The organism is Streptococcus parasanguinis (assembly GCF_964238605.1).
Classification (GTDB): domain Bacteria; phylum Bacillota; class Bacilli; order Lactobacillales; family Streptococcaceae; genus Streptococcus; species Streptococcus parasanguinis_AJ.
Window position 1 is genome coordinate 1 of record NZ_CAXSMM010000004.1, and the last position, 57,671, is coordinate 57,671.

Sequence of the window (57,671 nt, forward strand, 5' to 3'; positions counted from 1 at the left end):
ATTGGTGCAAATGTTACTTTTCCGTTTTTGTTTGTAACAGTTTGAAGCTTGTTAGCACCCTCGTACAATTCAAAGCTGAATTCACCGTCTTTTAGATCACGACCTGTCAACTCTTTTGTCAACTCAATTGTTGCAGTTGTTGCGTTTGGTGTGAAGGCATTGGTAAATATTTTGCTTTCTGGATAGACGACTTCTGCCTGCAAGGCATCTCCATCACGAGTGACTTTAACAGTCACTTGTTTTTCAGATGCATCGTAAGCAATCGTAGCATTATCCCCTTTGACCTCTTTCACAGTATAAGTATGTTCACCTTCTGCTGTGTAAGAAATAGCATCAAAGGTTACTTTGCCAGATTTGTTGGTAACAGTTTGAAGTTTGTTTGTACCTTCGTACAATTCAAAACTAAACTCACCGTCTACCAAGTCACGGCCTGTCAACTCTTTTGTCAACTCAATTGTTGCATTTGCCGCCTTTGGTGTGAAGGCATTGGTAAATATTTTGCTTTCTGGATAGACGACTTCTGCCTTCAAAGCTCCTCCATCACGAGTGACTTTAACAGTCACTTGTTTTTCAGAAGCATCGTAAGCAATAGTGGCATTGTCGCCCTTCACTTCCTTCACAGTGTATGTGTGTTCACCTTCTTCAGTGTACTCAATCGGTGCAAATGTAATTTTCCCGTTTTGGTTAGTAGTTGTTTGAAGTTTGTTTGAACCTTCGTACAATTCAAAGCTAAACTCGCCGTCTACCAAGTCACGACCTGTAAGAACTTTATCCAGCTCAATAACAGCTTGGGTTTTGGCCGGCTTCTCTTTCTTGTTTACAATGGTTTTGCTAACAGGTTTCGTTGGTGTCGTAAATTCACTAGCTTCAACAATTGTATCTTCTGCCAAGTCATACCCTTTCGGAGCTTGAATTTCTTTGATGATGTATTTATCTCTCAAGAGTTCTTTAAGGCTAAATTCACCTTTAGCATCTGATTCAAACTCACCTAATACTTGGCCAGTTGCTTGACGGATAACTTGGAATTTCGCACCTTTCAGCGGTTCATTACTTTCGTCAACTTTATGAACTTGAATGCCGAAGGCATAACCAACACCTTCACCACCCGCGATTTGGATATTTACTTTACTATTTGAATCGTATGGTTTTTTATTATCACCTACGATAGTCGCCTTATTTTTGATCACCTCACGGTCAACCGCATCATAGTTAACAACTGCTTCATATTCAACTGCAAAGTGATCGTTAGCAGAAATGTTCCCTAGATTAATCGTAAATGTAGTATCTGTTGCATTTACAGTGTATTGAGAGGTGACATCTGTTTTGTTTTTAAGTTGCCATGTTCCAGTGCTGTAATCCCAAGTACCTTTGTAGATCTTAAAGCTACCAGCCTTGTAGGTTACACCTGGTGATTCCATAGAATCTGAAAGAACTGCATTGCTGATTGCCTCGTTGGTCCTATTTACAGAAATACGAAAACCTAGGCTCTTGTGATCTCCATTATCCCAACCAGATTTGATAATAGTATACCGTTTACCTTCTCCGACAGTCCCACTTTTTACTGTACCATCGAATTTCACTTTGTTATTAACAGAGACCTTAACTGGCGCATTACCATCATTTGGAAACTTATCTTTATTAACACCAGCATAGAAGAAGAACGAACCTGAAATATCATTTTTCTCTTCAACAAACTTTGTGAATGTCAAGACAATTTTACCAGTAGTTGCATCAACCTTTGCGTTAGCGATCAATTTACCAGTAATGGAGTCATTAATTTCAAAATCCTGCGATTTGATGTCAATTGGAGAAGCAATAACTACTTCCGTCGTATCTCCTGCTTTAACGTTTTTTCCTTCCAAAGCAAACTTTGCATTAAGACGGAAAGTATCGTATCTTCCAAGCGGAGCTGTTAAATCCCCGCCATCATTGTTTTGAACTTTTACATTTGTGATGACATCCACTTTTTTTGACGTTTCTGCATTTACAATTTTAGAAAAAAGCGTAAAGCATACCATCAATAATGAAAGCATCATCAATAGATATATTGCCAATTTTTTCATTTTATCTCCCCTTATATTCATAATAATAGGCAAAAAATATTATATCACAAATTAGTAGTAATACAAGTAAAAGGTGGCATTTTTTTATTTAGCATCTTGTCAAAATGAAATGTCCTCACAAAACAATTGATGATCATACAAGTTTTTTTACCTATATTATGTTAAAATAGAGAGGAAAATAGAATCGTCCTTCAAGGCACACATTCGGCCGTTTCGAAGGTGCAAGCGCTAGATTTCCTAGCCTTGTTGAAAAAATAGACATAGAAATGGAAGATACAATGGAAAAACAAACCGTTGCAGTATTGGGTCCTGGTTCATGGGGAACAGCCCTTTCACAAGTCCTCAATGATAACGGCCATGAAGTCCGTCTCTGGGGAAATATCCAAGAACAAATCGATGAAATCAATACCGCTCATACCAATCAACGCTATTTCAAAGACATCGTTATTAGCGAAGAGATTACTGCTACGACCGATCTGAAAGCAGCTTTGGACGGCGTGGATGCTATCCTTTTTGTCGTTCCTACAAAGGTGACCCGCTTGGTCGCTAAACAAGTCGCTGAAACACTGGATCACCCTGTCACAGTCATGCACGCTTCTAAAGGGCTCGAACCTGGTACACACGATCGGATTTCTCAAATCCTTGAAGAAGAAATCCCTGCTTCTCTTCGCAGTGAAGTAGTGGTCGTTTCTGGACCGAGTCATGCAGAGGAGACCATCGTACGGGACATCACCCTCATTACAGCAGCTTCAAAAGATTTAGAAGCTGCACGCTATGTTCAAGAACTCTTTAGCAATCACTACTTCCGTCTCTATACCAATACAGATGTTATCGGAGTGGAAACTGCTGGAGCCTTGAAGAATATCATCGCAGTCGGAGCTGGAGCCCTGCACGGTCTTGGTTATGGGGACAATGCCAAAGCAGCCATCATCACGCGCGGTCTCGCTGAAATCACGCGCCTTGGCGTTAAGCTCGGAGCTAGCCCATTGACCTATAGCGGTTTGTCTGGGGTTGGTGATCTGATCGTTACCGGAACTTCTGTCCATTCCCGCAACTGGCGAGCTGGGGATGCTCTCGGACGTGGCGAAAAATTGGAAGATATCGAAGCCAACATGGGTATGATCATTGAAGGGATCTCTACGACCAAAGTCGCCCACGAGCTGGCCCAAGAATTGGATGTCTACATGCCGATTACACAAGCCATTTACCAAGTCATCTATGAAGGAAAAGATATCCGCGAAGCCATCCACCACATGATGAGCAATGAATTTAAAGAAGAAAATGAGTGGAAATAAGTCAACCACCCTAACATCAATCCTACCTTTTAGAAAGGAAACTATATGACTAAAGTTAGAAAAGCAGTCATTCCTGCGGCTGGTTTGGGGACACGCTTCCTCCCAGCTACCAAAGCTTTGGCAAAGGAAATGTTGCCAATCGTTGACAAACCTACGATCCAATTTATCGTAGAAGAGGCTCTGAAATCTGGGATTGAGGAAATCCTTGTCGTAACAGGGAAGGCCAAACGTTCGATCGAAGACCATTTCGATTCTAACTTCGAATTGGAATACAATCTCGAGCAAAAAGGCAAGACTGACTTACTCAAGTTGGTCAATGATACAACAGCGATCAATCTTCATTTCATCCGCCAAAGTCACCCTCGAGGTTTAGGGGACGCTGTTCTTCAAGCCAAAGCCTTTGTTGGAAACGAGCCTTTTGTCGTTATGTTGGGAGATGATCTCATGGACATCACTAATGATGATGCCTTGCCATTGACCAAACAATTGATGAACGACTACGATGAAACCCATGCGTCAACCATCGCTGTGATGGAAGTCCCTCACGAAGAGGTTTCTTCTTACGGTGTGATCGCACCTCAAGGAGAAGGTATTAACGGTCTTTATAGCGTTGAAACTTTTGTCGAAAAACCAAACCCAGAGGATGCTCCAAGTGATCTCGCCATTATCGGACGCTACCTCTTGACTCCTGAAATCTTTGATATTCTTGCAAATCAAGAACCAGGTGCTGGCAATGAAATTCAATTGACGGATGCGATCGACACCCTCAATAAGACCCAACGAGTCTTTGCCCGTGAATTTAAAGGCCAACGCTACGATGTAGGTGATAAATTCGGCTTCATGAAAACTTCGATCGACTATGCCTTGAAACACCCTCAAGTCAAAGATGATCTTAAACAATATATTATTGACCTTGGAAAAAAATTAGAAGCAACTGAACAAACTGCAGACTAATCATTTTCAAATCTACAGAATACAAAAGAGACTGGCCATATCATGTAAGAGCTTTGCTGCCCTACAATGGTCAGTCTTTTTTTATAAAAAAGAGGCTGGATAAAAATCCGGCCTCTTTCGTTTCATTGGACTTGGTCCAATTTACTTTTTATTCTTATTGTTTAAGGATGAACATTGTAAGAATAATTTGTATTTGGGAAAGTTTCAATTTCGCCTGGATTAAAGTTAGAACCGAAGCGATTATTGTTGTTTACACTGTTTCCTACTACAGGAGCTTCAACCGGAGATTGAACTTTTTCTTCTGGCTTCACAGGCGTTTCTACTTTCGAAGATACAGCAGGTTGTTTATCCTTGTTAGCAGCATAGCCAAAGCGATTATTTGGATTTCCTTCTGCATTTGCTGGAATGTCTTTATTAGAAGGTGTTGCTACATAATCTGGAGCTGGAATTTTAATTTTGTTCACATCTTCATTGATTTGTGGTTTTTCTGGAACTTTTGGTGTATCTGGTTTCTTAGGTTCTTCAGGATCTTTATAATTATCTGGTTGAGAAGCACGATATGGATCAGATTTACGTCCAGCTGCCTCTAATTGTTTTTCCATTAATTTTTCATAATCTTTGAAGTGTTGGAAAAGACGATCAGACAATTCCAGTGCATCTTTTGTCACCTTATCTTCGGCAGCTTTTGCAGCTTCCGGTTGATCTTTCAACGCATAATATTCAATATCTTTCTTTTCTTGATCAACAATAAATTGTTTTTCAAGAGCTTTCCAGTGATCTTGGACTGATTTTCCAAAGACATCTTGGTTATTGATCGCCATATTGTCAATGTGCCATACTGTCCAATACCATGAATTTGGATCATAAGTTGCTGTTTGAGGTTTGAAAGCTTCGTAAGTATCTTTTAGATTACCATAGAATGGAACATAAGGAGTGTTCCGAGATGGTCCCATACCAAGCCATAACGTACCACCAAATGATTTTGGAAGTTTTGGATTGATTTGGTAGACATGGGCATCAATAACGTTTTCGTTTCCTAAAGCATACTTGTATTGGTCTTTACGAACAGCATCATTGCTACCATTATCCCCTTGTTTCTTGACACCAATTTGATCGTCTGGAACAAAACGACCATTCAAATGTTCAAAACGGTTGCGTTGGAGAGCAAAGGCATCTTCCAAAGTAAATTTCTTGTTTGGATCTGTTGGTGAGCGGAAGAGTTCGTATTCATCATCTTCATAAGTCACTTTTGATTTTGGATCCAAAAGAGTGATTCCTGCGTAAGTACGTGAACGGTCTCCTTCAGCATATTTTTCTGGTCCATAAGATTTAGCGATATGGAAGTTACCATCTTTGTCTGTCTTGTAGTTACCAGATTCTTTGGCTACTTTTTCGACATCTTTCGAAGCGATCACATTTTCCTTGTCATTCAAATCCACATGACCAAGGTAGTAGGTATTTGCAAAGACTGCATATTTGTCTTCTGGGACTTTTACTGCTACATATTGGTGACCAGAAAGAATTTCCATGTACCAAGTTTCTTTCTGGTCCGCAATAACAACTGTATTCCCCTCAGCTGAACCTTTTTCTTCAATGACTTTCGCAAGTAATTCGATTCCTTCGCGAGCAGATTTTGCACGAGGTAAAATTACATCAAGCATGGCAGCTTCTGGAATTCCCTTTTCTGTCAATGGGTCAGTCTTCAAGACTTTTTTGTTTGGAATGGCTGTAACAGTTGAGGTCATAGAAACGCCGGCTTCGTTAAATCCATGTTCACCAAAAGCACCGTTACTACCATCTCCACGAGCAGAGTCATAAGTCGCTGTGTATTTCATTTCACTAGCAGCATGTGGATAGGTAAAACCATTAGATTCGTCTTCCAGTTGATCCCCTTCCTTATAGTTCTTCGCATCAACAACTACAAAGTTTTTGTTGTGCTTTCCACCATTTGGATAGTAAGGGTAGTCTTCTGTCCGACCAAAGAGAGTGGTCCCATCCTTGGTCAATTGGCGACCAATGATAAAACCGCAACAGGCTTGAACAGCTTGAATTGGTAGGAGTAAAAGTGTCATCGCTACCAATGAGAGTTTTAACAACCATTTTTTCATGGCAAATCTCCTTTGTTTTTGCACTACTTTTGACAAAATAGCACTATTTTTGGTTTTTATATCTCCAGTTTACACCTTTCTCAACCCTTTTGCAAGCGCTTTCTATTTTGCATTTTTATACTTTTTTACCCATGATTACCTTCTCTATGGACCTAGCAATAGAAGGCTCATTTAGCCTCTACAAATATATTATAATAAATATATACAATCCTTTGCATTTCAAACAATTTTCTGTTAGTTTACGATTTTGCTACATTTTTTAGGAAAAAAAGAGAGTGGGACAGAAATCGGTAATTCGTTAGAATTCGATTTCGTCGTCCCACCTCCGCACAGTTGAGTAGGGCTGTAAAAGCTGATGAAATCAGCGTAGTAGAGCCCACTCAACCACTGCGTCTTGCTCGACAATCCAAAAACAATTAAGAGGCTAGGACTTTTGTCCTAGCCTCTTCTTAAAATAGATTCAAGATTTTACCTAAGAAATAAAGCAAAAGCAAGAGATAAGAGAGGGCTGCACTCATCTGATAGGTTCGGTTCATAAAACGAGCTTCCCCTCTTACTGGAAAGACATAAGCCAACATGACCCCAGCTACTAAGCCACCGATGTGCCCCGCCATACTGATTCCTGGCATGAAGCTAAAGATCAAATTGACCACAATCAAGCTGGTATAGGACTGACTCAAGTGGCGAATATAGGGACTTTGGACAATAAAGCGCAGCGCACCAATGGTCCCAAACAGTCCAAAGAGGGCTGTAGAAGCTCCTGCTGCAATCACATCTGGCGTAAAAATAGCAACAAAGACATTACCCATCATGCCTGATAAGAGATAAAGAGCTAAGAAAGCCTTCGATCCAAAGAGATCTTCTGCCAAACGTCCTAAGTAATAGAGGGTGATCATATTGAGCACAAAATGTTCTAGGCCGATATGAACAAATGTAGCTGTCACTATTCGCCATAACTGGCTAGGATCGACTTTCACAACCTCTCCAATAATACCACCGCTATAGTAAATAGCAGCACCTGTTTGGTAGTCGCCTCCAAATCGGATAAACATGGAAAGAAAGACTGCCGTTGTGACGAGCAACAAGAGGCTGGTCACAGGATAACGACGATCAAAGAGTAACTTCATAGACTAGCACCTCCTGAACTGCCTGATCAAACGTATCTGGCTGGAAATCCTTCTGCTGGATGGAATAAATCGTACTAACCGTTTTTCCAGTAAAATCTGCTAAATAACGATCATAATAGCCACCACCATAGCCAATTCGGTAGCCTTTTGACTGGAAGACCACGCCTGGTACATGGATCAGATCAATCTCTGACTGTTCCACAAGCTTTCCTTTTTCATTGGGCTCCAGCAAACCAAAGCGTGTCTTTTCCAAAATATTAGGATCGTATTCCACAAATTCCATTCGCCCTTGTGGATAGGTACGGGGAACACAGACGCGTTTTCCAAGTTGAAGAGCTGCTTGGATCAAGCTAGCTGTGGAAACTTCATGGTCAAAAGACAGATAGGTCGCAAGGGTCTTTGCCTCCTGAAAAGCTGGCAGCTCCAAGAGGCGCTGAGTCAGCTCTTCATCTGCTTGAGTTTTCACGGATTCTGGCAACTGTTTCATGGCTGCAATGGTTTCTTTTCGTAGTGTTTTCTTCATTCCCTACTCCTTTTGTCTAGCTTTAATTGTATCATTTTTTAGGAAAGATCCGAACAGTTTTTATACAACAAAATAAAAATCCAACTCCAGACGGAGTTGAATCATTCCTTTATTGGTTAGCTTTCATTTTCAAAAATTTACCAATGTCTTCCACAGCAAAGGGAAGGGCTGCTTCATTTGGGCTCATCTTTGGATGGTGCAAGGCATAAGGGGTATCAATTCCCAGCCAGAACATGACACCAGGGACCTTGCTCAAGAGAAAGCCGAAGTCTTCTCCTGTCATCGCAGGCAGAATATCAATCAGGTTCACGTCTTCCTCAGCTGTGAAAAAGTCCATGAGTTCTTTGGCCAATTCTGGTTGGTTTTCCACAGGCAGGTAGCCCCCTTGCTTAAGTTCCAGGTCCAATTTCACATCAAAGGCTGCTGCAACTCCTTCTGCAATGGTTTTGACCCGTTTTTGAGTCAAAAGGTTCATCTCCATGGTCAAGGTCCGAATGGTCCCATGAAGGAAGGCGGTCTCAGCAATCACATTATTGGTGGTTCCTGCATGCATGGAACCAAAGGTCACCACAGCACCTTCAATTGGATCGACATTTCGACTCACGACCGATTGGACTTGGGTAATGAAGTAAGAGGCTGCTACAAGAGCGTCATTGGCCTCATGTGGAAAGGCAGCATGTCCTCCCTTTCCTGTAAAGGTGATCTTGACTTCACAGGTCCCTGCAAAAAGGGTACCCGTATTGGTCGCAATGTCTCCCACCTTCAAATCAGGGCGTACATGCAGACCATAAAATTCATCAGGGAGCCAGTCGCCAAAAGCATTGTCCTTATACATGAGCATCCCACCAGCCTCATTTTCTTCAGCTGGTTGGAAGAGAAAGAGCAGGTTATTTTTTGGTTGCACTTGGACCAGTTGATCCAAAAGCCCTAGGGCTGTTGTCATGTGCATATCATGACCACAAGCATGCATCCGTCCTTCATGCTTAGAGGCAAAATCAAGGCCCGTTTGTTCCACAATCGGTAAACCATCGATATCTGTCCGCCAACCGATGGTTTTTTCAGGTGCAGACCCATGGAGATACACCAGGATCCCGGTCCGCCAGGTCCGTTGCTCTACAAAGTCTTTGCCTTCTGTGATCTCTGCGATTCGGTCCAAGAGATAAGCTTGTGTTTCAAATTCTTCTAAGCCAATTTCAGGGATTTGGTGCAAATCCCGTCTGATTTTGATTAAATCCAATGTCATCGTTGTCTTCTTTCTATTAGAATAGAGGCCTTACGGCCTCTATACTTCATATCTTATAAATTACGCAAAGCGTCTTCCAAGGCTGTTTTTTGTTGTGTTTTTTCGTCAATTTCCTTGATGATGCGAGCTGGGACACCAGCTACAACCACATTTTCAGGGACATCTTGAGTAACGATCGCTCCAGCGGCAACGACTGAACCGTTTCCAACTTGAACTCCTTCAATCACAACAGCGTTGGCACCGACCAAGACATTGTCACCGATCCGAACAGGCTCAGCAGAAGCTGGCTCAATGACTCCTGCAAGAACGGCACCTGCACCGATGTGGCTGTTTTTACCAACAGTAGCACGGCCACCAAGGATAGCCCCCATATCAATCATGGTTCCTGCACCGATTTCAGCACCGATATTGATGACAGCACCCATCATGACAACCGCATTGTCTTCGATCGTTACTTGGTCACGGATAATAGCGCCTGGTTCAATACGCGCATTTAGGTAGCGTTTATCCAGTAATGGGACAGCTGAGTTACGGCCATCTTGTTCTACCACATAATCCTTGTTTTCAGTCAAGTTAGCAAGAAGGGGCTCGATATCTTTCCAGTCACCGAACAAAACATTGCCAAGCTTGGTAACAGAAGTAGGAACAGCTGTTGCCAATTCCCCTTCAAAGGTTACTTTCACATTGGTTTTCTTTTCTGCATTCCCAATAAAAGCGATAATTTCTTGAGCAGACATTTTTTGTGCAGTCATGAGATTCTCCATTCATTTCAATTAAAGGTATCCATATTATACCACAATCCTAGTGAGATGGACACCTAAGGCGACGTGGAAGTTGATGTCGCTGAATCTTCTAGACCCTTGATTTCACTAATAGTCCGATTACTTCCAAAGTGAATAATGACGGAGCGCGAATCAGAAAGCTTATAGTAAAAGGTTAAGAAGGACTCTGAACCCAGCATACTCGACCAAGAAACACTGCTAGGAATTCCTACTGTATTCACAAGATCTGAATAGCTCGTTCCTATTTTCATATTGGCAAAATCTTCTCTGCTTAAGCTACCATTTTTATTGGCTAATCGCTCACTGTTTAAGTTTTTAAAATCAAGAGAAGATAAACGATCAACACCAATTTTTGAAAGTAAAACTGTTACGGAAGAAGGAGAGCCTTCAGTCTGATATTCCAATTGGGTCATAAAAGGACTGACACCACCTTCTTGGTAGGTTTCTTCTCCACTGCTAGCCTTCCCCAGTACAGCTACCACATCCTGTGGAGACAGAGAAGTTGAAGAGGTACGTCCTTGATCTCCCTCACTTAAACCAGGAATCAGGGAAATGGCCTTCTCATAGGTCACTTGAAACTGAAATTCCCTCTCCGGAGCAATCAAGCTACTCGTACCACCTCTCAAGGTTTCCTTTCTAGTTCCATAAGACAAGCTAGTGCTTCCATATTCACTAGTAGTAGAAGAACTATGAATACCTCCTGAAGCCAGATAGGCAAATAATCCCAGCATGGCCAATAATCCAAAAAAGGCTGCCAGCGAAGACCCTCCACTATTAGAGGAAGGAGAGTAGGTTTTCGCCCTATCCGATTGGGAGTCTAGTACAGGTTGTCTTGGTTCTGAATGCCTGCTTCCGCCTATTGAAGCCAGATCGGCTTCTGAAATCAAGCGACTCCCACCCTGGTGCTCTACTTTTTTCTCAGCTGAAGGAGACTGACCTATTGTATCTTGTGCTGGTGTTTCTGACCTTGCTTCTTTTGTTAGTGGTGTAGCAAGAACGACCTGAGCTGATTCTTCTTCAGGTGTAGCAAATGACGCTTCCTTTGAATCGTACGAATCCTCCTTCACACCAATCGCTGGTTCGTCTTTTCGTTCCTCTTCTTGTTTCACCTCTTCCTGAAAAGCAGGGACTTCTACCACTTCTGGCTCTTTTGCGAGCGTATCTTCTAGCTTCTCAGGACTTCCTTTTTCTAAGGGTGTTTCTTTCGGCTGGCCTTTCGAAAACCGACTCTGGTGCTCATTTCGTAGATGCGACCAGTCTTTATTTCCCATTGTCCTCTCCTTTTATTTAAAATGCTTCGGCTGATTTTTTTACTGTGCTGTAGATGTAGAGGAAGCTGGTGTGGTCGCTACCTCTTTCGATTTGATATCCTTGATGGTTTGCTGGCTATCAAAATGGATTTGAACCGTTTGAGAATCCGATAATTGATAAGTAAAGGAAGGTGCTTCCCCGTAACCTAAAAGTCCAGACACATCTATTTCATCTGGAATCCCTACCGTATTGAGTAGGTCTAAATAAGGCATTCCGACCTTGATAGCGGCAAAATCGTCCTTCGTCAAGCTCCCGTTCTTATTCGCAAATCGGTCACTTTTTAAGTGTTTCAAACTTAAAAAAGAGATCCTGTAAAAGGCACCTGTTTTTTCAAGAAGAACCTTCCCATCTGCATCCTTTGATTGGTAATCTAAGGTCAGCAAAAAGGGACTGGAACTGCTATCACTATACTTTGCTTCCCCACTCCTTGCTTTACCTAATGCTGCAACGACATCTTGTGGGTCTACCGTCCCAAAAGAGGTCTTTTTTTCTTCCACTGCAAAATCAGGAATAAGAGACATTGCCTTTTCATAGGTTGGCTGAAATTGAAATTCATTAGCTGAGGCGATATAAGAACTATTTTCACTGGTCAGATATTCCGTTCTGATACTATCACGTGATAAACCATTGATCCCCTCACTCGAAAAAGATGAAGAAGAGCTTTTATTAACTTCGTTTTGAAGCACAAACACAAAAGCCATTAACAAGGCGAACCACCCAAAAAATCGCAAAAGCGAACCAATCCTCTCTTTTGAGGAAGAAGGGGAAGACGCCATCGTATCTGAATGGCTTCTAGTATCCTGATGATTGTCCATCCCTATTGAAGCAAGGTCAGCCTCTGAAATCAAGCGGCTCCCACCCTGGTGAGATGAATCTGCCTTGATATCTGTCCGATGATTGTCCAATGATGTCTCCTTTCTTATACCAACACTAATTTCTTGGCTTTTTTCTTGAATTCCATCACCACTTCTGGCTGCCCTGGTAGCTGGTAAGTCGCGCGATAGCCCATTCCGCCATCTGGCATTTCCCCCCAGACCAAGCGTTGAGGATTTCCTAGTTGCTGAATAAGCTGGGCGAATTCTGTACCTTTTTTCTCTTTTTCAGTAGTGATTTCTTTCTCACTGCTTGTCTTCTCTTTTGCGTCCAACAAATTCGTCGCATCCACCATCATCAAGCGATACCCCTGGTCTTTTTCCTGTTCAAACCACAAGGTCACACTTTTCTTACCCTGATCGGTTTGCTTAGCTGCATAAGTCAAGACAAGAACGGTTTTATCTCCTTGAGCTGTCTTTGTATACTTAACTTTTTGGGCTTTTCCCCATTCCGTCACAATTGTTTCCAAGCGGGTTCCTGGTTGCTGACTCTGCTTGAGACGAACTTTCAAATTCGCCACAGCTTCGATGGTCCATTTAAACTGCTTGATTTCTTGTTCCTTGCTGACCAAATTCTTGTAATCCTTTGGCTGGAAACGAGTCAGTGTTTGGTCCTTCTTGGTATCGGTTTCCTGCTCCTGCACCTGGATGCTTGCAATCGCAAGTAAGAGTCCTAAAACAAAACACAAAAACGGCAGCAAGAGTTCTTTTCGATTCTTTTTCATCCACTCGATCATCTGCTTCACCCCTTCTTCGTCAAACGAAACTGACCAGTCTGGTCGCGTTCAAAAGTCAAAGAGACCAGTCCATCTGTCACCTGATAAGACAGGGCTAAGACTTGCTTGTCCTTTGCAGAGGTCAAACTAAGAGAATTGGGAAGACCTGATTTTTTCAAGACATCTTCTACTGCTGTCCCCTTTTCCTTTTTTCCATCTAGCGTCTGATAGCTTGTAAAATCTGCCAGTTTTAAGTTCTTTTTGCTCTGATAGTGAGACGATTTGGGCGCAAATCCTTGAATCGAGTTCAAATAAAAGGTATCATCCCGCCTTTGAAATTCTATGGTATAAGGATAAATCCCCTGCACAGGAGTCCCATAGCCTAGCTGGACTTGCGCTCCAAAACTCGTATCTTCTTGTGTAAAACTCGTTGCTTTTCCAAATTTTTTGACAAATGCAGACAAAGTCGCCCAATTTTTTTGCGTCTTTCCCTCTTCTCTTGCAAGGTCCAATGACAACAAGTCTTCTAAAGCCGGCTCTTTGGAAGAAGACGCGACAAATCGCTGGCTATCTTCTTGCATGCGAGACAAACTCAACAAGCGATCTTTGGGCAAGATTTTCACTGGATGAATCATAAACACCAAGCAAACACCAACCATAAAAGCCAGCAAAGCACTTGCAGCTTTTTGGAGGATCCGCTTATGACGTTCTATCCACTGTTTCATTTCTTCCATCCTTCATGCTCTTTCTATTCAAACTCTTTCTATTGTATAGAAAATTAGCGTATTTGTCTCGTCTTATCCCAAAAAAGAGGCGCTTGCCTCTTTCTTTTATTCATTGATTTAGTAGCTGTCTTTACTGCTCAAGAGGAAATCTCCATTTTCTTGGCGAATAAAGGTCAAATCTACATAGTCCCCGTTTTTCTTTTGGAAGTCCATGACCAATTCTATCTCGTCTGAATCATCAGATGAACTCACCGTCAGATTGACTGCATCACCGTATTTTTCTAAAAGCTCTTTGTAAGAGGTTCCTCCAGCACCAGTCTCACTATTTCCAACTTTGAATCCATCTGCAAAGTTATCCTCAACCGTAAGATTTTTCCCAAATTGATTAAATTCAAATTTGACAAGCTGTAATTCTTTTCCTCTCTTAGAGTAGGTCGCTTTTACCTCTTTATTATAAGAGTTATCATCCCAGAATAATTTCAATTCTCCACTATCAAATTGGACGGAACTAGCCTTTCCATAAGCGTCGACCATTTCCTCAGGAGTCTCCCCAGAATCCTTTCTAGTCAAAAACTGAAGTTGTTCGATATCAGATTGTTCCCAGCTAAAATCAGCTTCCGCATCTTCTGCGGTCAATTGCTCCAAATCGATATTGGAAGAAGAACCAGATTGGTTGCCTGACCAGGCAGAAGCATGTTTTTTTGAGGAAGTGGTGCTCGGGCTAGCATGACCAATCAAATAGCCACTGACTCCACCGATGAGGAGACCAACTAAAATCCCAAGGGCAAAACGAATCGCCTTCTTGTCAGCAGTATCCATCGGTCTTCCAACAGGAGAAAGAGGAGCTTGTGGAATAGGTGTCTCAGGAACAGGCACTGTTTGCGGACCAATTGGTTCAGCTGCCATGTTTTGAGGAGCTTGAGGCGCAGGCTGGAATGGAGGAGTCGGTTGGGGAGCAGCAACTACATCTGGATTTTCTCCAACAGTTGCTTCATCCACCTTTGGAAGCTCCACTGCTTCTGAAATAGCTGGCTTGTCTGCCTCTTCTTTCATTGCTTCCGTCTCCGTCACTGAAAGGCCACTAGCTTCTGGAACGACCAAGTCTTCGGCTTCTTCTTTTGGGACAAAGGCTGGCGTAGCCACATCAAATTGAGGCGCACCCTCTACGGGAGTATGTTTCATAAATTGTTCTTGATCTTTCTCGGACATTTCGAATTCTCCTTTTTATTCTTCTCTTCTACTATAACATAAAACCAAGCAAGGACCAACTCCTGTCTGGATGGACTAAAAGAGATCGGAGAGATATCCGACCTTTTAGATGCTTATCTTAAAATTTCTTGCGAAGGGAGACAATAGCAAGCCCTGCAAGTGAGAGCAAGCCCAATGTTGCCAAAACGACACCTGTTTCTTGACCTGTTTTTGGCAATAAACGGCCAACTACAGATTTGCTTGAGTCGCTTGAATTTGAGGAAGAACTAGAAGAAGAGCTTGAGCTCGATGAAGAAGTCGAACTTGAGGAGCTTGAAGATGAGCTCGATGAGCTACTTGAGCTAGAAGACGAACTACTTGAGCTACTTGAACTTGAAGATGAGCTACTTGAGCTTGAGGAAGGTCTTGTTGTACTTGGTGAAGTGGATCCTCCTGTCTCAGAACCGTTATAGCCTGCAATAAAATTACGATAAATTGGATTTGAACTTTCAAGTGAATCCACCATCAAGCGTCCTGATCCATCGTAAGCAAGGGACACTGTTACCTCCCCTTCTCCATTATCCAACTGTTTAAAACGACCATCATCCTTTGTGGTTTGACGAATGTAGAGTTTAACAGTCCCAGAATTCAGTCCAGATAGATCCACATCTTCAAATTCGATCGTCCCATCTGCTGTATTTTGCCCTTTAGCAACGGTCTCTTCTTCGCCACCTTCAGATTTGTAAATCAATGCAAATTGGTAGGCTCCTGCATCATGCGCACTTTCTTTCTTGCCTTCACGCGCTCCCACTACATCGACACGACCTGTTTTCAATTTCAAAGAAAGCTGATTCGATTCGAAACCTTCATATGTTGGTTTTTGAACAAGGTCTAGCTGACCATTTCTGTACTCATAAACCGCAGCTTTTGTATTCGCAGATACTGGGTGAGCAATAGCCATTCCACCAAGCATAGATGAAAGCAACAAGAATTTAGCCAAGTTCTTTTTCATAATTTTCATTCCTTTTTCAATTATTTTTCATTCGTCTTTCATTTTATAATATGAAACAACAAATGACAACTTTTATATTCAAATAACTTTCTATATTAAAGGATTTGAGTATAAAATCCGTGCCTGTAGCTATTGTCTAGCTAGAAACCCTGTATCATCAGTATTTTAGAAATGAGTTTAGCAAATGATCAAGAATAATAACTAGTTAGTGTTTATATAATTGAATCTTAAGGGAAAAATTATGAAATTATTTTACAAGTAAAAAAACGACCTCTTGAGAGATCGTTTTATCCAGATGTTGCTACATTTTCAAGTCGGTATTCCCCTTGCTGATTCTTTTTAAATGATAAGGTTATTTTTCTTTGATCTGTTGTAAAGTATAGAATATATATATAACTATTTTCCCCTTCATACAGGTTGTTACTGTAACTATTCTTAGGAATTCCAAACTGACTTATAGCCTCCATTAACCCAATCCCTTCCTGGCCACTTTTAGGTAAATAAGAACGATATTCTTCTAAAGTTTTATTCGCCATGCCCGCTTGAGCTTTAGTCACTTCAAGATAGACACGCTCAACACGACTTTTTCCTTCAAACTCATTAATAACAATTTTGAAAAAACCCTGTTGGTCAGAAAGCTTATAATAAAAGGTTACTCGTTCTTTCCCCGAGGAATTATAATCAAGTAAACCTGCAAACGCCTTTCCATATTTCTCAATTACTTCTGAAGATGTTATCGTTGGCTTCTTTGTAGCATCCATTAACTCAAAAACTTCATCAACTGAAAAAGCTCTTACTTGAGATGGATCAACCCACTCAGAATTTTCTTTTTTTAATATATATCCAATTTTTTTATTCTCACTTTTGCTTGCTTGAGTATTTGAAGGGCTGGTAGAAGATTTCTTATTTTGATATCTTTCCGAAGATCTTATGATCTTATTTACGGGTTTATGAACGACTGTTTTTTTATAATACCAGACTCCTATCAGAAAAAATACGAATACAACGATCACTGAAAAGAGTACTCGGATTATGTTACGTGAAATCCGAAATCCTATTTGTTTCTTTTGATCTTCAAAAATCGCTCCTTGAGGTCCTTCATCCGAAAATGCACTCGGAAAAGAGCACAGATTCCCATGATTCTTAGACCATTCACGTTGTACTTTTCTTCCTCTTGACATGTCGTACTCCTTAACTTTATTATCTTACCCTACTATAGCATAAATCACCTGAAGGCGCCAATTCATCACTAAATGGGGAAATAGACACAAAAAAACGATCTCTTGCGAGATCGTTTTGTCTGTTGATTAAAGACGAGCGTTGAGTTCTGCTCCAAGTTCTTCAAATCCTGGTTTACCAAGAAGGGCAAACATATTTTTCTTGTAGGCTTCAACACCTGGTTGGTCAAATGGGTTGATCGCATTCAAGTAACCTGAAAGGGCGATAGCCAATTCGAAGAAGTAGATGGCATAACCAAGAGTGAAGGCATCTTGCTCAGGAAGAGTCACGTACATGTTTGGCACGTCACCGTCAGTGTGGGCAAGAAGAACACCGTCAGTTGCTTTTTTGTTTACGAAGTCAACGTCTTTTCCTTGAAGGTAACCAAGTCCATCAAGGTCTTCTTCCAATGTAGGGATGATCACGTTCTTACGTGGTTTGTCCACACGGACAACTGTTTCAAACATGATACGAGTTCCTTCTTGGATAAACTGACCCAATGAGTGCAAGTCTGTTGAGAAGTTAGCTGAAGTTGGGTAAATACCTTTTTGGTCTTTTCCTTCTGACTCACCAGCCAATTGTTTCCACCATTCTGAGAAGTATTGAAGAGATGGCTCGTAGTTTACCAAGATTTCAGTAGCATAACCTTTACGGTAAAGGATGTTACGAACTGCTGCGTATTGGTAAGCTTCGTTTTCTGAAAGTTTGTCTGAAGTGTAGTCTTTACGGGCAGCGTTCGCACCTTCCATAAGGGCTTTGATATCTGCACCTGATGCAGCGATTGGAAGCAATCCAACTGCTGTCAAGACTGAGAAACGTCCACCGATATCATCTGGAACTACAAATGTTTCCCAACCGTTAGCATCTGCTTCAACTTTAACAGCACCTTTTTGGCGGTCAGTAGTTGCGTAGATCCGTTTGTTAGCTTCTTCTTGACCGTATTTCTTCACCAAGAGTTCTTTGAAGACACGGAAAGCGATGGCTGGTTCAGTTGTTGTACCTGATTTAGAAATCACGTTTACTGAGAAGTCTTTGTCTGCTACGTACTCTACCAAGTCAGCAAGGTAAGTAGATGAGATTGAGTTTCCAGCATAAAGGATTTGTGGAGCTTTGCGTTCTTCTTTTGTTTGCAAGTTTGCAAAGTGATGGTTCAAGAAGTCAATAGCTGCTTTCGCACCAAGGTATGATCCACCGATACCGATAACGACCAAAACATCGCTGTCTGATTTGATTTGTTCAGCAGCTTTCAAGATGCGGTCAAATTCTTCGCGGTCGTAGTTTTCAGGAAGGTCCAACCAACCCAAGAAGTCGCTACCAGCACCTGTTCCTTTACGGATCAATTCATCAGCTGCAGTCACTTGTGGTTGCATGTATTCCACTTCATGTGGGGCAACAAATTTACCCAAAACTTTTGAGTAGTCAAATTTAATATGAGACATGTTATTCCTCCAAATTTTGTTCTTCTCTATGATATCGCTTTACACGGATTTAATCAAGGAAAACCATCCTGTGAAACGTTTTCATTTGCTAATTTTTTTATTTTCACAAATCAAGCAACGACGCAATAGCAATCGTTTGCATATTTGCACTATTTTTGGCTAGAAAATCAAAAAAAGAAGCTTCTCACGAAACTCTATTTTTTCTCTTTTATTCTTTGAATAAGAAAGTCATTTCTAAATGACTATGGTGAGTGATAGCCCTCACGTCGCTTCGATCCTCAGGATCAATATCTCTAAGCTCGGTTGCACCTTACAGGCTTACCTCACTAAGAGCATTAATTGGTTTACAGCTTTTTCCCTAGCGGGAAAAACTGCATCCATTGCTCTAGGATTCATCTACGCCTTGCAGGCTCGATTCATCAAGAGCAATAGAAAAGAGCACACAGTTCACTTCGCTTAGGGCTGCTGGATTCCTCCCCTGACCCGCTTCACGCAGAACTGTTGCTCCGATAGGTATTATATCATAATTTGTTCGATTTGCAAAGGTCCGGTTTTTATTCTTGTGTTTCGGCCTTGGCTGCGAGCTTGGCTTGTTTTTTTCGTTCTCGGCCTTGGCGGAAGAAGGTCTGCATAATGGCTGCACATTCTGCTTCCAAAATTCCTGTTTCTACTTCGACTCGGTGATTGAGGCGTTCATCTGTCAAAATGTCATAGAGGCTTCCTGCTCCACCGAACTTCTGATTGGTCGCTCCGTAGACTACCTGAGGAATCCGGGCTAGTCCAATGGCACCACTACACATGACACAGGGCTCAATCGTGACAAAAAGCGTCGTATCCAGCAGGCGCCAGCTATTTTCACGCTGATTGGCCTCCTCGATCGCCATGATTTCCGCATGCATGACCGCCCGCTGCAGCTCCTCACGCGCATTATGTCCACGCCCGATAATCTGACCATCCTTGACCAAGACACAGCCAATCGGTATTTCATCATTGGCGAGGGCAATCTCCGCCTCCTTCAGGGCTTCCCTCATAAACATCGCTTTTTCCTCTATCGTGTAGTCCATCTCTTCCTTCTTCCTTTTAGTTTCTTTGTTCATTATACCATAGGCAGCTTACGACTCACAAAAAAAGCCGCCGATTGGGCGACTCTTATGGGAGATTATTATGAAAAAGTTTAGGAGGTTTAAACAAAGTTAGGAGGTCTTTGTTTATGCTTCTAGTATAGCTGGCCTATCTTAAATAAAGCTTAAGTTCTCTGAGTATTGATGATTTTGGAAATATCACCACTTAGAATCTCAAAAATATCTGACAAATTGCTGGCTTACTACTATCCGCTTTGTCGCAGAACCAACTATTGTGGCATCGCTCATCCTTTACGTAACTCAAGGATTTGGTCATAGCGCTCTTCTTCATCAATATGATGGGCTATTTCTAGTACCGTGATCGGCAAAGAAAAGATTAGGTCTCTAACCAGACGACTATTTTTTTCGTCCAAAGCTGATGTCACTTCGTCCGCTAATAAAATATCCTTCTCGCGTAAGAGAAAACGAGCCAACTCTAATCTGACACGCTGACCTCCTGAAATGTTTTCACCATTATTATGAATTTCTACATTCAAAATATCCTGAAATTCATCTATTAAGCCAACTCGGTCCAATACCTCCAATAATTCATGGTCCTGAAAAGGCTGACCAAAAGTTAGATTATAGCGGATAGTATCGTTAAACAGGAAGGGATGCTGGCTAATTAAACCGATATTCCCTTGGAAATGACTCGTTATTTGATTTCCATCATACTGAACGAAAATGTCACCCTCATCACATACTTCTTCTCCTAAAATCAAGCGAAAAAGAGTCGTCTTTCCAGACCCGCTCGGTCCTTTGATTAAGACCTTCTGACCTACTGAAATCGTCGCCGTCAAATCAGAAAAAAGCTGACGTTCAGCAAAACTTTTTGAAATATGATTTAAGCGCAACGATTCGAGATTTTCAACAAATTGATCCTTTGTCTCTTCGAAATCAGGTTCTTCCTCGATAATCTTAAACAGGCGGTTCGCAGTCGGCAAGGCACCTTGGAGATTGGCTACACTGTACATCAGAGTTTGGATCGGTTCTACCAGCATCCCCGCAGCAACATACATAGAGATGAGGCTTGTAATAGAAATAGAAATTCCCTGTAAACTCAAATAAAAGCCTAAAGCAAGAGGAACAACCTGACTAAAAAAGACCATAAATCCATTAAAGAAAAAAATAATATTATGTGTGAAACAAAATCTTTGGATGGCTTTTTGATATTCTCCGTTTAAATCATTCACGCGCTCTTCATTCAGCCTCATGGCCTGATTAATCCGTAAGGTTTGGCTGCCTTGCATACTATCCGAGACAAGCCCATGTAATTTCGTTCTAAGCTTGGACCAGCTGTCTCCCGAATCTTGTAAACGACGATTCATGATGAACTGAGGAATAGGTCTCATAATCGTAAAAATGACAAAAATAAGTCCTAAGAGAAAATTTTGTGAAACAATATAAATGGCTGTAACAAGGGCGACAAATCCCCAACTCACCATAACATTTATATTTTCCAAATAATTATCGCCCACATATTCCATATCTTGAGTTAGCAGACTAACTTTTTCATCATTGGAAAATTTAGGATTCAATATGACTTTCTTAAATAAAAGGGCACGGACACTTTTGTTGATTTCTCTTCGGAATATATTGTGCGAATAGTTTGAAAACAGCATCAGACTATAAATAACAAGATAGACAGACAAACCAAATAAAACAAAATTGAGAATTTTTCCATAAGAAAGGCCGTTTTGATCTAACTTCAAGGCCTTCGTTAAAATCAGAGGTTGCGCCAACACCAAACCACTATTCACAATACGCCCTAAAAAAATAGGAAAAAGATACTTCTTATCAATGTACTTATAAATATTTCTCATAATTATCATCCATCAAAATAGAGGGCTAGCACAACCCTCTTCTCTAATTTATTTAAAATCGTGATTATTTACAATCACAATTATAGTTAAATACTCTAGGTTTAGCATTCATTTTGTCATCGAATTTGTTATTCACTTTAACCTTCATGATATCTTCCTTAGAAAAAATGAATGATTGGTTTTAGTATTAAAATACAACGTACCATCATCAGTACTATATTTTAATATATATCGTGACAAATTCATATTATCACCTCTTAATCTGTGTGACTTAACCTACAGTAAGTATACACCGATAGAAATATTGAATCAAGCAATATTCAGCAGATTAGAAAAGTTCCAACTTTTAATATTTTGGAAAAGGTTATCCTATAAAAGCTGCAATTTCGCCAACTTCTTGAGCAATATAGGTGGCGCCGGCTTCTTCCAATTCTTCCCTGCTTCCAAAGCCATAAAGGACACCGATAGAATCAAGCTTTTGCGCTTGAGCGCCAAGCACATCGTGCTCCCTGTCTCCAATCATGATGGTATGCGCCAAATCTGTAATCCCATTTTGCTCCAAGGCATACTGGATAACATCGCTTTTTTTACTACGTTTTCTATCCATGGTCGCACCAGCGACAAAGTCAAAATAATCATACAAACCAAAGTGTTTGAGAATTTGAATGGAAAATTCTTCAGGCTTTGACGTAGCTACAATCAACTGTTTGCCAGCCTGCTTGAGAGAAGCCAGCAAGTCAGGAACGCCTAGATAGACCTCATTTTCATAAAGGCCTTTTTCGGAAAAATACTCATGATAGTAGTCAATGGCCTTTAAACATTCTTCCTTAGAAAATCCATAAAAGCGCTCAAAAGACTCCTGCAAGGGCGGACCGATGAAAACTCTCAATGCTTTCTTGTCTGGCACTTGAATCCCATATTTTCCTAAGGCATAGGCCACCGAGTTGGTAATCCCTAGTTCTGAATTGGTCAAGGTGCCGTCTAGGTCAAATAAAATCGTTTGATACATTTTTTCCTCTTTCTGCTTTCAAAAAGAGGCTGGGACAAAAGTCCTAGCCTCTCAATTGTCTTTGGATTGTCGAGCAAGACGCAGTGGTTGAGTGGGCTCTACTACGCTGATTTCATCAGCTTTTACAGCCCTACTTAACTGTGCGGAGGTGGGACGATGAAATCGAATTCTAACGAATGACCGATTTCTGTCCCACTCTCTTATCTTCATTTGCTTATAAACTAGACCACACACTTTCAAGGATATTGGTTTGGTCACGATCTGGTCCGACTGAGAAGGTTGAAATGCGCACACCAACTAATTCACCGACACGGCGGACATAGTTGCGGGCATTTTCTGGAAGCTCATCCAAGTGGCGGACACCTGTGATGTCTTCTGACCAGCCTGGTAATTCTTCATAGATTGGTTTGCAACGTTTGAGTTGCTCCAAGCTTGCTGGGTAGTGGTCGATGCGTTCCCCATCCAAGTCGTAGGCTACACAGATTTTCACTGTATCCAAGCCGGACAGAACGTCGATCGAGTTCAAGCTAAGGTTGGTAATTCCTGACACGCGACGGCTATGGCGCATGACAACTGAGTCAAACCAACCAACACGACGAGGACGACCGGTTGTTGTCCCATACTCATGGCCGACTTCACGGATCCGATCCCCCACTTCATCAAAGAGCTCTGTAGGGAATGGTCCGTCACCAACACGGCTAGTGTAGGCTTTACATACACCGACAACCTTGTCGATCTTGCTTGGGCCGACACCTGATCCGATGGTCACCCCACCTGCGACTGGGTTTGAAGAGGTTACAAATGGATAGGTTCCTTGGTCGATATCCAGCATAACCCCTTGGGCTCCTTCAAAGAGCACGCGCTTGCCGTTATCCAAAGCATCGTTCAAGATAACAGAAGTATCGGTTACATATTGCTTGATTTGTTGACCATATTCATAGTATTCTTCGAAGATATCGTCAAATGACAGAGCCTCTGCATCATAGAGTTTGGTAAATTGACGGTTCTTTTCTTCCAAGTTGATACGAAGACGTTCCGCAAAGACATCACGATCCAATAGATCCGCAATCCGGATTCCCACACGCGCAGCCTTGTCCATGTAGGCTGGGCCAATCCCTTTAATCGTCGTTCCGATCTTGTTGTCTCCTTTAGATTCTTCTTGGAGACGGTCCAATTCGATATGGTAAGGGAGGATGACATGGGCGCGGTCTGAAATGCGCAAACTGTCTGTTGTCACACCTTCTTCATGAAGATAAGCCAACTCTTTGACCAATGATTTAGGATTGATCACCACGCCGTTTCCGATGACAGAAATCTTTTCAGGGAAGAAGATACCTGAAGGAATCAAGTGCAACTTGAACTTTTTGCCATCGATCACGATAGTGTGACCGGCATTGTCCCCACCTTGGTAGCGAGCAATGACTTCTGCATTGGCTGATAGGAAGTCAGTAATCTTCCCTTTTCCTTCATCACCCCATTGGGTTCCTACTACAACTACTGATGTCATAATTCTTTTTCATATACCATAGATAGTTGCCTATCTATGCCTTTCTTCAAACTAAGGGCAGGAGTCTCACCTGCAAGTTTGTCTTACACTCTATTATAAGCAATTTTTAATGTTTTTTCAAGATCCACTCGGCTATCGTTTATTTTTCTCCTTTCTTTTTAAACCAACTTCTCTATGAAACTCGTCTTTTACTTGGAAATTGCTTCTTTCTAGAAATAACGTTCGGAATTTTCTTTTCTTCTCGTCCTTCTTCTGAAACGACTGATTTTCAGAATTCTCCTTGTCCCCACTTTGCTTGATTTGTGCTAAAATAGTAGGTATGGACAAAATTATTAAAACTATCTCAGAAAGTGGTGCTTTTCGTGCTTATGTACTAGACAGTACAGAAACTGTACGAACAGCCCAAGAAAAACATCATACACAAGCTAGCTCCACGGTCGCACTTGGCCGTACCCTCATTGCCAGCCAAATCTTGGCGGCAAACGAGAAAGGAGATACTAAAATTACGGTCAAAGTCCTTGGGACTAGCTCACTCGGAGCTATCATCACCGTGGCAGATACCAAGGGAAATGTGAAAGGCTACGTGCAGAATCCTGGAGTGGATATCAAGAAAACCGCGACCGGTGAAGTTCTGGTCGGACCATTTGTCGGAAACGGAGAATTCTTGGTCATCACAGATTATGGTACGGGAAATCCTTATAACTCCATGACCCCTCTTGTAACCGGTGAAATCGGAGAAGACCTGGCCTTTTATCTGACAGAAAGCCAACAAACACCATCTGCAGTTGGACTCAATGTTCTGTTGGATGACGAAGATAAGGTTAAAGTGGCGGGTGGCTTCTTGCTCCAGGTCTTGCCCAATGCCAAGGAAGAAGAAATCGCGCGCTTTGAAAAACGCATCCAAGAAATGCCTGCCATCTCCACACTTTTGGAATCTGAAGACCATATTGAAGCTCTTCTTGCCGCTATCTATGGGGATGAACCTTTCAAACGCCTCTCTGAAGAAGAACTTCGCTTCCAGTGCGACTGCAGCCATGAGCGTTTCTTGAACGCTTTAGCAAGTCTGCCAGCTAGTGATCTAAAAGAGATGAAAGATGAAGATCACGGTGCAGAGATTACCTGCCAATTCTGCCAAACCCACTACCACTTTGACGAAAATGACTTGGAGGAACTCATTCGTGACAAATCTTAATACGCCATTTATGATCGGGGATGTCGAAATCCCTAACCGTACTGTCCTAGCCCCAATGGCTGGAGTGACCAACTCGGCTTTCCGGACCATTGCCAAAGAACTGGGAGCAGGACTCGTTGTGATGGAAATGGTCTCTGACAAGGGAATCCAATACAACAATGAAAAGACACTGCATATGCTCCATATCGATGAAGGCGAAAATCCTGTATCGATCCAACTCTTTGGAAGCGACGAAGACAGCCTCGCACGCGCAGCTGAATTTATCCAAGAAAATACCAAGACCGATATCGTCGATATCAACATGGGTTGCCCGGTGAATAAAATCGTCAAGAACGAGGCTGGTGCGATGTGGCTCAAGGACCCAGACAAGATTTACTCCATCATCAACAAGGTTCAATCCGTCCTTGATATCCCATTGACGGTCAAGATGCGGACGGGTTGGTCGGATCCTTCTCTAGCAGTTGAAAATGCACTCGCCGCTGAAGCTGCAGGCGTCTCTGCCCTTGCCATGCACGGACGGACTCGGGAGCAAATGTATACGGGTCATGCGGATCTTGAGACCCTTCACAAGGTTGCACAAGCTCTGACTAAGATTCCATTTATCGCAAACGGAGATATCCGTACGGTTCAAGATGCCAAACAACGGATCGAAGAAGTCGGTGCCGATGCGGTCATGATTGGTCGCGCTGCTATGGGCAATCCTTATCTCTTCAACCAAATCAACCACTACTTTGAAACAGGAGAAATCCTGCCTGATTTGACTTTTGAAGACAAGATGAAGATTGCTTACGAACACTTGAAACGCTTGATCGATCTCAAAGGTGAGCACATTGCCGTTCGTGAATTCCGCGGTCTCGCTCCTCACTACCTCCGTGGTACCTCAGGTGCAGCCAAACTCCGTGGCGCCATCTCGCAAGCTAGCACTCTGGCTGAGATTGAAGAACTCTTACAATTAAAAGCATAGAAATACAAAAAGCGAGAGTGGGACAGAAATCGGTAATTCGTTAGAATTCGATTTCGTCGTCCCACCTCCGCACAGTTGAGTAGGGCTGTAAAAGCTGATGAAATCAGCGTAGTAGAGCCCACTCAACCACTGCGTCTTGCTCGACAATCCAAAAATAATTGAAAGGCTAGGACTTTTGTCCCAGCCTCTTTTTATAGATTGTCTGTCTGCAGGCCGAGTTGTTTGACTCTGGCGGTGTAGTAGGTCATGATCAAAAAGAGGTTGGCTGTGATCAGCCAGATGGCCCATTGGTGAATGAAATGCATGAGGATGGCTACACTAATCGCTCCTGCAACAAAGCTTCCAACAACGATTCCGTAATTCATAGCCTGACGCCGATACTCGTCTAAATCTCCCTTTCTTCGAGTGATTCGGTACAAGGCCGTCAGCATCTTGCGGTAATTTCCGGAAGTCATAAAGATCACATAAGGGTGATTTTCGATGAGGCTCCCTGTAAAGGTCAACATCATCATCCCTGTCCCAAAAGCAATAAAGGGAACTTCTACAGGTGGTATGACAGACACCAAGGGAATCAGGAGTGTCACCACAAACAAAGGAATCAACATCTTGGTCCGCCAAAAGGCTGTCTTGCGATATTCTTTGATATGGAGGGCAACCAAAAAGCCGATCGAGAAAAATAAAATAGATGAAAAACGCATGATGGTATTTTCGACACGGGGATCGTGCCAATCAGCGATGAGAAGCAGGAGGTTCCCAGTTTGGGTCGCGACCAAACTCCGGTAGTGCATGTGGCAAAAAACATCGAGGCCCCCTCCGATAAAACCAAGCAGAGCCCCCATCAGTCGTGTATTTTGTGGTAAGATGATTTTTTCTTCCATAGTCGTATCCCTTTTGATTTCAATTATTTTTATTATACCACTTTGCACACAAGTGGAGCAGGAAAAATCAGAAAAAGCCCTTCCGTTACTAAAAGTATGGGAGGGCTGATAGAATGAACCTCGCTCGATCTACTGTTTTAGACGGTAGGTCTTGCGCGGTTTTTTCTTAGGTACTCGCTTGACACCCACTTCTTCCACGAATTCTCCGAATTTTACGAGGAAGTTATTGCTAACGATGGGACGTCCTGGATTGATCAAATTGACCAATTCGGTTGCTTCATAAACGGTGAAAGGCTCCTCTAACAGATAGAGGAAGGTTGGATTCCAGTCGAGACGTCCCTGAATCCGCTTGATCGATTCTTGAATAATTTGATAGTGGTCAAAGGCAAAATCAGAAGCAGCTAAAGGTTCTCCATCAAGTAAACACTGAGACTTCTTGAAATCGACATCGAGAAAAATAACTTCCTTGGCATCATCCCCTGCATGGGCTAAGTCCACTGCTTCTGCCGGCAGATAGACCAAATGGGCGATGGTAATGACCCAGCCTCTGGGATCCCGCCCAGGGGTGGAAACTGTCATGAGTTGTTCCACCTTATTCACTGGAAGATCGAGCCCGACTTCTTCTTTGACTTCTCGGATGCAGGCATGAGTCGCATCTTCATCCTTGTTCACAAAGCCCCCCACCAAGGCGAGGCGGTGTTGATAAGGGTGGGCCTTGCGGCGAATGGCTAAGAGCTTGAGCTGGCCTTCAACAAAACAGTAAGCCACCATGTCCGCTGTGACACTTGGAGTTTCATAAGTTGGCAGATCTTGCTCCTTGTACCACTTGAGAAAGTCTGCTTCACTAGCGACCGTCTCAAAATACTCTTTCTCCGTCATTCCTGCTGGAATTGAGAGACTTGCCATCTAAGCCACCTCCTTCTTGAGGGCTTTGGTCCATTCTAAGAAGAAGGGAACGCTGGAAAGAAGCAGGAGATAGATCCATTGAAAGGCTGTACGTCCCACAAAAAGGTCCTTCCACAGGAGTTTCATAATATTGACAAAGCCTTGCTTTTTCGCTTCTTGGTGAACATTTCTAAAGTCTTGGCTAAAAGTTGCTAATTTTTCAGATAGATTTTTCATAAGCGGCTCCTTAGTCGGCTTGGTAAATGGCATCGATCACCTTCTTGGCTTCTTCGTAGTTGCCGAGGTAGTCTGATGCGAGGAAAGTGGTCGGAATGTTTCCTAGGTATTGCTGGCGCAATTGGTCCAGGTAATTTGAAAAGCTGGTGCGGATCTCTTCGTCAGCCATGGTCATATCTCGGAAACCATCATTGACATAAGAGCCGATCGGCTGTACAAAGAGGATCAAATCCCATTTTTCTTTGGACAAAATACTGACAAAGAGGTTGTCAAAGGTATCGGTCATGCTGGTATCCTGGCCTTCGACTTCCATATAGTAGTCGTAATAACCCTTGGTCACCAGGGAATTGGTATCGGCGATGACAAGGCCTCGATTGGCACTACTATCGATGAGCTTAGAGGTTTGATCATACTGTCCTAAGAGTAGGTAATAGTAATCTTTTGGCGTGAGCTCATCATCTCGAACATTGTTCTTGATCTGGTATTCACGGGCATACTCAAGACTAACAGGTGCATCGTAAAAGCGAGCCAAGTCCTTTGCAAGGGTCGTTTTCCCGTTGCTGGCGCTCCCCATGATCAAGACTTTTTTCGTGAACTGGCGACGGAAGGGCTGGGCAATGTATTTCCAGTATTTGCTGGGATTTTCCCGGATCATGGTAGCAGAGATCCCGAAGCGGCGCTCTTCTAAGTGAACTTCAAACCCTCTAGCTTCCAACTCTTCCTTGTAGGCTTTCTCCCCTACATAAAAGATCAACTCTTCTGTCTCTGTTTGATACTGGATGGTGTCAAGGGCTGTTTGTAACCAAGGCTCCCAGCCCAAGGGATAACGAGGAAGTTCTGTTTCATCTAGCTTATAGACTTGGGTCAACTCATCATTAGAGAAGGCTTCCCGGATATAACGGAAGCGTTTTTGTAAGGTCAATCCCACTTCTTCGCCACGGTCCCCTTCATAACCAGATACGATGACACGAACGCGATCACACTGACGCTTGGCCCGCTGGATCAGGTCAATATGCCCTTGATGAAGAGGCGCAAAGGTTCCAAAAACCAGGGCAATTCTTTCTTTTTTCATATAAACTCCTTTTTATAATTTTTTATAAATAGATTTTCTTTATGTTTTTATTATAAACTATATTTTCTATCTGTCAATAGTTTTTTATAAAAAAATATATTTTTCTTCAAGTCAACAAAAAAAGATCTGAAAAGAGAAGTTTCTCCTTTCAGATCTTTCGAATTTTATTCACGAGTGAGGGAGTGGCTGACACCATCTTTCAGAACCGTCACACTAGATACAGAGCCATCTTTTCCAACTACGATATCTAGAGTCGCTGCAGACCCATCGCCTGCTGAGAGATTAGCATGGTAATGACCATCATCCAAGGTATAGTTATAAGCACTGATACCATAGGCTACGGGTTGGCCCCCAGGAAGTTGGATGGTCACTTGACCACCTTGGCCAATAGTGACTCCAGTGTCGCGTTTGTCAGACCAATTCCCAGCTGCTGCAGAGAAATCCCCTGCTGCTACAGAATAGACTCCCTTGTATTGGGCATTCTCTGTAGCAGAAGCTTGCTTCTTAGCATGGGCATGGCCGTCTTCTAGACTTGGCAATTTTGCTTTCGCTGGTGTTGCTGGAGTGGCTACTTCTTTTGTTTCTTTTGTTACGGGTGCTGCTGGTGTCGCTTCTTTAGCTGGAGCAGGTGTTTGACTAGCTGCTGCTTGGTTATTTTTGCTACCAACAGTATGACTTTCTTCTGATTTGCTATCAGAGGATGAAGAGGCAATCGGATCTTTACTAGTGATCACTTTTTTCTTAGAAGAAGAACTTGTTTGTTTAACCTGACTGGTCTTTGAACTGCTTGCTTCTGAAGTTTTTTCTTCTTTATTCCCGCCACAAGCTCCTAGGAAAAGACTAGCTGTAAGAGCTAGCGCTGCTAGGGAAATGATTTTTTTGTTTTTCATAACAGAACCTCTTTTTGTAACATTTGTAATATTTTGTAACATTATTGTAACACTGTTATATGAGGCTGTCAATAGTTTCTCAAATATTTTTCTAATTTGAAAGAAGTTTTAGGCAAGTTCCTAAACTTTAGCAAAAAAGAGGCTGGAACAAAAGTCCTAGCCTCTCAATTATTTTTGGATTGTCGAGCAAGACGCAGTGGTTGAGTGGGCTCTACTACGCTGACTTCATCAGCTTTTACAGCCCTACTCAACTGTGCGGAGGTGGGACGACGAAATCGAATTCTAACGAATTACCGATTTCTGTCCCACTCTCTTCTCATTATTTATACACTTCTTGATAGAATTCGATCTTGTCTCCTTTTTTAACGGTGGTTTCAGCAGCACCTTTTGGAGCCATTTCGCCATTGATCTTGTACATCCAGTAAAGGCCTTTGGCTTCGTCTTGGCTGTGACCGTCAATCGAGGTGATCATGCCATTTTTTTCTTCAATCTTGTAGTTGGCTTTGAGCACTTTCATGAGGTTGCTCTCTTCTGCTACTTTCAAGGTTTTCGATTGCACTTTTTGACCTTCTGGCGTCACACTAATCGTAATCGAAATTTCGTTTTTCTTGGCAACTTCTGCGCTAGAAGCAGTTGTTTGATTGTTTGTGCTATGAGACGGAGCGCAACTCGCTAAAAGAAGAGCTGCAAGTAAGGTCATCAAGCTAGAAATGGTTTTTTTCAACATAAAATCTCCTAAAGATTTGATAGATAATGGGATAGAAAATGATCGTCGACAGAGCATGGGCAAGGTTAAAACTAAAACCATTGACCAAAGCATAGGTCCACCAAGGAATATGGTACATCAAGGCATAAACACTATCGATCAAGACCCCATAAGCAAAGGACAGTAAGCCCACAAAAAGGATCTGAAGGACAAAGGGCAACCACTTGTAACTGATGCGCCAAATGAGCATCAAACAGCCAAAGGCGACAATCTGAAAGAACACAATCAAGCTCATCCCCAGGAAAAAGGCGGAGACAAACATGGTGATCATCATCACAAGAAAAGCAAAGCTATACCCTTCAAATATCACCAAGAGAAAGAAGATAGCAGAAATAGGTTGGACATTTGGGAAAGGGGCAAAAGCCTGACGTAGAGCGACACAAAGGGCCGCCAAAAGCGAAATACGGGTTAATCGCTGAAGCGTCATGACGTCCTCCTAGACAATCTCGAACTTGATCGTTCCGGCTGTCGTTCCAACCTTGATGGTTTGACCTTCTTGGGCTTGGCCTTTCAGCAATAGCTCTGCTAGTTGATCTTCCACTTCGGTCTGCAAGACACGACGGAGTGGCCGAGCTCCCATTTCTGGATCGTAGCCTTTGGTTGCTAGCAACTTGAGCGCTGAAGGCTGGAATTTGAGGGTCATGCCTTGTTCGGCCAAGGTCGCAATGAGCGGTTTGACCATGACTTTCACCACCTGCTGCATGTCCTCGCTTGAGAGACTATGGAAGACTACCTTTTCATCAATCCGGTTGATAAACTCTGGACGATAGGTCTTCTTCAACTCTTCAAACATGCGTTTTTCCATATTAGCTTGATCAAAGCGGATATCTTTGGCACCAAAGCCAACTGTCTTATCATCCCGAAGGGCTGTTGCTCCCAGGTTTGAGGTCATGATGATAATGGTATTGGAGAAGTCAATCTTCCGGCCTTTACTATCGGTTAAGACTCCGTCATCCAAGACTTGCAAAAGGACATTGAAAATATCTGGATGGGCTTTTTCCACCTCATCAAATAAGAGGACCGAATACGGTTTGTTGCGGACTTTCTCGGTCAACTCGCCTCCTTCTTCGTAGCCCACATAGCCTGGAGGGGCACCGTTGAGGCGGCTCGCTGCGAATTTTTCCATATACTCACTCATATCAAAACGGATGAGGGCCGATTCATCATCAAACAGAACTTCCGCCAAAGCTTTGGCTAGCTCTGTTTTTCCGACACCGGTAGGTCCCAGGAACATGAAAGAACCGATCGGACGCTTGTTGCTACGGATACCTGATTGATTGCGTCGAATAGCCCGACTGATACTCGAAACGGCTTGGTCTTGACCAATCACGCGCTTGTGCAATTCTGTTTCTAAGTTGAGGTACTTCTTGGCATCGGTTTGAGTCAGTTTTTGAGTTGGAATACCAGATAATTGGCTCAAGGTCACTAAGACATCTTGGTCAGTGACTTCTTTTTTGTAGACAATGGGAGCGGCCTCTACTTCTAAGAGTTGGGCTGCTTTCTTCCACTTGCCGTCCATCAAGGCCCGATCCAAGGCGGTCAACTCTTCTTTTACGTGACCGTTGGAATCGCGGTTTTGTACGGTAGCTGCCGCTTCATCCAAGAGATCAATGGCTGAATCTGGCAATTGACGGCTGGTCAAATAGCGGTGGGCATATTTGACAGCTGTTTCGATCGCTTCATCGGTAATGACCACATGATGGTGGTCCTGGTAGGTCTCTTTCAAGCCTTGGAGAATTTGGATGCTATCTGCAACACTTGGCTCTTCAATGGTAACTTTCGCAAAACGACGAGAGAGAGCCGCGTCTTTTTCGATATGCTTTTGGTACTCATCTTGAGTCGTAGCCCCAACTGTACGCAAGGTTCCTCGTGCCAGGGCTGGTTTTAGAATATTGGCTGCGTCTAAGGTCGAATCAATGCCCGATCCTGACCCCATAATGGTATGCAGTTCATCGATAAAGAGAATCACGTGACCGTCTTCTTCGATGTCCTGGATAATATTGTTCATCCGTTCTTCAAAGTCCCCACGGAAGCGCGTCCCTGCCACCACATTCATGAGATCCAGCTCCAGAACACGCATTTGCGCGATTTCAGCTGGAACATTGCCACTAGCGACACGCTGGGCCAGACCTAATGCAAGAGCAGTCTTTCCGACCCCTGCTTCTCCCACCAATACAGGATTGTTCTTGGTCTTGCGGCTGAGGATTTGGATCATGCGTGAAATCTCTGCATCCCGGCCGATCACAGGCTCGAGCTGACCTGCACGCGCCATTTCTGTCAAATCACGGGTATAGTCTTCAAGACCTCCACTTGTACTTGGGGGCATGCCCATCATATTCCCCATAGTTTGGCGGTTAGGGTTTTGGGCCCGATAAAGACTCCGGATAGCTTTAATATCATTTTTGTCCCAGCCTGCCTTGTCTTCTAGATTCTTTCGAAGGGAAGCAATGGGAACACCCTTGTCTTGCTCTGTAAAGGCAAAGCCGGCAAACTCCATGACTTGGCTAGCCAAGGTCCCACGGTCCGCTAGAAGAGAGAGGAGCACATGCTCTGTTCCCAAGGTCTTGGCATGAAGGACCTGGGCAATCTCCTTTGCGTGCTTCATCATCGCTTCCATCCGATAAGAAAATGGGAAGATTTCATACCGATTGTCGCTTTGAAAAGCCTGGCCTGTAATATGCTCCGCTGCATCCTGAAATTCGTCAATCTGCATAGGATAATCGTTGAGTACAGAACCTGCCACGCTATAGGGATTATTGGCCATGGCCGTCAAAAGATGCCAAGTATCTAAGGTATTCCCTTGGTAGTGGCCTGCTAGTATTTGGGCCGCTTCTATACTTTCTAACAGTGCTGTTGAATAGTTCATCTAGTCGGTATTTCCTTTTCTATCTACTTGTTGAATGATTTTTTTCAGCATATCGGCTCGTATGATGAGAGCATCTCGACCTAGAACCTCATCGGAGGTCGTCGCAAAGAACAGCTGAGTCTCACGTTTTGTTAATAATTTTTCTTCATGGAGCATCTGGAGGATATCATGGAAGACCTGCTGGCTGATGGTCTCTCCAATATTGGCTGCCAAGTCTTGAAGCATCTGATGGTGATCTGAAAACTGGACCTTGCCAATGCGGATATAACCGCCACCACCGCGTTTACTTTCTACAATATAGCCTCGACTCTCGGTAAAGCGGGTCTTAATGACATAGTTAATCTGACTAGGGACGACCTGAAAGACATCTGCCAACTCACTTCTTTTGAGCTCTGCCATGCCAGCTTGAGCCAGCAAGGCCTTGATATAAGCTTCAATGCTATCAGATGTGTTCTTATTTGCCATGATGCTCCTTTCTGACTTGTTTTCTTCTAGATAGATGCTCTACTCTTTAGCGCATAAAGATGCCCTTGGAGTGTTTGTTTTGATCATTGACCTTATTTGACTATTATACAATTTTTATGGCTGTAAATAAAGCAAAGACTCTATGGAAATAGGAATCTCTTAAGAAGACAAAATAAAAGAGGTTAGTGAGAACTAACCTCTTATGAGAAGAATCAACTACTCTCTGCGACGAGCGAATTTCTCACCACATTCACAAAACCTTTCTTTGAATATCGGTTTAAGCTTCTTTCCATTTCGACTGTTGAACGACTTCTTCCATCACTTGGACTGTCAGCTCTGGAATAAAACCAACCAGACTTCCTTGATCCGGATGCAACAATTTGACCTTAAAGTCATAGACATCTGTCGCCTTGCCTGAAAAATCAAGGGTTGGGACTTGGACTGTTTTTTCTGTCTCTCCATCTGCAAACTCAAGAGTGACGTTGGTATCTTTGTAGACCTTGCCATGAACCCCTGTTCCTGGTTCTGTGATTAATTTAAGACTAGTGCTTCCTTTAGAACCGCCTTTTCTCTTGACGACGATTTGCGCTGGGTCGCCTTTCTTAACGGCTAGGGTTTGCTGGGCAAACTCAAAGAGACCCTTTTCTTGGTTATTGAGGGCATAAATCCCTTCCGTTGCGATCGCATCTCCCTTGCTATTGACCAAGGTCAAAGTATGGGCTCCTGCTTTCAAATCCGGTGTTTCATAGACCTTTTGGCTGCGTTTGCGGGTTGGACTTTGGGTATTAACCGTCGCTAGTTTTTGGCCATCGACATAGACATCCATTTCCCCATGACCAGGGTCTACGGTTGCGACGACATAGGCTTTGGTGCCTTCAAACTGATAGGTCACCGAAGCTCCCTTTTCCTTGGTCCACATAGAGGTGCCTCGAACGCATTCTCCCTCTTCATTCCATTGGCTATTGGCACGATCAGCAGTCCGGTCAGAATGATAGGCCAAACCAAGCGGATAGCCATCCGTTTCTTCAATGCTAGCTGGCGTCTTATAGACAGAGACGCCGTTCAAGATTGGAGTGGCTTGGGCATCGGTGATGGACACCCGGAGGTAGCGGCTATCAACTGGTTGCCCTTTGATCAAACGGCGGTATCCAACGGTTGACCCAGCCCCAAAAGGAACCCATTGCCCATTCACCGCTACATCGATGGTGAAACCGGAAATCCGTTGGCCTTTCTCGATAGTTTCTTTGAGCTCTACCACATCAAAATATTGCTCTTTTCCAAGATCGAGGACAAAAGAGCCGGTCTTGGCATCATCAGCAGGGGCCCAACTGGTTTTTTCATCGCCATCTGTTAAATGGCTGGCCTTGTAGAGAACATTGCGCCGTGTCGAGTCATCTTCTACCAAAGCGCCCACCGCATAGTCCACGCTGTAGAGTTGGGCCAGGGTCTGGCGGAATTCTTTCAAACGGGCCACATCCGCATCCGCAAATTTTCCGTCTTGGTTAGGTGGGATATTGAGCAAAAGCGGGGTTCCACGACCAACCGATTTGAAGTAAATGTCCATCAATTCGCGCAAGGACTTAGGCTCTTGATTGTCATGGTAGAACCAGCCGGAGCGAATGGAAACATCGGCTTCTCCCACTGAGTATTGCTTCCCTTCTGGATCCCCGTGATTGAGGTAACTGTTGGATGGATTGTTGCGGATCTTATCTGGATTGACCTTTTGCCAAACCGGATCTCCGGCAATCCCCTTTTCATTTCCAATCCAACGAACATTGGTCGGCTCAGCTGAGAAGATGGCAATATCCCCTTGGGCCTTGCGAATGGCTTCAAACCATTTGTCAAAGGTATAGGTGACTTTTTGAGCCCCATCGCCACGCGCTCCATCCATCCAAACTTCTACGAACTTACCCTTGTTCCCATATTTTGGATCTTCAAGGATTTCTTTGAGCTGGTTGAGGTAGTATTCGTTGTACTGGTCCTCTGTATCCACATGGTAGAGAGGGCTGTGAGCATCCCAAGGGGAGAGATAGACCCCCATGTCCATGTCATACTTGCTGGCAGAAGCAGAAACCTCGGCTAGGACATCGCCTTTCCCTTCCTTCCAACCACTTTTAGCAATGGTATGGTCGGTGTATTTGGAAGGGTACAAGAGGAAGCCATCGTGGTGCTTAACGACCATGATGGTTCGTTTAAAACCAGCATCCTTCAGGGTTTTGATCCACTGGTCGGTATCCAGATGCTCTGGATAGAAATCATAAGGATCTTCTTGCCCATCTCCCCACTCCCGATCGTAGTAGGTATTCATCCCAAAATGGATGAAGGCAGCTAGTTCTTCGCGGTGGTATTGCATCTGAGCCTTGCTTGGAAGTGGTCCGTAATCCGCAATCTCAGTCTCCGCATCTAGAGAAGTGGCTGGTTGGGTGGCTTCTATCCCTTGGCTGACTGTGCGATTTTCTTTCTCACTAGTAGCTACTGAGGTATGCTCTGATTCTTCTTGGTGCTCGTTCACAGCTGTTTCCTCCTATCTTTGCTTTTTAACACATCTCATTTTGATCGCCGGTGACTCTCACTATTTTGAGCTTGCTCATATTTAGTTATTTGAACAAAAAGCCCAAAGATAAGCTAGTGATTGTCTTTATCTTCAAGTATCCTAGACTGTTTCAACTGTTCGGCATCATTGATTAAGTGTAGGCGGTATTCTTGTAAGATGGTGCCATCTTCTGCTTTGTGGATGACGCGGATTGGCTCTCCTTCATGGACGCTTTGCACAACCGTTGCAAGACCGTGATGGCTAGCTGTCGCTTCCACTTGTGGATAAGCCCGATCACGCGCATCGATGTCGTAATCTGTCACACTTGGGTTGACACCTGGCAAGACATCGTCATTAACACGAATGGTCAGCTGACTCTTTTCTTCTGCCGCAACCTTATTGGCAAAGATCTGAATTTCTGAAATAGAGCTTCCACGTTTGCCTTCTGGTGTCTTCATACGGATCCGAACGGCATAGGTGTCGACTTTATCAAAACTAAAATGATTCATCTTGCCAGCTGCTACCGGTTCTTCAACGGTTAGGTGGCTGACTTCTTTCCAGTTAGCTGGATTGTTAAATGGATGGTCTGTTTCGTCTTTAACACGATTTGGATTGCTTGGAACTGTTGGGATTTGTTCCCCTGTATAGTACTCAATCACATACTCACTTGGAGCCCCAACGCCGTGGTCTTCGTGGAAACCAACATGGAGGTTGTCCACTGCTCGCTTGGTCAAGATACCAGAGTCCCCAAACAAGATCCCAACAGAATCTTCCGCATTGTCACGGCCCCAGTTGGTCCAACGGTTAGCTGGAGCATCGGTAAAGGAGATGACCTTATCATTGACCTTAGCAACTGGATCTGCATCATTAGAGTCACTTGCAAAAGCAAGTGGCAAGACTGATCCTGTCCATTGTTCTGCTACGTTGGCTCCCTTGACTGTGTTTGCGGAAACACGAATATGAAGACGCGTTGGAAGATCCGTTCCTTCTACTCGACCGGAGAGGACAACTTCTCCTTCTTGGGCCAAGAGTTGCGGATCGACCGCATCCCAGGCTACCTTGGCAGCATAGGTCTTGCCATTGGAATGATAAGTCCGGACGCTTTCTGGAAGTGCTGGTTTTTCTCCGACTGGAGTGGTGGTGCTGACTTCTTCTACAGCGATAATGCCTTCAACGGTGACTTGGGCTTGGGCTTCTTTCTCTACACCCTCTATATGACCTGTGACTGTAAAGTTATGGTAATCCTTGACTTGATCTGCTGTTACGGCATCCCAGGTCACGCGTTTTTCTTTCGGGAATCCCTTATCATACTCGACCAAGACTGTCTCTGGAAGAGCTGGCAACACGTTTTGATCGGTACTGATTCGTACAGGACGCACCTTCACAACCGTCTTTTCTTCAGGATTTGGTGTGATGGTAAAGCTTACTTCTCCTGTTTGTCCTTGGAAGTTGGCTTCTAAATGAACCAATCCTGCTTCCCGCAGTTCCAAACCTTTCTTGCTTGCAACCGCTTTTCCTTGACTACCAGCTGTTGTTTTGATATCGATTTGATCTGCTTTCAGACTTGCTAGACTGCCATCTTGGTAATGGGCAATGACTTCAAGTGGTACCGTTTGATCTTCCTTGAGTTCCTGTCCTTCTGGCAGACGCAATTCTAAACGCTCAATCTGTGGACTTTCTTCTTGGAATTGTACAGCATAGATCTGTACAGCTCCCGTATCCTTAGCAGTGACAAAAATTTGAGCTTTCAAACCATTTTCACGATTAGCTTGTAGGACCGTTACTTGGGCATTTTCTGCACTCGCTGTGACCTGACCAGGCTCTTGACCATAAGCCAGCGAACGGAAAATGGTATGGTTGCCACTTCCAAATTTTGGAAGAGCTACTCCATCTAGCTGAACCGTTGGTTTCTTAGCCTTGGCTACATCTCCTCCTGCAACCACTAGTGTTGCTTGAACCGTTTCCCCATTGCCTAGGAGTCCTGTCGCTTTCAAGCGTGCTCCTGGCGTAGACAACTGATCTTCTTGACCAGCTTCCAAGGTCCATTGATCAACGTCATAGTGAGCACTGGTCCCATCGGTAAAGACTAATTGCACAGACTTATCCACTGTTGATAGATCTGCTCCCTGTGGGATTTGTTTGATGACTGGAAGGACTTGTTCCACACCGATCACATCGACCAGAGCTTCGACCGTGCGTCCTTGAACATGACCTGTCACACGGACTTGGCCTGAACGACTATAGTCTGCTTTGTCCCACTCAACGGCTTCTTCTTGGGCCTTGCCATCGCTATAGACCACATTGACCTTACTCGGTAAAGCTGGCTCTTCTCCCAGATAAGCACTTTGTCGAACCGGTTCGACTCCCAAGACAGAGCGTTCTGCTTGGTCCTTCTTACCTGTAAAGAGGCTGACTTGGTCTGATTGCAAGCGATCTGAGTCTGCGTACAGAGTAAAGGCTCCCGCCTGCTCAGTTGATTTGACAATGACCACCCCTTTGCCGTTGAAGGCTTTGCGTTGCCATGAGCCATCTGCCTGCGCTTTGTAGCGTTCACGGCTGGCTTGTTCCCCATTATCGACACCGACAATTTGGCCTTGTCCATGCAAATGGAAATGCACCACATTATTGGCAGTTGGCACGACACGGCCTTCTTCATCAACAATTTCATAGGTAATATAGGTCAAATCCTTACCGTCTGCTGCAATCGCATGTTCTTCTTTCAACAAGCGAACACCTGCAGCCTTGCCGGCTGTTTCGACTTGATCTTTCGCAATCACTTCTCCTGCTTCGTTGCGGGCAATGGCTTCCACTTTACCTGGTACATAAGGAACTAACCACTCTAGATAGAGTTCATCCGGATTTGCCCCTTCCTGATAGGTCCGGCCATCAGCTGTGGTCTTCTTGGTAAAGGTCTTCGCTCCTTGTGATTCCCCATTGACAATCAATTCCACACTGTGGGCATTGGAGAAGGTCCGAACAGGAATCCGACCTTCTTCATCCATGATACGATTGGCCAATTCTGGGTTGTCCCAGTTCCAATGCGGCAAGAGATGCACCATCGGATGCTTTTCAGCCGATACCCATTGACTTTGGTAGAGGTAAAAATCATTCTTTGGAAGACCTGCCGTATCGACAATACCGAAGTAAGAACTTTTCACAGGTGTGGCATTTTGGTTGTGCCATGGTGTTGGCTCACCGATATAGTCTGTACCTGTCCAGATAAATTGCCCTGCATAGCCGGCATGATCGCGGTCAAAGATCCAAGAGGCTGTCGCTGTCCGCCCCCAACCAACCCGGTCATTACCGTAGTCTGATTGTTCATAGTGGCGATCTTCTTGGTTGCTACCGACCCATTCTCTTTCAGGGTGGTAGTAAGAGCCCCGTGTCCGCGTCGCAGAAGAGGTTTCAGAACCATAAATGAGCCAGTTTGGGTGTTTAGCTCGTAGGCTTTCATAGTTGGCCTCTGAATAGTTAAATCCAACTGCATCGAGCTCTGCCGCTACCTTTTCATGCCCTCCTGATCCATCACCAAAGCGGAATTTATCAGCTCCCATGGTGACATAGCGAGTTGCATCCACTTCCTTGATGGTCTTGACCAACCGACGAACGGTTGTAACAGATTTGTCTGACCCATCTGCTTCACCGACTTCGTTACCGATTGACCACATGACAATGGCTGGATTGTTCTTACCCCGCTCTACCATGGTCCGTAGATCGTAATCTGACCAAGTATCCCCTTTCCGAGCTTCTGGGTGAGTGGCGTCCTTTTCAAAGAAACGACCGTAATCGTATTGTTTCTTGCCACCATACCAGGTATCAAAAGCTTCTTCTTGGACCATCAAGCCCAACTCGGCCGCAATTTGCAAGGTTTGTTCACTCGCTGGGTTGTGGGTCGTCCGGATGGCATTGACCCCCATGTCCTTCATCTGTTTGAGACGGCGGTATTCAGCCTTGTAATTTTCCTCAGCTCCGAGGGCCCCATGGTCATGGTGAAGGGATACCCCGTGGAATTTCGTAGCCACCCCATTGAGGAAGAAGCCACCTTCTGGCGTCCAGTTCAGATAGCGATAGCCAAAGCGTTCCTTTTGCACATCCACCAACTGCGAATCCCGATAGACACGCGTATAAAGGGTATAAAGAGTAGCTTTTTCATCGGTCACATTCCACAATTTTGGTCGCTCAACATGAAGGGTATGAGACAGGTTGATCTCTTGACCTGCTAGAACAGCTCGTGCTTCACTGCGCGCTTTTTCGCTCACCACTTGGCCATTTTGATCGACAATTTCATATTCCGCATAAATACTATGAGCTTGATCATCTTGGTTGACAATGCGGCTCATCACTACTGTATCCACTGCCCCACCTTGCTGTTTTTCCAACTGAGGGGTCGTAATCGTAGTCCCATACTGCGCTAAATGAACCTTGTCCGTTACACTCAGCTTAACATCCCGGTAAATCCCACTACCAGAATACCACCGGCTACTTGGTTGTTGATTGACCACATGAACGGCGATGGTATTTTCACTTCCATCTGCGTTCAAATAAGGGGTAATATCATAAGAAAAGGCATTGTAGCCATTTGGGTAATGACCGACAAATTGTCCATTTACATAGACTTTGGAATCCATGTAAACCCCGCCAAATTCCAAGCGGACCTTCTTATCTAAATCTTTGTCGTCCAAACGGAAGGTCTTACGATACCAAGCATCCCCACCATTTAATTGACCCCCTTCATTTTGAGCAGGAGAGTTATGATCAAAATCAAAGAAAATAGACCAGTCATGAGGAAGATCTAATTTTTTCCAATCCTTGACATCCACTTGACGCCCTTCTGCACCAGGAGTCGCATTCAATTTAAAATACCAATCTTTATTAAAATCACGTTCTCGATCTTGCACAATATCCTCCGCTACACGATTTTGATCTGGAGCAGCTGTTGCTTCCGTTCCTGTAGCACGCTCAGATGAAGCAGAAACGGGCTGGCCTTCGCCTTGAGGCGCTGGCTTTTCCTCAGCTCTGGTAGGGGTGATGACAGCTGGAGCTTCTGAAACCCTTGCAACAGCTTCAGGAACTTCCGCTTCTGAATTTTCCGTCACAACACTTGGTGTCTCAATCGAAGGCGGTTCACTTTCGAGGGCTGGCTTTTCTTCCGCATGAACCCTTGAAAGCCCAATCATAACAGATCAAGCTCCAACAGAGAGCTTCCGAATACTAAACACAGGACGCTTTTCAAAAAAAGACTTTCCCATAAGAACCTCATCTTAGAATTAACAATTAAATCCGTAAACGCTTTCTTGCACCTGCGAACACTTGCAGAAAATCACATATTAACTATACCAAAAAAAGAGGATCAATAGGCCTCAATTTCGCTCCAACTATAGTTAGATTAAGAACTCATTTAATTAGTGGAAATCTTTTTAAACCCCAAAAAAAGAGAAGTCTTAGGACTCCTCTTTTACCATTTTTCTTATAATCCTGGTTCTTGACCAAGTTCAGCTGCCACCATCCAAATGTTCTTTTCAAGTTCTGCTTTAGCCCCAACAAAGATATCGTTGGTTACATCGTCGCCTTCAGCGTCGGTAACATCCAAAGCTTTTTGGTAAAGGCCGTCAAGGTAATGGAAGATTTCAAGAGCACGTGTCAAGCTTTCTTCTACATTTTTCGTAAATGTTCCACGGCGTTCTTCAATATTGCTGTGTTCCAAAAATTCAGTCATGCTAGAATATGGCGCGCCACCAAGAGTGATCAAGCGTTCGCTCACTTCATCCAAGGTTGCATCCAAGCTGTCCATGTATTCGTCCATCTTTGGATGCCAAACCATAAAGCCACGTCCACGCATATACCAGTGTACTTGGTGAAGGGCAATGTGAGCGACGTAGAGATCTGCTACGACTTGGTTCAAGAGGGCTTTTGTTTCTGGAAGAGTTTCTTTATTAGAAGGTGCAAAAGTTGCTACATCAGTAGCTGCTTCATGTTTCATAGTTGTCATATCGTTTCTCCTTTTTTATAATGATTCTAATTAACTATGTCTCTATTATATGCTTCCTCCACCAGAAAGTCAAGATAAAAGATTTAAAAAGTTCATTCCAAAGCTGGAATAGTTGTCAATTGAAGGAAGATACGATAGAATGAAGAAGACTAATCGAAAGGCTTGACCAATGAAATATATCTTTACCTTCCTGATCTCCATGGTTCCCCTTGTTGAATTGCGCGGGGCCATCCCTTTTGCCATTGCAAATGGTATTCCCTTATGGACAGCGCTCCTGATCGGAGTGATCGGAAATCTTCTCCCTGTCCCTCTGATCTTCTTCTTCGCCCGCCATATCCTCACTTGGGGGGCAAAAAAACCGATCATCGGAGGCTTTTTTAGCTGGTGTCTCAATAAGGGCCATAGAGGCGGACAGAAATTAGAAAAAGCTGCAGGAGACAAGGGAATCTTCTTGGCCTTATTGCTCTTTGTGGGAATCCCTCTTCCGGGAACTGGTGCCTGGACCGGAGCTCTTGCGGCCTCCATCCTTGACTGGGACTTCAAACGCAGTAGCCTCGCAGTCATGCTCGGAGTGATCCTAGCCGGCCTCATCATGGGGACCCTGTCCCTGCTTCTAGGAATCGATACCTTCGCACATTAAGCAAAAGGCTGAAGCAACGGCTTCAGTTTTTCCACACAAAAAAGAGGTTCCCTTCGAAACCTCTTATTTTTTTATTCTTAGTTGTTAAGAGCTGCTGCCATTGTAGCTGCAACTTCTGCTTCAAAGTCATTTGAAGCTTTTTCAATACCTTCACCAACTTCAAAACGAACGAATTCGATAACTGAAGCATTTACTGATTCAAGGTAAGCTTCAACTGTCTTGCTGTCATCCATGATGTAGACTTGTGCAAGAAGAGTGTAGGCTTGGTCAACTTTTGTGTTGTCCAAGAAGAAGCGATCCATTTTACCTGGGATGATTTTATCCCAGATTTTTTCTGGTTTACCTTCAGCTGCCAATTCAGCTTTGATATCTTCTTCAGCTTGAGCAACCACTTCGTCAGTCAATTGTGCTTTTGAACCGAATTTCAAGTGTGGAAGAGCTGGTTTACCAACCATTGCACGGCTTTCGTTATCTTGGTCGATGACGTGGTTCAATTGTGCCAATTCATCTTTCACGAATTGTTCATCCAATTCTTTGTATGAAAGAACAGTTGGTTTCATTGCAGCGATGTGCATTGAGATTTGTTTAGCAAGTGCTTCGTCTCCACCTTCGATCACAGAGATAACACCGATACGTCCACCGTTGTGTTGGTAAGCACCGAAGTGTTGTGCATCTGTTTTTTCAAGCAAAGCAAAACGACGGAATGAAATCTTTTCACCGATTGTAGCTGTTGCAGATACATATGCAGCTTCAAGAGTTTCACCTGAAGGCATTGTCAAAGCAAGAGCTTCTTCGTTGTTAGCTGGTTTACCTTCAGCGATCACTTTCGCTGTTGCGTTTACCAATTCAACGAATTGAGCGTTTTTCGCAACGAAGTCAGTTTCAGCATTTACTTCAACTACTGCTGCAACGTTACCATTGACATAAACACCAGTCAAACCTTCAGCGGCAACACGGTCAGCTTTCTTAGCTGCTTTAGCCATACCTTTTTCGCGAAGCAATTCGATCGCTTTTTCGATATCACCTTCAACTTCAACCAATGCCTTTTTAGCGTCCATGACACCGGCACCAGATTTTTCACGCAATTCTTTTACAAGCTTAGCTGTAATTTCTGCCATTTTTGTTCTCCTATATTTTTTAATAAAATAAGAGGGTCGGGCTGAGCCCTGCCCTCTTAGGTTCGTTACTTATTGAATGAAATTAAGCGTTTTCGCCTTCTACAACTTCAACGATTTCTTCGATTGAATCAGCTTGACCTTCAGTAGCTGCCAATTCAGCTTCTACTGTAGCAACACTGTCTTCACCTTGACGTCCTTCGATAACAGCGTCAGCCATTTTCGCAGTGATCAATTTAACAGCACGGATAGCGTCATCGTTCGCTGGGATGATAACATCGATATCATCTGGGTCAGTGTTTGTGTCGACCATCGCTACAACTGGGATACCCAATTTCTTAGCTTCTTTAACAGCGATTTGTTCTTTATGTGGATCCACAACGTACATTACGTCTGGGATACGAGGCATGTCTTCGATACCGCCCAAGAATTTTTCAAGACGAGCGCGTTGTTTGTTCAACAATGCAACTTCTTTCTTAGGAAGAACTTCAAAAGTTCCATCTTCTTCCATGCGTTTGATTTCTTTCAAACGAGCGATACGTTTTTGGATTGTTCCCCAGTTAGTAAGAGTTCCACCCAACCAACGGTGGTTGATAAAGTATTGACCTGCACGAACAGCTTCTTCTGCAACAGCATCAGCAGCTTGTTTCTTAGTACCTACGAACAAGATCACTGCATCGTTTGCAGCTGCATCACGCATGAAGTCGTATGCTTGGTCTGCGTATTTTACAGTTTGTTGCAAGTCGATCACGTGGATTCCGTTACGTTCTGTGAAGATGTACTTAGCCATCTTAGGGTTCCAGCGACGAGTTTGGTGACCGAAGTGTACACCAGCCTCAAGAAGTTGTTTCATTGAAATTACTGCCATGAGTAGTTTCTCCTTTTTTGTTTTTTTCTCCTCTCTCAGACGTCAACTTGCAGCACGACCACAAGGGCAACGGTGCCACAATGGATCCGAGATGAGTATTTGCTGTCTTAGACAACTCTATAAGTATAGCAGAAATCACTAGAATTCGCAAGCTATTTGAGAGATTTTTTCAGCATTCCCCATCTGCAATGATTTGAAGCAAAAAGTTTTTCTTGACCTATCTTTATTTTTAGGTTACAATATTATATGTTATGGCGGTATAGCCAAGTGGTAAGGCACGGCTCTGCAAAAGCTTGATCGTCGGTTCAAATCCGTCTACCGCCTTGATAATAAAATTTTTTATCATCTTTTATCTTTTAAAAATTCCCCTAGCAATAGGGGGTTTTTTTGTTGCCATTTGCTCCATTCCTTGATTATTGATATAATAAAACCTCGCCTGATCGGCGAAGCACATTAGAAAGGGTATTTATGAAAAACATTCGTTTCTTTACGATCGGCCTTCTTTCACTAGTGACACTAGCAGCTTGCTCACCTGCCAATTCTGCGCAACCAGCAAAAACAGCTTCTAGCTCTAGAAAACCGATCAAACAATCTTCTACCAAAGCATCATCTAGTAGATCGTCTAGCACTTCTTCAGACAGCAGTAGCTCAGATGATTTTTCAGGTCGCTTCAGCTTGGATCCAGATGATGGCGCATCTCTCCAATATGTGCCAGGAGCTGCATCCATTCCTGAGATCGAAAAGCTCAAGAACCTCCACCCTACCACCGGTTTTGTATTAAGAACCGAAGATGGACAAGAGGTTGGTGGGCCAAAAGAAAGAAGCAGTTACGATGACGTAGTTGCGGCCTTTGGTCAACCCGTAAGTAGCACAGACAGTGCGAATCCTGGCGATGGGGTCAATGTTTGGGCAACAGACAATGGCGATATCATGGCTTTCTTCCGCAATAATGTGTTAACAGATATCACCTTCCGACTAAGAGGGGGCGATGCCAACCACCAGTCTACTAGCAGCATTTCCAAATCCGATACACCAAAAACGGCCCTCGAACGTCTCGGAAAACCCTATACCATTATGCGTTCAGAAAATGGGACCAGCTATGTCTATAAAGATAGCAACGGAGATGAATCTAGCTTTTCTACACAAGGAAATAAGATCTTCAATGTTACGTCTGCTGCAGAAACCAAGCAGTTAAAAAAGATCACTGGCCTGGATAAAAATCAATAACGATCCATACAAAGAACCCTCCAAGTTTTTCTTGGAGGGTTCTATTTTTCTTACAATTCAGCAATTTGGTTCAAATTCACTTCTGCAACCGTATCGTTACCGAACATAGAAATGACCATTTTCACCTTGTTGTTATCAATTTCAGTGATCTTACCAGTATAGTCTGTGAAGGCACCGTCGATGATACGAACCGTATCGCCCACCTTGACATCCAAATCAAACTCTTGAACGGTTTGACCCATAGAGAGCAAGATGCTGCGGATTTCTTCTTCCAACAATGGAGTTGGTTTTGAACGGTTCCCGTGTGATCCGACGAAACCAGTAACGTTCGGTGTATTCCGAACGACAAACCAAGCTTCATCTGTCATGACCATTTCAACCAAGACATAACCTGGGAAGCGGTTTTCTTCGATTTCTTTGGTTTTACCGTTTTTCTCAACTTGTACGGTTTGAGTTGGAATCTCTACGCGCAAGATGTTTTCTAACATATTGTAAGTTTGCGCACGTTGCAAAAGATTCTCTTTTACCTTGTTTTCATATCCTGAGTAGGTTTGTAGTACAAACCAGCCTTTATCAAAACTGTCCATTTGGGCATCCTTTCTTTCTGTTTAGCCTGCTCGAGCTTTTGTGAACATACTAAAAAAAGCCTCTTGGCTTTCCTTTTCCTAGCTTCATTATACCACATTTTGCAGGAATGCAAAGAGGTTTGCTGATTTATTTTTAAGAAAAGGCAATAAAAAATGGGAGTGGGAAAGAACTCCGACTGGTTAAAAAGAGTTCGTTTTCCCACCCCCGCACAGTTGATTAGGCCATCTTTGAAGCTTAAAAAGCGAACAAAGATGCCAATCAACCACTGCGTCTTGCAGTTAATCCTATCAAAAATCAAAGGCTGGACAGTTGTTGCCCAGCCTTATGGCTTCTTTTCTTAAAAGAAATTGATCATGTGCAATAGGCCACGTGCAATGACTTTGTCGAACAAATAAATCAATGCAACAAAGAAAGCGGTGTACTCAATCACTGAGATAAAGTTTTTCCATCTTTCCTTGCGATTTGGCCAAGTTGTATCTTTTAGTAAGACGAAAATATCTTTAATGAATTTCACAACTCTCTCCTATCGTGTTTCTTTATGGATGGTATACTTGCTGCAATGCTTGCAGAATTTATTGACTTCTAGACGTGTTGGTTTTGGCGTCCCACTCAACTTAATGGAGTAATTGCGTGACCCACAAACCGTACACGCTAGACTTGCTTTTTTTAATGCCATAACGCCTCCGTTCACCCCATTATAGCAAGTTTTCCACGTTTTGACAAGAACAGAAAATCTCCTGTCAAGAAAAAAGCAAATCTAAAGCGTTATCACTCTGGTTTTCTCCTCATTTTTGGTAAAATAAAACAAAAGGAGACGAATATGAAAAGTGATAACCTAAAAGAAAGTAGAAATATCGAAGACCGTCGAGGGCAAAGCTACTCCCAGTCTTCAGGCAATAGTAACCTTGGCGGAGGCATTTTACAGATCTTACTATCGCCGGGAAGCTTCAAGAGTAAGATCATCATTATCCTCCTCATAGTCTTTCTAGGAGGGGGAGCTAGCCTTGGGGGTCTCTTTGGAAATGGGACTTCTTCTCAACCTTACCAATCCACCCAAGTCACGCGCACCAACAAGACCCATGTCGATGATGCAGATGCTGAGTTCGTCAGCAAGGTCCTTGCCACAACAGAAGATCATTGGCACAAGGTCTTTCAAGCCGAAGGACGGACCTACCAGGAGCCCAAACTAGTCTTCTATACCGGACGGACAAAGACAGGCTGTGGAGTTGGGCAAGCATCGGCTGGTCCCTTCTACTGTCCGACCGACAAAAAGATTTATTTGGATATGAGCTTCTACAAGGAATTGACAACCAAATACAAAGCTAGCGGGGACTTCGCCATGGCCTACGTGATCGCCCACGAAGTCGGCCACCACGTACAAAACGAGCTGGGAATCCTTGGCAAATACCATCGGATGCAACAAGGTCTTTCTGAAAAGGAACGAAATGCCATCAGCGTCCGCATTGAGCTACAAGCCGATTACCTAGCAGGTGTCTGGGCCCGCTCCATTCAAGACCGAAATCTTCTAGATATCGGCGATATCGAAGAAGCCATGAATGCAGCCCATGCCGTCGGTGATGATACTCTCCAGGAGCAAGCCTACGGCTACTCGGTGCCAGATAGCTTTACCCACGGAACTTCAGAGCAACGCATGCGCTGGTTCAAACGGGGCTACCAGTACGGGGATCTCCAACACGGCGATACCTTTAGCTTGTCAGATAGTGAACTCTAAATAAAAAACGATTCAGAAAAATTTCTGCATCGTTTTTTGTTTAGAAACCAAGCCAGCCTTTGAAGGTATCCCAAGCGTTTTTCGCTTTGCCTGGGATATCGGCCTCGTCGATTGCTTTTTTCGCATCATCGACCATATTCGACGCCTTCTCTTTAACATCCTCAAAGAAACCTTTGTCTTCTTTGCTATCTGTTTCTGTCGTTTCTTCTCCGACTGGCGCAATGCCGTTTTCAGCATAAGAGTTCTTCACCGAGTCAAACTGGGTACCGTCTGTATAAGGCAGGACACTGTTGGCAACATTGCGGAAGATCTCGGACGCCGTTCCAGCACTACTGTCCGTCAGGTAGTGATTTTCATCGGTCGTTGGGAAACCAAGCCACTGACTGATGACCACATCTGGCGTGTAGCCGATCACCCATTGGTCTCCAGAGAGGTCCTTGTTAAAGCTGGTCTCTGTCGTACCGGTTTTCCCTGCCATGGTATAGCCATAAGGCGCAGCGTTCACCCCTGTACCATTACTGAAGGTACCAAGCATCATATTGGTCATCTTATCTGTCGTTGAACCACTAAGCACTCGGGTTGATTTCTGGCTGTGGCTCTTGACCACTTGACCACTGGCATTTTCGATCTTGGTAATAAGATGGGCATCATTCATGACCCCGCCGTTTGCAAAGGTGCCATAAGCCTGAGCCATCTGCATCGGATTGGTTGTCACACCAGCTCCCAAGGCAACGGCAAGCGACTTGTCCACCTTGTCCATGTTGAGCCCGAATTTTTTCCCGTACTCAAAGACCGTATCAAGACCCAAATCATTAGCGGTCGCTACGGCTGGAAGGTTAAGGGACTCTGCCAGGGCCTGGTACATCGGTACCGTTGGGCTAGACTGGATTCCCGCGTAGTTATTGACCTCATAGCTTCCATATTGTGTGGTACTATTGTCCAATTCCTTATTGGTCGACCAACCTGCCGCAACAGCTGGGCTATAGACAACCAAAGGTTTGATGGTTGATCCTGGACTTCGAGCAGCCTGGGTAGCGTAGTTGTAGGTACGGAAACCTGGATTTTGATCGCTTCCGACACGCCCTACGAGAGCCCGAACCCCTCCGGTCTTAGGATCGAGGGCGACACTACCAGATTCCGCGCGCGTGCCGTCTTCCGCTACTGGGAAGAGGGCCGTATTGTCATAGATTACCTGCATGCTTGCTTGGTAATTTTGATCCAGCTCGGTGTAGATCCGGTAGCCATTTTTGACAATATCTTCTTCGGTGAGACCGTATTCGTTGACCGCTTCATTGATGACCGCATCAAAATAGGATGGGTAGCGGTAGTCCTCTGACTTGCCTTCATAGGCATCGACTAGCTGGCCATGGATATCAACAGCAGCAGATTGATCGGCTGTTGCCTGGTCAATATAGCCAGCCGCTACCATATTTTGAAGGACCGTATTGCGGCGGTTGGTCGCATTCTCTACTGAATAGAGCGGGTTATAGATTTCCGGTCCCTTGAGCATACCTGCGAGAACTGCAGACTGGTCCAGACTTAATTGACTGGCTGAAACCCCAAAATACTTTTTGGAAGCATCCTCAATTCCCCAAACCCCATTTCCAAAATAGGCATTGTTGAGGTACATGGTGAGGATCTCTTTTTTACTGTATTTCTTATTGATTTCAAGTGCCAGGAAGAATTCCTTGGCCTTGCGCTCCACCGTCTGGTCCTGGGACAGATAAGCATTTTTAGCTAGCTGCTGGGTGATGGTCGACCCACCACCTGAGCGACCCAAAGTCAAAATGGCTAAGAAGAAGCGACCATAGTTGATCCCACTATTCTTGTAAAAGCTCCGGTCCTCTGTTGCGACCACGGCATTTTGCAGATTCTCACTAATGGCATCGAGTTCGACGTAGGTTCCTTTTTGTCCGGTCAAACTTCCAGCCTGGTCCCCATTCTTATCATAGATAATGGTGGTCGCCTTGAGTGCATTCTGCAGATCCTTGACATTGGTTGTCTTAGCAAGGTAGAAAAGATAGCCCCCTGTCAAGAGACTAAAGCCTAGTCCAATGATCAGGAGAATCTTGGTCAAATGGAATCGGCGCCAAAAACGACGGAAGGGGTGCTGAGAGAGAGGCTTGCTTCTGTGCTTGCCTGAGCGACTATAGGTCGGCTCTACTGTCTCTTCCGGTAGTTCCGTGTCTGACACTTCTTCTGCCACCGATTTAGGCGGATGATCCTTTCTAAAAAAAGTGATCAGGTTTTCAAATAATTCTTTTATTCTATTCATACCTGTTATTGTAACACCTTATCCTTGTCCTAGCAAGAAAAGATAGCTCCTCGCTATTTCTCGTTTAGTTTTCTTTAAGCTTAGATTTTGCTACAATAGGGTCATGAACTATCAATTTACCATTCCACAATCCTTTCCCCAGATGACTGTGAAAGAGTTGCTTGAGGACTACTTCCTCATCCCCCGTAAGATCCGGCATTTTTTACGAACCAAGAAGCACGTCTTGGTCAATGGAGAGACCATCAACTGGCAGAGCCCCGTTCAAAAAGGAGACCAGATCCAGCTAATCTTTGATGCCGACGATTACCCTGAAAAAGATCTCCCAGCCGGAGACCCGATTCTGGTCGAAGAGCTCTATCAGGATGAGCATGTCATCATCGTCAATAAGCCCGAAGGTATGAAAACCCATGCCAATGAGCCAACAGAAATTGCTCTTCTCAACCATGTTTCCAGCTATGTTGGATCTACCTGCTACGTCGTGCACCGCCTAGACAAGGAAACCAGTGGGGCCATTTTATTTGCCAAAAATCCTTTTATCCTGCCCATTCTCAACCGCATTTTGGAAGATAAAAACATCCAACGCGAGTACTGGGCCTTGATCCAAGGCAGCTTAGCACAAAAAACTATCATTTACAAGGATAAAATCGGACGCGATCGCCACGATCGGCGCAAGCGCCTGGTCGATCCACGAAAAGGTCAGTATGCAGAAACCCAGGTGACGCAACTGAAAAAAATCGGGCGAAACAGCCTGGTCAAATGCCAGCTCAAGACGGGCCGTACCCATCAGATCCGGGTGCATCTCTCCCATCATGGGCACCCGATTGTCGGGGATCCTCTCTATAACCCCGCACGCGAAGAGCGACTCATGCTCCATGCTCACCGCTTGACCTTCACTAATCCATTAACCCTTGAAACCATCCAAGTCGAAGCCCCTTCCAAGAGTTTCGAAAAGGGATTGAGAGACTAAAAAAGAAGCCACAGGCTTCTTTTTTTTTATTATTGATAACGTGGGGTTGCAAATCCACGGATATTACCATGTCCGATTCGGTAGGTATTGCGACGGACTTGGTTGTTGGAGTTTCCTTCAATGGTATGAATGATTCCGTTTGAGACGCTTTCGACAATTCCGATGTGATCGGCAAAGCCATTATTTTGTTGGCTATTTTGATCCCAGTTAAAGGTGATGATGTCCCCTGCTTTTGGTGTAGTGGTACCATCTTCGTTCCAGATGCCCAAGCGTTTGAAGATCTGGATGTGACGTTCGACTCCACATTCACGGCCAATCAAACCACTCAAACCTTCCCGCTGGAAGACTGTTGTAACAAAGATATCACACCAGTCATCGGTCGCCTTCACTGCATAACCAACCGGAAGTGGTTTGACACTGTTATAATCATTGACCAATTGTTGGTGAGCTGCAGTTCCGCCACGAACACCCACTAGGCTAGCTGCTGCCCGTAAGACACGGTCCCGTTGTCCATTCGTTACACGAGGACTAAAAGCAGTTTGATCTACTGTCGCACGGGGATGAAGGGCTGTTTGACCAAGGTTAAAGCCTTCAACGCCACCATCGACATAATCCACATAGACGTGAGTGGTATAGTTACCTGATTGGTACTGGTGATTTGCTGCAGAGACCTGCACTTCTGTATGCATACCAGAAGGTGCTGTTGAATACCAGTAAAGATTTTCTTGGTGCGCTTGAGACCAGGCTGCAACACGGATGTTCTTAATCCGACGTCCCTGAGGCGCTTGATCCACTGTTACCGTATAGGTTCCAGCACCAGAATTGACATTCTTGATAGAAGCTTGCGTCTTGGTCTTGGCATTTCGGAACTCCACTTCTGTAGTTGTGGTACCAACACCTACACGAGATCCATCATTTTGGATGTAGTAAAGATGAACATGGTACTTACCAGTAGAGTTCTTGTGGTCGCTTGCTTTGACAGATACCTTGTAATCTCCGTTCGCTTGACGAGTCGCCTCATACCAGCGGATGTCGTCTTGGCCGTCCTTGTCAGACCAGGTTGGTACTTGCACAGTCTGCACACCTTTAGGGCTGTAGACATCTTTGATGATGACGTCAAAGGTTCCTGTATCCTTGTTGTTGTTTTGGATCAAGATTGTACCAGAGCGGCGGGCTTGACGCACTTCTGTCGTGGTTTCTGTTATGTAGCTTCGTTGGTTATTTTGATCTACATAATAAACATGGACATTGTATTTCCCATCTTCATTTTTATGGTCTGAAGCTTTGATGGTCGCACGATAGCTGCCATCACTTTGACGGACTGCTTTGTGCCATACTAGATCATCAGGCCCGTTCGAATCCGACCAGGTTGGGATCAGAACTTCTTTCAAACCATTTGGTGCAACAACATTACGAATAACCGCGTCAAAGGTACCTGTTACGGTATTGTTGTTCTCAATTGTAACAGTACCACTTGGTTTGACTTCATGTACTTCTGTCTTAGTCTCTGTAATGTAGTTACGTTGATTATTTTGATCTACATAGTAAATATGAACATTAAATTCACCTGTGTCATTTTTATGATCAGATGCTTTGATGGTCGCACGATAGCTGCCATCATCTTGACGTTCTGCTTTATGCCAAACTAAATCGTCCTGACCGTTTTTGTTAGACCAGGTAGGAACTAGAACCTCTTTCAAACCATATGGGGCAACTACATTGCGAATAACTGCATCAAAGGTACCTGTCTCTGAATTTTTGTTCTCAATTGTAACAGTACCACTTGGTTTGACCTGGTGAACCTCAACTACTTTTTCAGTCAGATAAAAACGATTATTTGAATCATCTACAATGTAGGCGTCAGCACGGTAATTCCCAGTAGAATTCTTATGATCATTCGCTTTTATAGTCACACGATAAGAACCATCTGCTTGACGTGTTGCCTTGTGCCATACTAGGTCATCCTGTCCATTTTCAAGACTCCATGATGGAACTAATACTTCTTTTAGACCAGTTGGTGCAACAATATTGCTAACAACCGCATCAAAGGTACCTGCTACTGGGTTGTTGTTTTCAATCGTCAGAACTCCACTTGGTCGAACATAATCAACCGAAACCACTCGTTCGGCGATATAGTGGGGGTTACCAGAGTTGTCAACAATATAAGCATCTGCACGGTAGTTTCCTTTATTCCACTTATGCTCACTCGCTTTTATAGTTACTCGATAGCTACCATCCGTTTGCTTCGTCGCCTTATGCCAGATAAGATCGTCTTGGCCATTTTCTAGACTCCATGATGGCACCAAAACCTCTTTCACACCCCCTGGAGATGTGATATTACTAACAACTGCATCAAAGGTACCTGTAGTTTGATCACTGTTTTCAATTGAGAGAGTACCACTTGGTTTCTGTACATGTTCTGTCGGTAAACTATTATTTTCTGTTTCTACCACTCGTGCGCGTGCGCCGTATGGAGCGCGACTAGCTACCACAGCAGGTGTTGGTTGCTCTGATGGAACCTTCTCGCTAGTAACCTCGTCAGAAGATGGAGTCGGTGTAACAGGTGTTGCCACTGTTGCAACGGTATTTTCTATCTGAACTGCTTGATCAGTTCCTACCACATTAGCTGTAGTATTCTGCGTTTCTGATGAAGTCGTTGTTTTTGCAACGACAGCTGATGTATTTTCTGGTGTTTGATCGGACGCACCTTGCTCATCGGCTTTGGCTTGTTGTGTTGAAAAGGCCAACAAAACAGCTGTCCCTGCGTAAAAAATAAGATCTTTCTTTTTCATGTATCTTCCCTTACAAATTTTTATACGGATTGTACCCACATAGTAGTATTATAGCATAAACTGCCGGATCAAGAAACAATATCATGAGAAGATTTTATCCCTCCTTTAAAGAAAACAGAAGGCCAAGTCGGCCTTCTGTTTAGCTTATGCAAAAATTGAGAAGAAAGGTGCTCCGAGCTTGTTATCCATCGGGTCTTTACTCTTAATGGAATGAAGATAATTGATAGAGTACCAGCCGTTGTTGCCGCTATTATATGGATCGCGTACATAGGTTCTTCCATTGTCATAACCATGCAAGACCAATTCATGAGTATAAGGATCGCTAGTAAATTGGCTATTGCCTACCGCAGCAAGTACATGCTTGCCAGCCATGAGGGCTTCTGCAATGCCTCCAGCTCCATTAATCAATTGGCTCTTCAAGCCCCAATTACGAGTGGCAGCTACAATCCCATCAGAATCTGTTCCTGCTTCACCTTTGTTGAATGAATCAGTATTGTTGTAGAGATAATCAGCTACTGTTGTTGGCAAAATAGTTCTGCCAAGGATATCTGTGAAGGTCATGGCAAGAGAGGTTGGCACACAACCTGACTGATCGACATTGCTCACACCGTAATATTTCCCAGCCCAACGAGGATCCCGTTGAGAATAATAGGTTGTTTGTGGGTTCACCTTTTGATTTCGTGGAGACAAGGCTGTTTGACCAAGGTTAAAGCCTTCAACACCACCATCTTTGTAGTCCACATAGACGTGTGTAGTATAGTTACCCACTTCATTACCGTGATTATTGGCAGAGACTGTGATCTCTGTGTGCATACCTGTCGGCGTTGCGGAATACCAGTAAAGATTTTCTTGATGAGCTTTGGACCAGGCAGCAACACGGATGTTCTTAATCTGACGACCTTGAGGAGCTTGATCCACAGCTACTGTATAAGTCCCGTTCGTTGCATTGACATTCTTGATAGCAGCTTGCGTCTTGGTCGTCGCATTTCGGAACTCCACGTCTGTAGTCGTGGTACCAATACCAATCCGAGAACCATCATTTTGAATGTAGTAAAGGTGAACATGGTACTTACCAGTAGAGTTCTTGTGATCGCTCGCTTTGACGGATACCTTGTAGTCCCCGTTCGCTTGGCGAGCCGCTTCATACCAGCGGAGATCATCCTGTCCTTCCTTATCAGACCAAGTTGGGACTTGCACAGTTCGCACCCCTTTAGGACTGTAGACATCCTTGATGATGACGTCAAAGTTGCCTGTGTCTTTATTGTTATTGACAACCGAAATGATTCCCGTTGGATTATCATGTTTAACGGTTACAACTGTTTCAGTAACAAAATGACGGTTGTTATCATTATCAACAATATAAAGGTCTGCACGATAGTTCCCTAGTGAGTTTTTATGATCACTTGCTTTAATCGTCACTCGATAACTACCATCAGATTGACGATTTGCCTTGTGCCATACAAGATCATCCTGTCCGTTTTCAAGGCTCCATGATGGAACTAAGATTTCCTTTACACCATTGGGGGCCACCACGTTACGAATAACCGCATCAAAACTACCAGTTGAAACATTATTGTTTTCGATCGTTAATGAAGCAGTTGGGCGTGATTGACGAACTTCAACTACTTTTTCGGTCAGATAAAAACGATTATTTGAATCATCTACCATGTAGGCGTCAGCCCGATAATTCCCAGTTGAATTCTTATGATCACTCGCTTTAATAGTCACACGATAAGAACCATCCGCTTGACGCGTTGCCTTGTGCCAAATGAGGTCATCTTGTCCATTTTCTAGACTCCATGATGGAACTAAAACTTCTTTTAGTCCATTTGGGGCAACAATGTTGCTAACAACAGCATCAAAGGTACCTGCTGTAGTATTGTTGTTTTCAATCGTAAGGACACCACTTGGTCGAGCATAATCAACCGAAACTACTCGTTCTGCGATATAGTGGGGTTTACCAGAGTTGTCAACAATATAAGCATCAGCTCGGTAGTTTCCTTTATTTCCTTTATGCTCACTTGCCTTAATGGTTACACGATAACTGCCATCAATCTGCTTAGTTGCCTTGTGCCAGATAAGATCGTCTTGACCATTTTCTAGACTCCAAGATGGGACTAAAACCTCTTTAACACCTAGTGGTGCTGAGATATTAGTGATAACGGCGTCAAAAGTTCCTGACTTAGCATTATTATTCTCAATCGTTAACGTGCCACTTGGTTTTAAAACCTCTGGTCGTTTTCCGATGTAAACATTTGTCGTTGTTCCACCCACACCCGTCATTTGTCCATTGTTCTGAACATAGTAAAGATGGACATTGTAAAGACCGGTTGAGTTTTTATGATCGGACGCTTTTACATTAACAGTATAGGTTCCGTTTGCTTGACGGTTGGCTGTATACCAAACAAGGTCATCTTGACCACCTGTTTCTGACCAGATCGGTACAGAAACACTTCGAACTCCATTTGGTGCCTTAACATTTGAGATGACAACGTCAAAGCGGCCCGTCATAGTATCGTTATTGACAATGTCAATCTTCCCACTTAAGCTGCCTTCTGTTGGATCCGCTGCAGGTTTTGCGTTCGCTGTAAAGCGACCGGTATAGTCCACACTGTGGTCAAAGAGGTGTTTTCCTGGAAGCAATTCCGCTTGAGAAGTAAACTGCCACGCGCCAGCTTTCCCATTGTAACGCAA

General features: G+C 43.8%; 45 protein-coding genes, 1 tRNA gene, 1 other RNA gene and 1 pseudogene (1 of these 48 running past the window's edge). 9 read left to right on the plus strand and 39 right to left on the minus strand.

Translation table 11 applies throughout. The features are described from left to right. Nucleotides 1-2,063: Spy0128 family protein (locus ACESR9_RS04275; protein WP_373105743.1), on the minus strand; the 2,063-nt coding region annotated here is incomplete at its 3' end. A 278-nt stretch (nucleotides 2,064-2,341) separates the two neighbouring features. Here ACESR9_RS04275 and ACESR9_RS04280 point away from each other — a divergent pair. Both ACESR9_RS04280 and galU read left to right on the plus strand, forming a co-directional pair. Beyond that, nucleotides 2,342-3,358, plus strand: a complete 1,017-nt coding sequence (locus ACESR9_RS04280) for an NAD(P)H-dependent glycerol-3-phosphate dehydrogenase (RefSeq protein WP_049516434.1) — start codon at nucleotides 2,342-2,344, stop codon at nucleotides 3,356-3,358. A 45-nt stretch (nucleotides 3,359-3,403) separates the two neighbouring features. Next, on the plus strand, nucleotides 3,404-4,312 hold the full coding sequence (galU, locus tag ACESR9_RS04285; RefSeq protein WP_049491186.1) for a UTP--glucose-1-phosphate uridylyltransferase GalU: 909 nt from the start codon (nucleotides 3,404-3,406) through the stop codon (nucleotides 4,310-4,312). A gap of 161 nt (nucleotides 4,313-4,473) precedes the next feature. Here the strand turns inward: galU and ACESR9_RS04290 are convergent, their stop codons facing one another. The 18 genes from ACESR9_RS04290 to ACESR9_RS04375 all read right to left on the minus strand — a co-directional run bounded on the left by ACESR9_RS04290 (nucleotide 4,474) and on the right by ACESR9_RS04375 (nucleotide 24,036). Next, on the minus strand, nucleotides 4,474-6,420 hold the full coding sequence (locus ACESR9_RS04290) for a C69 family dipeptidase (protein ID WP_049486371.1): 1,947 nt from the start codon (nucleotides 6,418-6,420) through the stop codon (nucleotides 4,474-4,476). A gap of 449 nt (nucleotides 6,421-6,869) precedes the next feature. After that, entirely contained in the window at nucleotides 6,870-7,547 is a 678-nt protein-coding gene (locus ACESR9_RS04295; RefSeq protein ID WP_049486372.1) for a rhomboid family intramembrane serine protease, read from the minus strand. Further along, complete coding sequence (locus ACESR9_RS04300; RefSeq protein WP_049486373.1) at nucleotides 7,531-8,070, minus strand: 5-formyltetrahydrofolate cyclo-ligase; 540 nt, start codon at nucleotides 8,068-8,070, stop codon at nucleotides 7,531-7,533. Before ACESR9_RS04300 ends, ACESR9_RS04295 begins: the two co-directional genes overlap by 17 nt. A gap of 109 nt (nucleotides 8,071-8,179) precedes the next feature. Further along, nucleotides 8,180-9,313 (minus strand): N-acetyldiaminopimelate deacetylase, encoded by a 1,134-nt coding sequence (locus tag ACESR9_RS04305; protein ID WP_373105746.1) that lies wholly within the window; start codon nucleotides 9,311-9,313, stop codon nucleotides 8,180-8,182. Nucleotides 9,314-9,366: 53 nt separating this feature from the next. After that, nucleotides 9,367-10,065: a 2,3,4,5-tetrahydropyridine-2,6-dicarboxylate N-acetyltransferase gene (dapD, locus tag ACESR9_RS04310; RefSeq protein WP_049497728.1), complete on the minus strand. Its 699-nt coding sequence runs from the start codon at nucleotides 10,063-10,065 to the stop codon at nucleotides 9,367-9,369. Between the two features lie 65 nt (nucleotides 10,066-10,130). Then, nucleotides 10,131-11,366, minus strand: coding sequence for a hypothetical protein (locus ACESR9_RS04315; protein ID WP_070594601.1), 1,236 nt, complete (start codon nucleotides 11,364-11,366; stop codon nucleotides 10,131-10,133). Between the two features lie 39 nt (nucleotides 11,367-11,405). Further along, nucleotides 11,406-12,311, minus strand: coding sequence for a hypothetical protein (locus ACESR9_RS04320; protein ID WP_195311519.1), 906 nt, complete (start codon nucleotides 12,309-12,311; stop codon nucleotides 11,406-11,408). A gap of 14 nt (nucleotides 12,312-12,325) precedes the next feature. After that, nucleotides 12,326-13,015, minus strand: coding sequence for a hypothetical protein (locus ACESR9_RS04325; protein WP_373105748.1), 690 nt, complete (start codon nucleotides 13,013-13,015; stop codon nucleotides 12,326-12,328). A 5-nt stretch (nucleotides 13,016-13,020) separates the two neighbouring features. Beyond that, entirely contained in the window at nucleotides 13,021-13,719 is a 699-nt protein-coding gene (locus tag ACESR9_RS04330) for a hypothetical protein (protein WP_373105750.1), read from the minus strand. Between the two features lie 117 nt (nucleotides 13,720-13,836). Further along, nucleotides 13,837-14,928, minus strand: coding sequence for a hypothetical protein (locus ACESR9_RS04335; protein WP_373105752.1), 1,092 nt, complete (start codon nucleotides 14,926-14,928; stop codon nucleotides 13,837-13,839). A 118-nt stretch (nucleotides 14,929-15,046) separates the two neighbouring features. Next, nucleotides 15,047-15,919: an LPXTG cell wall anchor domain-containing protein gene (locus ACESR9_RS04340; protein ID WP_373105753.1), complete on the minus strand. Its 873-nt coding sequence runs from the start codon at nucleotides 15,917-15,919 to the stop codon at nucleotides 15,047-15,049. Between the two features lie 287 nt (nucleotides 15,920-16,206). Then, nucleotides 16,207-17,100 (minus strand): hypothetical protein, encoded by an 894-nt coding sequence (locus ACESR9_RS04345; protein WP_373105754.1) that lies wholly within the window; start codon nucleotides 17,098-17,100, stop codon nucleotides 16,207-16,209. 126 nt (nucleotides 17,101-17,226) lie between these two features. Beyond that, a complete protein-coding gene (locus ACESR9_RS04350) occupies nucleotides 17,227-18,576 on the minus strand; it encodes a glucose-6-phosphate isomerase (protein ID WP_049491423.1) in 1,350 nt (449 codons plus the stop codon). Nucleotides 18,577-18,996: 420 nt separating this feature from the next. Beyond that, an RNA gene (ffs, locus tag ACESR9_RS04355) (signal recognition particle sRNA small type) lies at nucleotides 18,997-19,092 on the minus strand. Between the two features lie 38 nt (nucleotides 19,093-19,130). Next, nucleotides 19,131-19,640, minus strand: a complete 510-nt coding sequence (tadA, locus tag ACESR9_RS04360; protein WP_303468958.1) for a tRNA adenosine(34) deaminase TadA — start codon at nucleotides 19,638-19,640, stop codon at nucleotides 19,131-19,133. Nucleotides 19,641-19,942: 302 nt separating this feature from the next. Further along, on the minus strand, nucleotides 19,943-21,520 hold the full coding sequence (locus ACESR9_RS04365; RefSeq protein WP_373105757.1) for an ATP-binding cassette domain-containing protein: 1,578 nt from the start codon (nucleotides 21,518-21,520) through the stop codon (nucleotides 19,943-19,945). 364 nt (nucleotides 21,521-21,884) lie between these two features. Continuing rightward, the gene (locus ACESR9_RS04370; RefSeq protein ID WP_003002091.1) at nucleotides 21,885-22,529 is read right to left on the minus strand and encodes an HAD family hydrolase; all 645 of its coding nucleotides are present in this window, start codon (nucleotides 22,527-22,529) and stop codon (nucleotides 21,885-21,887) included. Between the two features lie 214 nt (nucleotides 22,530-22,743). Next, on the minus strand, nucleotides 22,744-24,036 hold the full coding sequence (locus ACESR9_RS04375) for an adenylosuccinate synthase (protein WP_014714023.1): 1,293 nt from the start codon (nucleotides 24,034-24,036) through the stop codon (nucleotides 22,744-22,746). Nucleotides 24,037-24,355: 319 nt separating this feature from the next. Here ACESR9_RS04375 and hslO point away from each other — a divergent pair, with 319 nt between their 5' ends. Both hslO and dusB read left to right on the plus strand, forming a co-directional pair. Then, nucleotides 24,356-25,228, plus strand: coding sequence for an Hsp33 family molecular chaperone HslO (gene hslO / locus ACESR9_RS04380; RefSeq protein WP_156671706.1), 873 nt, complete (start codon nucleotides 24,356-24,358; stop codon nucleotides 25,226-25,228). Further along, nucleotides 25,215-26,192, plus strand: coding sequence for a tRNA dihydrouridine synthase DusB (dusB, locus tag ACESR9_RS04385; RefSeq protein WP_003012894.1), 978 nt, complete (start codon nucleotides 25,215-25,217; stop codon nucleotides 26,190-26,192). The genes hslO and dusB overlap by 14 nt, the downstream gene beginning before the upstream one ends. A gap of 191 nt (nucleotides 26,193-26,383) precedes the next feature. On the opposite strand, the gene ACESR9_RS04390 is transcribed toward dusB, so the two are convergent. From ACESR9_RS04390 to ACESR9_RS04445, 12 genes and pseudogenes are all read right to left on the minus strand, one after another. Then, nucleotides 26,384-27,070 carry a YoaK family protein gene (locus ACESR9_RS04390; RefSeq protein ID WP_023919813.1) on the minus strand — a complete coding sequence of 229 codons (687 nt, stop codon included), beginning with the start codon at nucleotides 27,068-27,070 and terminating at the stop codon, nucleotides 26,384-26,386. Nucleotides 27,071-27,199: 129 nt separating this feature from the next. Beyond that, complete coding sequence (locus ACESR9_RS04395; RefSeq protein ID WP_023919815.1) at nucleotides 27,200-27,976, minus strand: NUDIX domain-containing protein; 777 nt, start codon at nucleotides 27,974-27,976, stop codon at nucleotides 27,200-27,202. Further along, entirely contained in the window at nucleotides 27,977-28,192 is a 216-nt protein-coding gene (locus ACESR9_RS04400; protein WP_023919818.1) for a hypothetical protein, read from the minus strand. Between the two features lie 10 nt (nucleotides 28,193-28,202). Next, entirely contained in the window at nucleotides 28,203-29,264 is a 1,062-nt protein-coding gene (locus ACESR9_RS04405) for an AAA family ATPase (protein ID WP_023919820.1), read from the minus strand. Nucleotides 29,265-29,428: 164 nt separating this feature from the next. Beyond that, nucleotides 29,429-30,154 carry a hypothetical protein gene (locus ACESR9_RS04410; RefSeq protein ID WP_023919822.1) on the minus strand — a complete coding sequence of 242 codons (726 nt, stop codon included), beginning with the start codon at nucleotides 30,152-30,154 and terminating at the stop codon, nucleotides 29,429-29,431. A gap of 319 nt (nucleotides 30,155-30,473) precedes the next feature. Further along, nucleotides 30,474-30,881, minus strand: a complete 408-nt coding sequence (locus tag ACESR9_RS04415) for a DUF4430 domain-containing protein (RefSeq protein ID WP_070506050.1) — start codon at nucleotides 30,879-30,881, stop codon at nucleotides 30,474-30,476. Further along, entirely contained in the window at nucleotides 30,859-31,347 is a 489-nt protein-coding gene (locus ACESR9_RS04420) for an ECF transporter S component (protein WP_118227762.1), read from the minus strand. Before ACESR9_RS04420 ends, ACESR9_RS04415 begins: the two co-directional genes overlap by 23 nt. Before the next feature lie 9 nt (nucleotides 31,348-31,356). Beyond that, the gene (locus ACESR9_RS04425; RefSeq protein WP_373105762.1) at nucleotides 31,357-33,786 is read right to left on the minus strand and encodes an ATP-dependent Clp protease ATP-binding subunit; all 2,430 of its coding nucleotides are present in this window, start codon (nucleotides 33,784-33,786) and stop codon (nucleotides 31,357-31,359) included. Next, nucleotides 33,787-34,251 carry a CtsR family transcriptional regulator gene (locus ACESR9_RS04430; protein ID WP_315375926.1) on the minus strand — a complete coding sequence of 155 codons (465 nt, stop codon included), beginning with the start codon at nucleotides 34,249-34,251 and terminating at the stop codon, nucleotides 33,787-33,789. A 277-nt stretch (nucleotides 34,252-34,528) separates the two neighbouring features. Next, nucleotides 34,529-36,763, minus strand: coding sequence for an alpha-L-fucosidase (locus tag ACESR9_RS04435; RefSeq protein WP_373105763.1), 2,235 nt, complete (start codon nucleotides 36,761-36,763; stop codon nucleotides 34,529-34,531). A gap of 143 nt (nucleotides 36,764-36,906) precedes the next feature. Continuing rightward, nucleotides 36,907-42,033: pseudogene (locus ACESR9_RS04440) on the minus strand (Ig-like domain-containing protein); the annotation flags it as partial. Nucleotides 42,034-42,251: 218 nt separating this feature from the next. Then, nucleotides 42,252-42,773, minus strand: a complete 522-nt coding sequence (locus ACESR9_RS04445) for a Dps family protein (RefSeq protein ID WP_049522575.1) — start codon at nucleotides 42,771-42,773, stop codon at nucleotides 42,252-42,254. A gap of 169 nt (nucleotides 42,774-42,942) precedes the next feature. Here ACESR9_RS04445 and ACESR9_RS04450 point away from each other — a divergent pair, with 169 nt between their 5' ends. Further along, on the plus strand, nucleotides 42,943-43,413 hold the full coding sequence (locus tag ACESR9_RS04450) for a COG2426 family protein (protein WP_373105765.1): 471 nt from the start codon (nucleotides 42,943-42,945) through the stop codon (nucleotides 43,411-43,413). Between the two features lie 77 nt (nucleotides 43,414-43,490). Here ACESR9_RS04450 and tsf read toward each other — a convergent pair whose 3' ends face one another. Both tsf and rpsB read right to left on the minus strand, forming a co-directional pair. Next, nucleotides 43,491-44,531, minus strand: coding sequence for a translation elongation factor Ts (tsf, locus tag ACESR9_RS04455; protein WP_003001949.1), 1,041 nt, complete (start codon nucleotides 44,529-44,531; stop codon nucleotides 43,491-43,493). An 82-nt stretch (nucleotides 44,532-44,613) separates the two neighbouring features. Continuing rightward, on the minus strand, nucleotides 44,614-45,396 hold the full coding sequence (rpsB, locus tag ACESR9_RS04460; RefSeq protein WP_373105767.1) for a 30S ribosomal protein S2: 783 nt from the start codon (nucleotides 45,394-45,396) through the stop codon (nucleotides 44,614-44,616). 253 nt (nucleotides 45,397-45,649) lie between these two features. Between rpsB and ACESR9_RS04465 the strand changes: the two genes are divergently transcribed. After that, a tRNA-Cys gene (locus ACESR9_RS04465) sits at nucleotides 45,650-45,720 on the plus strand. A gap of 144 nt (nucleotides 45,721-45,864) precedes the next feature. Continuing rightward, nucleotides 45,865-46,623 carry a hypothetical protein gene (locus tag ACESR9_RS04470; protein ID WP_070464948.1) on the plus strand — a complete coding sequence of 253 codons (759 nt, stop codon included), beginning with the start codon at nucleotides 45,865-45,867 and terminating at the stop codon, nucleotides 46,621-46,623. A gap of 50 nt (nucleotides 46,624-46,673) precedes the next feature. Here ACESR9_RS04470 and nusG read toward each other — a convergent pair whose 3' ends face one another. The 3 genes from nusG to rpmG form a co-directional block, all read right to left on the minus strand. After that, nucleotides 46,674-47,210, minus strand: coding sequence for a transcription termination/antitermination protein NusG (gene nusG, locus ACESR9_RS04475; protein ID WP_003002077.1), 537 nt, complete (start codon nucleotides 47,208-47,210; stop codon nucleotides 46,674-46,676). A 338-nt stretch (nucleotides 47,211-47,548) separates the two neighbouring features. Further along, nucleotides 47,549-47,725, minus strand: coding sequence for a preprotein translocase subunit SecE (secE, locus tag ACESR9_RS04480; protein ID WP_003002261.1), 177 nt, complete (start codon nucleotides 47,723-47,725; stop codon nucleotides 47,549-47,551). 9 nt (nucleotides 47,726-47,734) lie between these two features. Further along, on the minus strand, nucleotides 47,735-47,887 hold the full coding sequence (gene rpmG / locus ACESR9_RS04485) for a 50S ribosomal protein L33 (RefSeq protein WP_003009043.1): 153 nt from the start codon (nucleotides 47,885-47,887) through the stop codon (nucleotides 47,735-47,737). A gap of 144 nt (nucleotides 47,888-48,031) precedes the next feature. Here rpmG and ypfJ point away from each other — a divergent pair, with 144 nt between their 5' ends. Next, nucleotides 48,032-48,943, plus strand: a complete 912-nt coding sequence (ypfJ, locus tag ACESR9_RS04490) for a KPN_02809 family neutral zinc metallopeptidase (RefSeq protein WP_023919834.1) — start codon at nucleotides 48,032-48,034, stop codon at nucleotides 48,941-48,943. Nucleotides 48,944-48,983: 40 nt separating this feature from the next. Here ypfJ and pbp2a read toward each other — a convergent pair whose 3' ends face one another. Then, nucleotides 48,984-51,218, minus strand: a complete 2,235-nt coding sequence (gene pbp2a, locus ACESR9_RS04495; RefSeq protein WP_373105771.1) for a penicillin-binding protein PBP2A — start codon at nucleotides 51,216-51,218, stop codon at nucleotides 48,984-48,986. Between the two features lie 103 nt (nucleotides 51,219-51,321). On the opposite strand from pbp2a, the gene ACESR9_RS04500 reads away from it, so the two are divergent. After that, on the plus strand, nucleotides 51,322-52,185 hold the full coding sequence (locus ACESR9_RS04500) for an RluA family pseudouridine synthase (protein ID WP_373105773.1): 864 nt from the start codon (nucleotides 51,322-51,324) through the stop codon (nucleotides 52,183-52,185). 29 nt (nucleotides 52,186-52,214) lie between these two features. Here ACESR9_RS04500 and ACESR9_RS04505 read toward each other — a convergent pair whose 3' ends face one another. Beyond that, complete coding sequence (locus tag ACESR9_RS04505) at nucleotides 52,215-54,977, minus strand: GBS Bsp-like repeat-containing protein (protein WP_373105775.1); 2,763 nt, start codon at nucleotides 54,975-54,977, stop codon at nucleotides 52,215-52,217. Between the two features lie 144 nt (nucleotides 54,978-55,121). Continuing rightward, nucleotides 55,122-57,671 carry the 3' portion of a GBS Bsp-like repeat-containing protein gene (locus ACESR9_RS04510; protein WP_373105777.1) on the minus strand. 921 nt of this gene lie beyond the right edge of the window, so 2,550 of the gene's 3,471 nt are visible here — the last part of the coding sequence; its start codon lies off the right edge, out of view; it ends in the stop codon at nucleotides 55,122-55,124.

Bases quoted from the DNA above. Each gene is read 5' to 3' on its own strand.
- ACESR9_RS04405 (WP_023919820.1), bottom strand. From the start codon at position 29,264: ATGAAAAAAGAAAGAATTGCCCTGGTTTTTGGAACCTTTGCGCCTCTT.
- ACESR9_RS04295 (WP_049486372.1), bottom strand. From the start codon at position 7,547: ATGAAGTTACTCTTTGATCGTCGTTATCCTGTGACCAGCCTCTTGTTG.
- ACESR9_RS04340 (WP_373105753.1), bottom strand. From the start codon at position 15,919: ATGAAAAAGAACTTGGCTAAATTCTTGTTGCTTTCATCTATGCTTGGT.
- ACESR9_RS04400 (WP_023919818.1), bottom strand. From the start codon at position 28,192: ATGAAAAATCTATCTGAAAAATTAGCAACTTTTAGCCAAGACTTTAGA.
- ACESR9_RS04335 (WP_373105752.1), bottom strand. From the start codon at position 14,928: ATGTCCGAGAAAGATCAAGAACAATTTATGAAACATACTCCCGTAGAG.
- galU (WP_049491186.1), top strand. From the start codon at position 3,404: ATGACTAAAGTTAGAAAAGCAGTCATTCCTGCGGCTGGTTTGGGGACA.
- ACESR9_RS04425 (WP_373105762.1), bottom strand. From the start codon at position 33,786: ATGAACTATTCAACAGCACTGTTAGAAAGTATAGAAGCGGCCCAAATA.
- ACESR9_RS04370 (WP_003002091.1), bottom strand. From the start codon at position 22,529: ATGTATCAAACGATTTTATTTGACCTAGACGGCACCTTGACCAATTCA.
- ypfJ (WP_023919834.1), top strand. From the start codon at position 48,032: ATGAAAAGTGATAACCTAAAAGAAAGTAGAAATATCGAAGACCGTCGA.
- ACESR9_RS04410 (WP_023919822.1), bottom strand. From the start codon at position 30,154: ATGAAAAACAAAAAAATCATTTCCCTAGCAGCGCTAGCTCTTACAGCT.
- ACESR9_RS04390 (WP_023919813.1), bottom strand. From the start codon at position 27,070: ATGGAAGAAAAAATCATCTTACCACAAAATACACGACTGATGGGGGCT.
- ACESR9_RS04395 (WP_023919815.1), bottom strand. From the start codon at position 27,976: ATGGCAAGTCTCTCAATTCCAGCAGGAATGACGGAGAAAGAGTATTTT.
- ACESR9_RS04345 (WP_373105754.1), bottom strand. From the start codon at position 17,100: ATGTCAAGAGGAAGAAAAGTACAACGTGAATGGTCTAAGAATCATGGG.
- dapD (WP_049497728.1), bottom strand. From the start codon at position 10,065: ATGACTGCACAAAAAATGTCTGCTCAAGAAATTATCGCTTTTATTGGG.
- ACESR9_RS04420 (WP_118227762.1), bottom strand. From the start codon at position 31,347: ATGACGCTTCAGCGATTAACCCGTATTTCGCTTTTGGCGGCCCTTTGT.
- ACESR9_RS04445 (WP_049522575.1), bottom strand. From the start codon at position 42,773: ATGACAACTATGAAACATGAAGCAGCTACTGATGTAGCAACTTTTGCA.
- rpmG (WP_003009043.1), bottom strand. From the start codon at position 47,887: ATGGCATTAAAAAAAGCAAGTCTAGCGTGTACGGTTTGTGGGTCACGC.
- ACESR9_RS04305 (WP_373105746.1), bottom strand. From the start codon at position 9,313: ATGACATTGGATTTAATCAAAATCAGACGGGATTTGCACCAAATCCCT.
- ACESR9_RS04375 (WP_014714023.1), bottom strand. From the start codon at position 24,036: ATGACATCAGTAGTTGTAGTAGGAACCCAATGGGGTGATGAAGGAAAA.
- ACESR9_RS04315 (WP_070594601.1), bottom strand. From the start codon at position 11,366: ATGGGAAATAAAGACTGGTCGCATCTACGAAATGAGCACCAGAGTCGG.
- hslO (WP_156671706.1), top strand. From the start codon at position 24,356: ATGGACAAAATTATTAAAACTATCTCAGAAAGTGGTGCTTTTCGTGCT.
- ACESR9_RS04415 (WP_070506050.1), bottom strand. From the start codon at position 30,881: ATGTTGAAAAAAACCATTTCTAGCTTGATGACCTTACTTGCAGCTCTT.
- rpsB (WP_373105767.1), bottom strand. From the start codon at position 45,396: ATGGCAGTAATTTCAATGAAACAACTTCTTGAGGCTGGTGTACACTTC.
- ACESR9_RS04500 (WP_373105773.1), top strand. From the start codon at position 51,322: ATGAACTATCAATTTACCATTCCACAATCCTTTCCCCAGATGACTGTG.
- ACESR9_RS04470 (WP_070464948.1), top strand. From the start codon at position 45,865: ATGAAAAACATTCGTTTCTTTACGATCGGCCTTCTTTCACTAGTGACA.
- ACESR9_RS04280 (WP_049516434.1), top strand. From the start codon at position 2,342: ATGGAAAAACAAACCGTTGCAGTATTGGGTCCTGGTTCATGGGGAACA.
- ACESR9_RS04450 (WP_373105765.1), top strand. From the start codon at position 42,943: ATGAAATATATCTTTACCTTCCTGATCTCCATGGTTCCCCTTGTTGAA.
- ACESR9_RS04330 (WP_373105750.1), bottom strand. From the start codon at position 13,719: ATGAAACAGTGGATAGAACGTCATAAGCGGATCCTCCAAAAAGCTGCA.
- ACESR9_RS04505 (WP_373105775.1), bottom strand. From the start codon at position 54,977: ATGAAAAAGAAAGATCTTATTTTTTACGCAGGGACAGCTGTTTTGTTG.
- ACESR9_RS04300 (WP_049486373.1), bottom strand. From the start codon at position 8,070: ATGAAGAAAACACTACGAAAAGAAACCATTGCAGCCATGAAACAGTTG.
- nusG (WP_003002077.1), bottom strand. From the start codon at position 47,210: ATGGACAGTTTTGATAAAGGCTGGTTTGTACTACAAACCTACTCAGGA.
- ACESR9_RS04350 (WP_049491423.1), bottom strand. From the start codon at position 18,576: ATGTCTCATATTAAATTTGACTACTCAAAAGTTTTGGGTAAATTTGTT.
- ACESR9_RS04365 (WP_373105757.1), bottom strand. From the start codon at position 21,520: ATGAGAAATATTTATAAGTACATTGATAAGAAGTATCTTTTTCCTATT.
- ACESR9_RS04430 (WP_315375926.1), bottom strand. From the start codon at position 34,251: ATGGCAAATAAGAACACATCTGATAGCATTGAAGCTTATATCAAGGCC.
- pbp2a (WP_373105771.1), bottom strand. From the start codon at position 51,218: ATGAATAGAATAAAAGAATTATTTGAAAACCTGATCACTTTTTTTAGA.
- ACESR9_RS04325 (WP_373105748.1), bottom strand. From the start codon at position 13,015: ATGATCGAGTGGATGAAAAAGAATCGAAAAGAACTCTTGCTGCCGTTT.
- tsf (WP_003001949.1), bottom strand. From the start codon at position 44,531: ATGGCAGAAATTACAGCTAAGCTTGTAAAAGAATTGCGTGAAAAATCT.
- ACESR9_RS04290 (WP_049486371.1), bottom strand. From the start codon at position 6,420: ATGAAAAAATGGTTGTTAAAACTCTCATTGGTAGCGATGACACTTTTA.
- tadA (WP_303468958.1), bottom strand. From the start codon at position 19,640: ATGGACTACACGATAGAGGAAAAAGCGATGTTTATGAGGGAAGCCCTG.